Source organism: Patescibacteria group bacterium (assembly GCA_041659905.1).
Taxonomy (GTDB): domain Bacteria; phylum Patescibacteriota; class Kazan-3B-28; order Kazan-3B-28; family UBA10110; genus UBA10110.
In genome coordinates this window covers 260,390-318,060 of sequence record JBAZXK010000001.1, presented here as the reverse complement: position 1 = coordinate 318,060, position 57,671 = coordinate 260,390, and the positions used below count along the sequence as shown (strand labels likewise).

General features: G+C 43.5%; 63 protein-coding genes and 2 tRNA genes (1 of these 65 cut by a window edge). 60 read left to right on the top strand and 5 right to left on the bottom strand.

Features of this window, described 5'->3' with window-relative positions; genetic code table 11:
* The 52 genes from WC805_01695 to WC805_01440 all read left to right on the top strand — a co-directional run.
* Positions 1-24: transfer RNA gene (locus tag WC805_01695), tRNA-Leu, on the top strand (it extends 62 nt beyond the left edge of the window).
* A gap of 142 nt (positions 25-166) precedes the next feature.
* Positions 167-949 (top strand): class I SAM-dependent methyltransferase, encoded by a 783-nt coding sequence (locus WC805_01690; GenBank protein MFA5967217.1) that lies wholly within the window; start codon positions 167-169, stop codon positions 947-949.
* 797 nt (positions 950-1,746) lie between these two features.
* A complete protein-coding gene (locus WC805_01685; GenBank protein MFA5967216.1) occupies positions 1,747-2,235 on the top strand; it encodes a hypothetical protein in 489 nt (162 codons plus the stop codon).
* A gap of 276 nt (positions 2,236-2,511) precedes the next feature.
* On the top strand, positions 2,512-2,862 hold the full coding sequence (locus WC805_01680; GenBank protein ID MFA5967215.1) for a hypothetical protein: 351 nt from the start codon (positions 2,512-2,514) through the stop codon (positions 2,860-2,862).
* Positions 2,863-3,459, top strand: a complete 597-nt coding sequence (locus WC805_01675; GenBank protein MFA5967214.1) for a YdcF family protein — start codon at positions 2,863-2,865, stop codon at positions 3,457-3,459.
* 45 nt (positions 3,460-3,504) lie between these two features.
* On the top strand, positions 3,505-4,077 hold the full coding sequence (locus WC805_01670; GenBank protein ID MFA5967213.1) for a LemA family protein: 573 nt from the start codon (positions 3,505-3,507) through the stop codon (positions 4,075-4,077).
* A gap of 7 nt (positions 4,078-4,084) precedes the next feature.
* A complete protein-coding gene (locus WC805_01665) occupies positions 4,085-4,978 on the top strand; it encodes a M48 family metallopeptidase (GenBank protein MFA5967212.1) in 894 nt (297 codons plus the stop codon).
* Positions 4,979-5,049: 71 nt separating this feature from the next.
* Positions 5,050-5,871, top strand: a complete 822-nt coding sequence (locus WC805_01660; protein MFA5967211.1) for a hypothetical protein — start codon at positions 5,050-5,052, stop codon at positions 5,869-5,871.
* 179 nt (positions 5,872-6,050) lie between these two features.
* Positions 6,051-9,464 (top strand): DNA-directed RNA polymerase subunit beta, encoded by a 3,414-nt coding sequence (locus WC805_01655; GenBank protein ID MFA5967210.1) that lies wholly within the window; start codon positions 6,051-6,053, stop codon positions 9,462-9,464.
* Positions 9,465-9,466: 2 nt separating this feature from the next.
* Positions 9,467-13,300 carry a DNA-directed RNA polymerase subunit beta' gene (gene rpoC, locus WC805_01650; protein ID MFA5967209.1) on the top strand — a complete coding sequence of 1,278 codons (3,834 nt, stop codon included), beginning with the start codon at positions 9,467-9,469 and terminating at the stop codon, positions 13,298-13,300.
* A 76-nt stretch (positions 13,301-13,376) separates the two neighbouring features.
* Positions 13,377-13,811: a 30S ribosomal protein S12 gene (gene rpsL, locus WC805_01645; GenBank protein MFA5967208.1), complete on the top strand. Its 435-nt coding sequence runs from the start codon at positions 13,377-13,379 to the stop codon at positions 13,809-13,811.
* Positions 13,812-13,822: 11 nt separating this feature from the next.
* Positions 13,823-14,296: a 30S ribosomal protein S7 gene (gene rpsG / locus WC805_01640; protein ID MFA5967207.1), complete on the top strand. Its 474-nt coding sequence runs from the start codon at positions 13,823-13,825 to the stop codon at positions 14,294-14,296.
* An 11-nt stretch (positions 14,297-14,307) separates the two neighbouring features.
* On the top strand, positions 14,308-16,383 hold the full coding sequence (gene fusA / locus WC805_01635; protein ID MFA5967206.1) for an elongation factor G: 2,076 nt from the start codon (positions 14,308-14,310) through the stop codon (positions 16,381-16,383).
* Between the two features lie 202 nt (positions 16,384-16,585).
* Entirely contained in the window at positions 16,586-17,776 is a 1,191-nt protein-coding gene (gene tuf, locus WC805_01630; GenBank protein ID MFA5967205.1) for an elongation factor Tu, read from the top strand.
* 63 nt (positions 17,777-17,839) lie between these two features.
* On the top strand, positions 17,840-18,193 hold the full coding sequence (gene rpsJ, locus WC805_01625) for a 30S ribosomal protein S10 (protein MFA5967204.1): 354 nt from the start codon (positions 17,840-17,842) through the stop codon (positions 18,191-18,193).
* Between the two features lie 77 nt (positions 18,194-18,270).
* Complete coding sequence (gene rplC / locus WC805_01620; protein MFA5967203.1) at positions 18,271-18,873, top strand: 50S ribosomal protein L3; 603 nt, start codon at positions 18,271-18,273, stop codon at positions 18,871-18,873.
* A complete protein-coding gene (rplD, locus tag WC805_01615; protein ID MFA5967202.1) occupies positions 18,866-19,510 on the top strand; it encodes a 50S ribosomal protein L4 in 645 nt (214 codons plus the stop codon). The genes rplC and rplD overlap by 8 nt, the downstream gene beginning before the upstream one ends.
* Positions 19,510-19,812: a 50S ribosomal protein L23 gene (gene rplW / locus WC805_01610; GenBank protein ID MFA5967201.1), complete on the top strand. Its 303-nt coding sequence runs from the start codon at positions 19,510-19,512 to the stop codon at positions 19,810-19,812. The genes rplD and rplW overlap by 1 nt, the downstream gene beginning before the upstream one ends.
* Entirely contained in the window at positions 19,793-20,644 is an 852-nt protein-coding gene (gene rplB, locus WC805_01605; GenBank protein ID MFA5967200.1) for a 50S ribosomal protein L2, read from the top strand. The genes rplW and rplB overlap by 20 nt, the downstream gene beginning before the upstream one ends.
* Positions 20,644-20,985, top strand: a complete 342-nt coding sequence (gene rpsS, locus WC805_01600) for a 30S ribosomal protein S19 (GenBank protein MFA5967199.1) — start codon at positions 20,644-20,646, stop codon at positions 20,983-20,985. The genes rplB and rpsS overlap by 1 nt, the downstream gene beginning before the upstream one ends.
* A gap of 5 nt (positions 20,986-20,990) precedes the next feature.
* Positions 20,991-21,521, top strand: a complete 531-nt coding sequence (gene rplV, locus WC805_01595; protein MFA5967198.1) for a 50S ribosomal protein L22 — start codon at positions 20,991-20,993, stop codon at positions 21,519-21,521.
* 5 nt (positions 21,522-21,526) lie between these two features.
* On the top strand, positions 21,527-22,183 hold the full coding sequence (gene rpsC, locus WC805_01590; GenBank protein MFA5967197.1) for a 30S ribosomal protein S3: 657 nt from the start codon (positions 21,527-21,529) through the stop codon (positions 22,181-22,183).
* Positions 22,184-22,185: 2 nt separating this feature from the next.
* Positions 22,186-22,596, top strand: a complete 411-nt coding sequence (rplP, locus tag WC805_01585) for a 50S ribosomal protein L16 (protein ID MFA5967196.1) — start codon at positions 22,186-22,188, stop codon at positions 22,594-22,596.
* A 4-nt stretch (positions 22,597-22,600) separates the two neighbouring features.
* The gene (gene rpmC, locus WC805_01580) at positions 22,601-22,810 is read left to right on the top strand and encodes a 50S ribosomal protein L29 (protein MFA5967195.1); all 210 of its coding nucleotides are present in this window, start codon (positions 22,601-22,603) and stop codon (positions 22,808-22,810) included.
* Complete coding sequence (rpsQ, locus tag WC805_01575) at positions 22,803-23,105, top strand: 30S ribosomal protein S17 (protein ID MFA5967194.1); 303 nt, start codon at positions 22,803-22,805, stop codon at positions 23,103-23,105. The genes rpmC and rpsQ overlap by 8 nt, the downstream gene beginning before the upstream one ends.
* Positions 23,106-23,109: 4 nt before the next feature.
* Entirely contained in the window at positions 23,110-23,478 is a 369-nt protein-coding gene (gene rplN / locus WC805_01570; GenBank protein MFA5967193.1) for a 50S ribosomal protein L14, read from the top strand.
* The gene (rplX, locus tag WC805_01565) at positions 23,478-23,786 is read left to right on the top strand and encodes a 50S ribosomal protein L24 (protein ID MFA5967192.1); all 309 of its coding nucleotides are present in this window, start codon (positions 23,478-23,480) and stop codon (positions 23,784-23,786) included. The genes rplN and rplX overlap by 1 nt, the downstream gene beginning before the upstream one ends.
* 1 nt (position 23,787) lies before the next feature.
* A complete protein-coding gene (rplE, locus tag WC805_01560) occupies positions 23,788-24,321 on the top strand; it encodes a 50S ribosomal protein L5 (protein ID MFA5967191.1) in 534 nt (177 codons plus the stop codon).
* Between the two features lie 7 nt (positions 24,322-24,328).
* Positions 24,329-24,514: a type Z 30S ribosomal protein S14 gene (locus WC805_01555; GenBank protein ID MFA5967190.1), complete on the top strand. Its 186-nt coding sequence runs from the start codon at positions 24,329-24,331 to the stop codon at positions 24,512-24,514.
* Between the two features lie 14 nt (positions 24,515-24,528).
* Positions 24,529-24,927 carry a 30S ribosomal protein S8 gene (gene rpsH, locus WC805_01550; GenBank protein ID MFA5967189.1) on the top strand — a complete coding sequence of 133 codons (399 nt, stop codon included), beginning with the start codon at positions 24,529-24,531 and terminating at the stop codon, positions 24,925-24,927.
* Positions 24,928-24,929: 2 nt separating this feature from the next.
* Positions 24,930-25,481: a 50S ribosomal protein L6 gene (rplF, locus tag WC805_01545; protein MFA5967188.1), complete on the top strand. Its 552-nt coding sequence runs from the start codon at positions 24,930-24,932 to the stop codon at positions 25,479-25,481.
* A 2-nt stretch (positions 25,482-25,483) separates the two neighbouring features.
* The gene (gene rplR, locus WC805_01540; protein ID MFA5967187.1) at positions 25,484-25,831 is read left to right on the top strand and encodes a 50S ribosomal protein L18; all 348 of its coding nucleotides are present in this window, start codon (positions 25,484-25,486) and stop codon (positions 25,829-25,831) included.
* Between the two features lie 4 nt (positions 25,832-25,835).
* Positions 25,836-26,360 (top strand): 30S ribosomal protein S5, encoded by a 525-nt coding sequence (rpsE, locus tag WC805_01535; GenBank protein ID MFA5967186.1) that lies wholly within the window; start codon positions 25,836-25,838, stop codon positions 26,358-26,360.
* Between the two features lie 4 nt (positions 26,361-26,364).
* Positions 26,365-26,805: a 50S ribosomal protein L15 gene (gene rplO / locus WC805_01530; protein ID MFA5967185.1), complete on the top strand. Its 441-nt coding sequence runs from the start codon at positions 26,365-26,367 to the stop codon at positions 26,803-26,805.
* A gap of 9 nt (positions 26,806-26,814) precedes the next feature.
* The gene (gene secY / locus WC805_01525; protein ID MFA5967184.1) at positions 26,815-28,089 is read left to right on the top strand and encodes a preprotein translocase subunit SecY; all 1,275 of its coding nucleotides are present in this window, start codon (positions 26,815-26,817) and stop codon (positions 28,087-28,089) included.
* Positions 28,076-28,663: a nucleoside monophosphate kinase gene (locus WC805_01520; protein ID MFA5967183.1), complete on the top strand. Its 588-nt coding sequence runs from the start codon at positions 28,076-28,078 to the stop codon at positions 28,661-28,663. The genes secY and WC805_01520 overlap by 14 nt, the downstream gene beginning before the upstream one ends.
* The gene (map, locus tag WC805_01515) at positions 28,660-29,433 is read left to right on the top strand and encodes a type I methionyl aminopeptidase (protein ID MFA5967182.1); all 774 of its coding nucleotides are present in this window, start codon (positions 28,660-28,662) and stop codon (positions 29,431-29,433) included. Before WC805_01520 ends, map begins: the two co-directional genes overlap by 4 nt.
* A gap of 38 nt (positions 29,434-29,471) precedes the next feature.
* Complete coding sequence (gene infA / locus WC805_01510; protein MFA5967181.1) at positions 29,472-29,690, top strand: translation initiation factor IF-1; 219 nt, start codon at positions 29,472-29,474, stop codon at positions 29,688-29,690.
* Between the two features lie 2 nt (positions 29,691-29,692).
* Entirely contained in the window at positions 29,693-29,806 is a 114-nt protein-coding gene (rpmJ, locus tag WC805_01505; protein MFA5967180.1) for a 50S ribosomal protein L36, read from the top strand.
* A 2-nt stretch (positions 29,807-29,808) separates the two neighbouring features.
* Positions 29,809-30,195: a 30S ribosomal protein S13 gene (gene rpsM / locus WC805_01500; GenBank protein ID MFA5967179.1), complete on the top strand. Its 387-nt coding sequence runs from the start codon at positions 29,809-29,811 to the stop codon at positions 30,193-30,195.
* A 148-nt stretch (positions 30,196-30,343) separates the two neighbouring features.
* Positions 30,344-30,748 (top strand): 30S ribosomal protein S11, encoded by a 405-nt coding sequence (gene rpsK / locus WC805_01495; protein MFA5967178.1) that lies wholly within the window; start codon positions 30,344-30,346, stop codon positions 30,746-30,748.
* Positions 30,749-30,760: 12 nt separating this feature from the next.
* A complete protein-coding gene (rpsD, locus tag WC805_01490; GenBank protein ID MFA5967177.1) occupies positions 30,761-31,384 on the top strand; it encodes a 30S ribosomal protein S4 in 624 nt (207 codons plus the stop codon).
* 16 nt (positions 31,385-31,400) lie between these two features.
* Positions 31,401-32,354: a DNA-directed RNA polymerase subunit alpha gene (locus WC805_01485; GenBank protein MFA5967176.1), complete on the top strand. Its 954-nt coding sequence runs from the start codon at positions 31,401-31,403 to the stop codon at positions 32,352-32,354.
* Between the two features lie 5 nt (positions 32,355-32,359).
* The gene (gene rplQ, locus WC805_01480) at positions 32,360-32,713 is read left to right on the top strand and encodes a 50S ribosomal protein L17 (GenBank protein ID MFA5967175.1); all 354 of its coding nucleotides are present in this window, start codon (positions 32,360-32,362) and stop codon (positions 32,711-32,713) included.
* Positions 32,706-33,149, top strand: coding sequence for a 50S ribosomal protein L13 (gene rplM, locus WC805_01475; protein ID MFA5967174.1), 444 nt, complete (start codon positions 32,706-32,708; stop codon positions 33,147-33,149). The genes rplQ and rplM overlap by 8 nt, the downstream gene beginning before the upstream one ends.
* Position 33,150: 1 nt before the next feature.
* Positions 33,151-33,564, top strand: coding sequence for a 30S ribosomal protein S9 (gene rpsI / locus WC805_01470; GenBank protein MFA5967173.1), 414 nt, complete (start codon positions 33,151-33,153; stop codon positions 33,562-33,564).
* Positions 33,564-33,845, top strand: coding sequence for a preprotein translocase subunit SecE (gene secE, locus WC805_01465; protein ID MFA5967172.1), 282 nt, complete (start codon positions 33,564-33,566; stop codon positions 33,843-33,845). The genes rpsI and secE overlap by 1 nt, the downstream gene beginning before the upstream one ends.
* Before the next feature lie 8 nt (positions 33,846-33,853).
* Positions 33,854-34,579, top strand: coding sequence for a transcription termination/antitermination protein NusG (gene nusG, locus WC805_01460; protein ID MFA5967171.1), 726 nt, complete (start codon positions 33,854-33,856; stop codon positions 34,577-34,579).
* Between the two features lie 4 nt (positions 34,580-34,583).
* A complete protein-coding gene (gene rpmG / locus WC805_01455; protein ID MFA5967170.1) occupies positions 34,584-34,766 on the top strand; it encodes a 50S ribosomal protein L33 in 183 nt (60 codons plus the stop codon).
* Between the two features lie 751 nt (positions 34,767-35,517).
* Positions 35,518-35,591, top strand: a tRNA-Trp gene (locus WC805_01450).
* A gap of 296 nt (positions 35,592-35,887) precedes the next feature.
* A complete protein-coding gene (locus WC805_01445; protein ID MFA5967169.1) occupies positions 35,888-36,955 on the top strand; it encodes a hypothetical protein in 1,068 nt (355 codons plus the stop codon).
* Positions 36,956-36,972: 17 nt separating this feature from the next.
* Complete coding sequence (locus WC805_01440; GenBank protein ID MFA5967168.1) at positions 36,973-37,608, top strand: DUF2939 domain-containing protein; 636 nt, start codon at positions 36,973-36,975, stop codon at positions 37,606-37,608.
* Between the two features lie 4 nt (positions 37,609-37,612).
* On the opposite strand, the gene WC805_01435 is transcribed toward WC805_01440, so the two are convergent.
* Positions 37,613-38,926: a recombinase family protein gene (locus WC805_01435; protein MFA5967167.1), complete on the bottom strand. Its 1,314-nt coding sequence runs from the start codon at positions 38,924-38,926 to the stop codon at positions 37,613-37,615.
* A 166-nt stretch (positions 38,927-39,092) separates the two neighbouring features.
* Between WC805_01435 and WC805_01430 the strand changes: the two genes are divergently transcribed.
* The 3 genes from WC805_01430 (at position 39,093) to WC805_01420 (ending at position 45,630) form a co-directional block, all read left to right on the top strand.
* Positions 39,093-42,209, top strand: coding sequence for a type ISP restriction/modification enzyme (locus WC805_01430; GenBank protein ID MFA5967166.1), 3,117 nt, complete (start codon positions 39,093-39,095; stop codon positions 42,207-42,209).
* A gap of 12 nt (positions 42,210-42,221) precedes the next feature.
* A complete protein-coding gene (locus WC805_01425) occupies positions 42,222-42,869 on the top strand; it encodes a hypothetical protein (GenBank protein MFA5967165.1) in 648 nt (215 codons plus the stop codon).
* Between the two features lie 256 nt (positions 42,870-43,125).
* Positions 43,126-45,630, top strand: coding sequence for an SBBP repeat-containing protein (locus WC805_01420; protein ID MFA5967164.1), 2,505 nt, complete (start codon positions 43,126-43,128; stop codon positions 45,628-45,630).
* A gap of 82 nt (positions 45,631-45,712) precedes the next feature.
* On the opposite strand, the gene terL is transcribed toward WC805_01420, so the two are convergent.
* The 4 genes from terL to WC805_01400 form a co-directional block, all read right to left on the bottom strand.
* Positions 45,713-47,278: a phage terminase large subunit gene (gene terL, locus WC805_01415; protein MFA5967163.1), complete on the bottom strand. Its 1,566-nt coding sequence runs from the start codon at positions 47,276-47,278 to the stop codon at positions 45,713-45,715.
* Complete coding sequence (locus WC805_01410; protein MFA5967162.1) at positions 47,253-47,678, bottom strand: phBC6A51 family helix-turn-helix protein; 426 nt, start codon at positions 47,676-47,678, stop codon at positions 47,253-47,255. The genes terL and WC805_01410 overlap by 26 nt, the downstream gene beginning before the upstream one ends.
* Positions 47,675-49,000, bottom strand: coding sequence for a DNA modification methylase (locus tag WC805_01405; protein ID MFA5967161.1), 1,326 nt, complete (start codon positions 48,998-49,000; stop codon positions 47,675-47,677). Before WC805_01405 ends, WC805_01410 begins: the two co-directional genes overlap by 4 nt.
* 95 nt (positions 49,001-49,095) lie before the next feature.
* Entirely contained in the window at positions 49,096-49,635 is a 540-nt protein-coding gene (locus WC805_01400; protein ID MFA5967160.1) for a hypothetical protein, read from the bottom strand.
* A gap of 359 nt (positions 49,636-49,994) precedes the next feature.
* Between WC805_01400 and WC805_01395 the strand changes: the two genes are divergently transcribed.
* The 5 genes from WC805_01395 to WC805_01375 all read left to right on the top strand — a co-directional run bounded on the left by WC805_01395 (position 49,995) and on the right by WC805_01375 (position 57,309).
* Positions 49,995-53,978, top strand: a complete 3,984-nt coding sequence (locus WC805_01395; protein ID MFA5967159.1) for a tetratricopeptide repeat protein — start codon at positions 49,995-49,997, stop codon at positions 53,976-53,978.
* A gap of 3 nt (positions 53,979-53,981) precedes the next feature.
* The gene (locus WC805_01390; protein MFA5967158.1) at positions 53,982-54,602 is read left to right on the top strand and encodes a hypothetical protein; all 621 of its coding nucleotides are present in this window, start codon (positions 53,982-53,984) and stop codon (positions 54,600-54,602) included.
* Position 54,603: 1 nt separating this feature from the next.
* Positions 54,604-55,704, top strand: a complete 1,101-nt coding sequence (locus WC805_01385) for a hypothetical protein (protein MFA5967157.1) — start codon at positions 54,604-54,606, stop codon at positions 55,702-55,704.
* Between the two features lie 37 nt (positions 55,705-55,741).
* Entirely contained in the window at positions 55,742-56,539 is a 798-nt protein-coding gene (locus WC805_01380; protein MFA5967156.1) for a hypothetical protein, read from the top strand.
* Positions 56,540-56,676: 137 nt separating this feature from the next.
* The gene (locus tag WC805_01375; GenBank protein MFA5967155.1) at positions 56,677-57,309 is read left to right on the top strand and encodes a hypothetical protein; all 633 of its coding nucleotides are present in this window, start codon (positions 56,677-56,679) and stop codon (positions 57,307-57,309) included.
* The last annotated feature ends 362 nt before the right edge of the window (positions 57,310-57,671 follow it).

Here is a 57,671-nt window from a genome sequence, read left to right as displayed (position 1 = left end):
GTTCAAGTCCTCTCTCGTCCACCAGGATTTGTTACCCTACTTTTGTAGGGTGGTAAATCCTGGTGAAATTGAAAGTAGTTTATAGGTCCTCCCTGTCCGTCCGCAGCCTGAAAGGCGAAGGAGGATCTCGTCCACCAATGGAAGACTATCCTGTAGAACAAGAATAATGGCAGTTACATCCAAATATCAGCAAGATTGGGAAAATTTAGCTCAGCTGAATCCGGAATGGGCGATTTTAACCACTGATACGCAGAAAAAGCAGAGCCGGTGGGATAGCACTGAGTTTTTTGCTACCGGCGAAAAAGATATCGATAAGTTTTTAACCTACATTAAAAATCTGGGCATCGAGTTAAACATGGGGGAGGCCTTGGATTTTGGCTGTGGGATTGGCCGACTGACGCGCGCGCTGGCCGCACATTTTACTAAAGTTTACGGAGTAGATATTTCTGCCACGATGTTGGCAACCGCCCGAAAATTACATCAGGATAATCCGCACATAATTTTTATGCAAAATACGGCCAATGATTTATCGTGTTTTGATTCAGAAAAATTTGATTTAATTTGTTCATTGATTACACTGCAACATATTCCCGATAAAGAAATTATCAAGAATTTTATTCACGAATTTGTGCGGATTTTAAAACCGGGCGGAATTTTATATTTTCAATTACCGTCAGTGCCGGGGTTTTCTCCCATCAAAACAACATTATTAAAAATCCGAGGGCAAATTTATTATTTATTGACTAACTTAGGTATATCGAAAGAATTTTGTTATCGGCGACTAAAAATAATGCCGCTGATGCACATGAATTATATGTTTAGAGGCGAAATTGAAGCTATTTTGAACGGCCAAGCTAAATTACTCCAAACTTACGACGACAACACCATCAATCAAAGATATTTAATCCAAAAATCTAATAATTCTACTAATGACAGTAATATTAACTGATCAATTTGACAATAATTGCAAGTTTTATATACAATCAAAGCATCCATTTGAACCTTTTAAATGTTAAATAGATAATTAGTCGGATGCCTTCCAAGAGGTATCCGTGACTGAGGAGAGAGGGGAGTCTGCGCGAGAGAGTGTGGAAGTTGTGCCAACAAAGTCATAGGACCAAAAAATTGGTCATGCCTCCGTCGGAGGGGAGATTGGTGGCTTGGCTCATCACTCTGTGGTACTCGTCTGTGGTTAGATCCAAACTTGATAGGGGATCCAAATACTACCTAAGGACGCTTAGGAAAGAATCCCAAATGCGGATAAATGAGCTAAACAGTGTAGCGGCAGTCAACCTGGCGTCATACATCTTAGGCTCTAATGCGCTAAGGCAAAATCTTACCACTAAAACTCCTCAAAAAAAATGCTAAGGAGGCGTCGAACCAGGCGCCTTCTTTTTTTATTGCCTGATTATTGACAAACACCGCTTTTTGTGGTTTGGATAAACATTATTGGCTGGGGTAGGTAGACAGTTCTTCTTAAATGCTAGTCGCTAACCTCGGTATGTTATTTATCAGCTCTGGGAGCCTAAAAACTCTTGACAGATAGGTAATTTTGGAGTAAGATAAAAATATAAGGTTGAGAGGGGATTTGCGGCATTTCAGGAGTTAAAAATTAGTTACTTTCCTAGGGGAGAAAGTTTTTACCACACAGCTTTTCTTCCTGTGAATTTTTAGTTTTCTAGGCAGAAGCTTGGAGACAAATCGCCTATTTATCTCTAAACTTCTTCCTGGTATATCGGCTTAAATTTGCCGTGGGGCTGGGAAGTATTAACATTCTCCTTGGAGGGAGAAAAAATGCAGCACTTTAAAACTAATAGACGGCGGCAAGAACAGGGCTTCTTGCCAACAGTAAACATCACTTTGGAGGCAGAGGTTAAATGGGAGCCAGAACCTCCGGACAATATCGGTGCTACTGCCAAGATAATTGTCGAGAAAACGATTAGGAATGAGACCTCTTACAAAATAGAGGCCGAACTGCCTGTTGTAGTAGCTAGCCAGTGCGTGATTACTCCTGGTGTGGTACTAAATGCACTGCGCGAGGCAGACCCAGAAGGAAAAATCGATAGTGGAGCCTTCGATGATGACCCGGGCTGTATAGAGAGGATGTCATACGATGACCCTCATTATGCCGGCAAAGATGAACTCCTGAGTCTTTGTAAATGGATCAAGAAAACATTGAATTATGCGCTCCCGGTTGCTCGTGACATCATGGATTTCCACTCAGTACAAAAATAAGATCGGAGGAACTCGGTAGCTCAATCTGATCATGCAGGATAATTTCTTTGCAATTATCAAGTCTGAACCGTACTGAGAGCAGCCCGCAAACCTAGGTGTTGTTTTTATACCCGCCCTTAAAAAGGGCGGGTTTTTTGTATGGGTGTCATTCCCGACTCGATCGGGAATCCCCGCCTTGCCGGCGAGGCAGGCAGGCCTGGATCCTCGGGTCCAGTCCGAGGATGACAGAGGAGAAATTCAGAATGACAATGGGTAGGGTAGTGTATAATTTTAGATATGAGAAGTTACGAGAAATTGAGTCGGAAATATAAGTATCGGGTGAAGCAAAAATACCAAGAAGATCCGTTTGCCTTTTTGGTGTTATGGTCACTCTTTTTTAGTGCTATCTTTTTAATCTTTGCCTTTCGTGGACTGATTGCTTCTACTTTTATGCATAAAATCGATGTATCTAACGAAACAATCCAAAACGAAACTAATACCACCGATAATACTATAGACAATTCGACAGATAATACTGTAAATAATCAAACTAATTCCCCTGCCAGTAACAGTGAAACGCCAACCATCGCCAATGATGCTACTCCGGTGGATAATTCGACCAATACAGTTCAAAATACTTCAGAGTAGATGAAATGGGTGTTAGGCACAATCGGAGTGATCATCTGTCTGGCTGCCGTAGTGGTGGGCGGAGTAATTGGGGCAGGATTTTTCTTGTCCCCGCAGGATCCTTTGGAAAAAGCGGATGTGATTGTAGCGATTTCGGGAGGTGAGACGCGCCAACGCGTGGCTGAGGCGGTAGATTTATTCGAAAACGGCTGGGCTCCCTTACTAATTATGTCGGGAGCGGCGCGGGACGAAGGCGTGTCTAATGCGGTAGCTATGAAACAGATCGCCATCGCTATGGGGATACCTAAAACCAAGATTCTAGTAGAAGAAGAGGCCACCAACACACTGGATAATGCTAAATTTGTCCGCGATATTATTGCAGAGAAAAAATTTACTAAAATCATTTTAGTCACTTCGCCTTATCATCAACGCCGGGCGAATATGGCTTTCACTAAAGTCCTAAAAGGGTTGCCGGTAAAAATTATCAACCATTCTTCGACGGATTCGCTGTGGCGGAAAAACGGCTGGTGGCAGGACGACTGGGCGAGATATCTCACTTTAAGTGAAGTTAAGAAGACCATTTATACCTGGGTATTGCCGGTGCAGACCGGTAAATAAAAGAGTATAATAACAGAGCTCATAATTTACTTTTAACTTATCTATATGAATACATTTTTGTGGGTTTTGGTTATTGCGGTTGCCGTAGTCGCCCTGTGGCTGATCGGCATATTCAATGGCCTGGTGGTATTGCGCAACCGGGTGAAGGAAGCCTTTAGCGATATTGATGTACAGCTGAAGCGGCGCTACGATCTAATCCCCAATTTGATCAATGCCGTTAAGGGCTATGCCGCGCATGAAAAAGAACTATTTGAAAAAGTCACCGAAGCGCGCACGGCGGCGATGGGAGTACCGGGAGGGGATTTGAAAGAAAAAGCCCGCGTAGAAAATCATCTCAGTGACACTCTGAAGTCTTTGTTTGCGGTGGCAGAAAATTATCCCGTGTTAAAGGCGAATGAAAACTTTTTGGCCTTACAGGAAGAACTATCTGATACTGAAAACAAGATTATGTCGGCGCGCCGGTTTTATAACAACAATGTGAAGGATTTTAATACGCGGCAAGAGGTTTTCCCCACTAGTTTATTTGTGAACGCCTTGGGTTTTAAGAAAGCGGATTTCTTTGATCTCGATGAGAATCCGGCGGAAAGAGAAGCACCCAAAGTGGATTTCAGTGCTTAATTAAACTATGTATAAACAAATTGCGGCTAATCGCCAGAAAACATTCTTTTTGATATTTGGTTTTTTGGTGTTGATTATCGCGGTGGGCTACTTTGCGTCAGTCTATTGGGATAGCCCGGATATTTTGCTAGGGGCAGTGGTTTTAAGTGTTGGGATGAGCTGGGGGAGTTATTTTGCCGGCGACAAAACGATTTTAGCTCTGTCTGGTGCTAGGCCTGTCCGCCATGATACTGATATTAAACAGATGCAAATTGTGCATCTGGTCGAGAATCTGTGCATTACCGCAGGGTTGCCGGTGCCCAAGGTTTACCTGGTCAATGATCCGGCGCCCAATGCGTTTGCGGTAGGGAGGGATCCTAAACATGCCAGTATTGCTTTAACCACTGGGATAATTGAGAAATTAGATAAAACGGAACTGGAGGGCGTGATTGCCCACGAATTATCTCATGTCAAAAATTATGATATTTTAATATCTACGGTCGTAGTAACTTTGTTGGGAGTGGTTACACTGCTTGCGGACTGGATATGGCGCGGAAGAATGTTTAGTTCCGGGAGTCGCAATCACGATAATAATGCTAACGGAATTTTGTTACTGATCGGACTAATTTTTATCATTTTAGCCCCGATTTTTGCCCAGTTGATTTATTTGGCCATTTCTCGGCAGCGCGAATACCTGGCTGATGCATCGGGAGCGCTGCTAACCCGTTACCCGGAAGGATTGGCCAACGCTTTAACTAAATTAGACACCGACAAAACTCAACTTAGATTTGCCAATCGGGCTACCGCCGGCTTGTATATTGTGGATCCATTTAAGAAAATAAAAAAGGGGATGGAAGAAGCCTGGTCAACTCATCCGCCGCTTCAGAAACGCATCGCGGCTTTAATGCAAATGAATATTTAATATTTAAATAATAATGTGGCTCCGATACTAACGATCGGAGCGCGCCGATCATATGTCGGCACGGGGGAATTATGAATATTAGAAAAATAGTTTTTTTGATCGCTTTGCTTTTAGTGTTGGGAGCGCCGAGCTGTAAACAAGACAATCAAGACAAAACCATGACGGTGGGCCAGGCAGCCATCACTACCGATGTTAATGGAGATAACTCTCCGGTGTTGGAGTTAGATAAAGTTTTAGATCGGGCTCCGGTTATTTATTGCGCTGTCGAAATTATTAATGGCACAGCTGGTAATCAGGTGGAAGTTACCTGGACTGATTTAACTAACAATAAAACTATTGCTACTGAATGGTTTGTTGGTAAACGGGCTGATACTGGTCCCCATGATTTTATTGGCGATACTAGCCCGACTAACAGTTGGTTGGCTACATCGATTGCCTTAAATGAGGTAAGTTGGCCGCGAGGGGATTATGAGGTAGCGATTCAACTTAATCGCCAATTGGCCAAAAAGATCGGCTTCCAAGTAGTGAGCGAACAAGAGTTTGATGTGTCTATTAAAAAAGGCTTGGTAAAAAGTCTTTATTTGGGCGAGGAAATTAACAGCCAGAATCAGATCATTTCTCCTCAAACCGAATTTGGCCGGACTGTCCCCAGAATTTATGCAGTAGCGCTCTTAAGCAATGTTCCCTCGGGCACTTCAGTGAAAGCCGCTTGGCGGCACTGGGAGAGCGGCCGGGTGATCAGTACTTATACGGCTAAATTCAGCGGCAGTGGATATCTGCCTTTTGCGATGGATCTAAACCGGGTCGGGAACCAGTGGCCCAAAGGGACGTACACAGTAACAGTTTCTGTGGATAACGTGGAGATTTCCAGCAAAGACTTTACTATTGAATAAGGTATAATTAACCCAATTTATCCCCAATCTTCCAGATATAATTGGGTTGTTGGTAGCTCTGGTAGCTCCAAACTGTTGACAAACTCTAGTAGAGTTGTTAATTTTAGAGTATGACAAAATTGTAAACTCTGGCTTCCACTGTAGCTTTTTGGTGAATATAATCAAAAGGGCAATTTTTTATGCTAGCAAAAACTCCTTCTATCTCAGTTATCGACAATGCACAATTTGTTGATAAGTGGTACGCTCCGGCTCGTGATTTGGCTGGTTTACCAGATCTCAATGCTCTTCAGATCGACTCCTACCAATGGTTTATTAAGGAGGGATTGAAAGAGTTATTCGAAGAGGTTAGTCCAGTAGAAGATCTGACCGGGAAGAACCTCGAACTGCATTTTGTGGATTATTATTTAGAAGAGCCGAAGGTGGATGAAACCACGGCGCGGAGTTCGGATTTAACTTATGAGGCCTCCCTTAGGGTTAAACTTCGGTTAATTAATAAGGAAACCGGTGAAATAAAAGAGCAGGAAGTCTTTCTGGGAGATATTCCCGTTATGACTGCTGCCGGAGCTTTTATTGTTAACGGCGTTGAACGAGTCGTGATTTCCCAATTGATCCGTTCGGCCGGAGTCTTGTTTACTCGAGAAGAAGGCTTAAATTTTGGCCAATATGGGGTAAAAATCATTCCCGAGAGGGGAGCCTGGCTAGAAATCGAGACCAACAGCAAGGGGATAATGACGGTAAAAATTGATCGCAAGCGGAAGACTTATCTGACAACCTTGCTCCGGGCTTTTGGTTTAGGTAGCGATAGTGAAATCATCGAGGCCTTCAAAGATATCAACACTAATCCGAAATTGGATTATATTCAGGCAACCATTGATCGGGATCCATCCAAATCCAGCGACCAAGCTATTTTAGAAGTTTATAAAAAAATGCGGCCGGGGGATTTAGCGACAGTCGATAATGCCCGCAATCTTTTCCACAATGTGTTTATGAATTTCCGCCGCTATGATTTGTCTGGCGTCGGTCGTTATAAAATAAATAAACGGTTAGGCTTGAATATACCGAACACTAAAGAATTTCGCGTACTGACGCTTGAAGATCTGGTAGCGATTACGAAAGAGATCATTCGATTAAATAACGAGGGAGGATTGCCAGACGATGTCGATAACTTGAAGAATCGCCGCGTTAAGGCAGTGGGTGAATTAGTGCTCCATAAGTTTCGGACGGGATTAATGCGGGTAGAGAGAATTATCAAGGACAGGATGAGCGTTTCGGATATTCATACGGTAACCCCAGCCCAGTTGATTAATGCTCGACCAATCACGGCTGTCTTGCAAGAATTCTTTGGTAGCTCTCAATTGTCGCAGTTTATGGACCAGCATAATCCCCTAGCGGAATTAGAAAATAAGCGGCGGTTGTCGGCGATGGGACCGGGAGGGTTGTCACATGAACGGGCCGGTTTCGAAGTCCGGGATGTGCATGCTTCTCATTATGGCCGCATTTGTCCGATCCAAACCCCGGAAGGCCAGAATATTGGTTTAGTGGGCTATTTAGCTTCTTTTGCCAAGGTAAATAGTTACGGATTTATTGAAACTCCTTATCGGCACATCGTACATGAGGTGCCTAATGATGGTAAGTCCCCTGTTGGACACATTGTATTTAAAGATATTTTAGCTCCCGGCAGTCCGAAAGTGGTAGTACATGCCAGAGATACTATTGATGAAGCCACAGCTGAAGCTTTGAGTCACTACAAAGAAATTACCACTATCCCAGTCAAAGCGCGCATCGTAAATAAGGTTGATTATCTAGATGCTTATGGCGAAGAAAATATGCTAATTGCTCAGCCGAACATTCCTCATAATGAAGCTGGTGTAATTACTGTCGATCACGTGGTTGCTCGTGAAGGGGGCGGAGGTGAACCCGTGACTACTTCAGTCGGTCATTTGGACTATACGGATGTATCTGCTCGCCAGACATTAAGTATCGCGGCAGCCCTAATTCCATTTATTGAACATGATGATGCGAGACGAGCGCTCATGGGTGCTAATATGCAACGCCAGGCAGTGCCTTTGGTGCATCCTCAGATACCCTTGGTGGGTACAGGTATGGAGGGTCCAGCTGCCCTAGGTTCTGGCTGGGTGATTATGGCACCAGTCAGCGGTACTATTCAATATGTTGATGCTGAGCGGATCGATTTGATAGGTGATAAAGACAATAAAACCTATACTTTCAAATTAACTAAATTCCAACGGTCTAATTTGGAAACTAATTTACATCAGACTCCGATTGTGCAACCAGGACAAAAAGTGAGTAAAGGCGATCCTTTGTGCGATGGTCCGGCTATTCGCAATGGTAAGTTGGCCTTAGGACGCAACTTACTGGTAGCCTTTATGCCCTGGGGAGGTGCTAATTACGAAGACGCTATTATTTTATCGGATCGTTTAGTTAAAGAAGATGTTTTTACTTCTATTCATATTAAAAGAGAAGAAATTGATGTGCGGGAAACTAAACTGGGACCAGAAATTACCACCCGGGATATTCCTAATGTCGGAGAAGATGCTGTGGCTGATTTGGATGAAGACGGCGTTGTCCGGATCGGAGCGCGGGTAAAAGCGGGCGATGTTTTAGTGGGTAAAATTACACCCAAAGGTGAGACTGAACTTACCGCTGAAGAACGGCTGCTCCGCGCTATTTTTGGTGAAAAGGTTAAAGATGTTAAAGATACTTCTCTTAATTTGCCACATGGTGGTTATGGCAAGGTAGTGGCGGTCAAAATTTTTGATCGTGATAAAGGCGATAAGTTAGAAGTCGGAGTAATTAAGCGTATTTATGTTTATATCGCTCAAATGCGTAAAATTTCCGTGGGAGACAAATTGGCTGGGCGTCATGGCAATAAAGGAGTTATCTCGCGCGTACTGCCAGATGCTGATATGCCGTTTATGGCTGATGGTACTCCGGTGGATATTATTTTGAATCCTTTGGGAATTATTTCCCGGATGAATTTGGGCCAGGTTCTAGAAACTCATTTGGGTTGGGCAGCGGCCAAACTAGGTTTCAATGCTTGCAACCCGGTATTTGAAGGGGTAGATATGGAAGGTATTGTGGAGGAACTGATCAAAGCAGATTTGCCGGAAAATGGTAAGATGCAACTTTTCGACGGCCGGACCGGCGAAGCTTTTGGTCAAAAAACCATGGTCGGAATGATCTATATGTTGAAGTTAGCCCATATGGTGGATGATAAAATCCATGCTCGATCGATTGGTCCTTATGCGCTAGTAACTCAGCAGCCTTTGGGAGGTAAGGCCCAGCTCGGAGGTCAGCGCGTCGGAGAAATGGAAGTCTGGGCGCTGGAAGGTTATGGAGCAGCGCATATTTTACAAGAAATGCTGACAATTAAATCAGACGATGTGTTAGGCCGTTCCAGTACTTACAAATCAATTATTAAGGGCGAAGAAATTCAACGGCCGCAAACTCCGGAAGCTTTCAATGTGATCGCTCGGGAATTGCAAGGCCTCTGTTTAAATATTGATTTATTAGATGCTGATGGCAAAGTTTTGAATGAAGCCCCAGTTGTTAAAAGATTTAAGAAAAAATAATTATGCCAACCGAGATTGTTGATAAAATTCTTGATAAGCGCAGCATTGCTGATTTATTCGAAAGCATGCGCATTTCTTTGGCATCACCAGAGCGGATTCTCGATTGGTCATTTGGAGAAGTGACTAAGCCGGAAACGATCAATTACCGGACGTTGAAACCAGAAAAGGATGGTTTGTTTGATGAACGGATCTTTGGTCCGACTAAAGATTGGGAATGTTATTGCGGCAAGTACAAAAAAATTCGCTACAAAGGGGTTATTTGCGATAAATGCGGCGTAGAAGTGACGCGGGCACTCGTACGGCGGGAGCGGATGGGACATATCACTTTAGCAGTGCCGGTGTCGCATATTTGGTATCTTCGCGGTGCGCCATCCAAGTTAGGCTTGGCTTTGGATGTGCCGGCGCGCAAATTGGAACAAGTTATTTATTTTGCTGCCTATATTATTACGGAAGTAAAAGAAGATTTACGTCAGCAAGCCCTGAATCAATTATCAGGGGAATATGCCCAACATTCGAAAGCTTTTAAAAATGATTATAAGAAGAAAATGGAAGAGGCGGCTAATTTATCTGAACGAGAACGGTTCAGTAAAGAACTGGCCGACAAGCTTGATAAATTAAAGAATGCCTACAATGCGGCCGCGAATGAGATCAATAGTTTGAAAACAAAGATGATTATTTCTGAGCTGGAATATCGTGATCTCATGTTGAAATACGGTTCCGTATTCAAGGCCGGTATCGGTGCAGAAGCAGTCCATAACCTAATCGGAAAAATTGATCTAACAGCCGAACTAGAAGGATTGAAACAAGAATTAGTCGATGCCTTAGGGCAAAAACGCAAACGGTTACAAAAGCGCTTACGTTTATTAAAAGACTTTCAGCAAGCGGGGATTTCCCCGGTATGGATGTTGATCAAGAATTTACCCGTGATTCCACCGGATCTGCGGCCAATGGTGCAATTAGACGGCGGCCGGTTCGCTACTTCTGATTTAAATGATCTTTATCGCCGGGTGATTAATCGGAATAATCGTCTCAAGAAGTTAATGGATTTGGGAGCTCCCGAAGTGATTACCAGAAACGAAAAAAGAATGCTGCAAGAAGCCGTGGATGCCCTGCTGGATTTAACTGCTCGGGAAACATCCACTTCCACAGTCAGTAAGCGTCGACTGAAATCGCTATCCGATCTCTTACGCGGCAAACAAGGTCGGTTCCGGCAAAATCTTCTGGGTAAACGCGTGGACTATTCTGCACGCAGTGTTATTGTGGTCGGTCCCACTCTTGATCTGAATCAGTGTGGTTTACCTAAAACAATTGCTTTAGAGATCTTTAAGCCGTTTGTGATCGCAAACCTGATGCGCAAAGAAATTGTGCATAATGTAAAAACTGCTAGCAAAATGGTAGAGAAGCAGGTACCGGAAGTTTGGGATGCTCTCGATGAAGTAATTGGCCATTATTATGTGCTTTTAAATCGGGCACCCACCCTCCATCGGTTAGGTATTCAAGCTTTTAAACCAGTGCTAGTGGAAGGTAATGCTATCCATCTGCATCCATTAACTTGTTTAGCTTTTAACGCTGATTTTGATGGCGATCAGATGGCAGTTCATTTACCCTTAAGCCGAGCCGCCCAAGACGAAGCTAAACAAATCATGTTATCAACTCACAATCTACTAAAACCGGCTACCGGTGAACCTGTCATCGTGCCGGATAAGGACGTAGTCTTGGGTTGTTATTACGCTACTTTAGCTAAACCGCATCAACCAGAGGATAAATTAACTGCTTTCCGGGATGCGGACGATCTGCTGCTGGCTTATCACAACAATCTGATTGGTTATCACGATATGGTGAAAGTTCGGATGCAGCCAGGGGAGTGGAAAGAAACTACTTTGGGTCGTGTTTTATTCAATCAAATTGTTCCTGAAGGCGTTGCGTTCGTCAATGAACCGATGACCAAAAAGAGCCTCAAGAAGATTATGGGAGCAGTGTATGCCGTCTATGGCAATGAAGTTACGGCTCGTTTCGCCGATAATTTGAAAAATTTTGGTTTTCGCTTTGCGACTATTTCGGGAACAACTTTTAGCGCAGCTGATCTGTTAATTCCACCCCAAAAAATAGATATTATGAAGGTGGCTGAAGAAAAAGTGGAAAAGATCCGTCAACAATACAAAGAAGGATTGATCACCGCTGACGAAAGAAAGCGCTTATCAATTGAAGTTTGGGGAGAAGCTAAATCCCAAATTGAAACCCTAGTGCAAGATAAAAGCAATCCCTTCGCTTCCATTAATTTAATGATGGTACCGGGAGCCCGCGGCACAGCCGAACAGATCAACCAGATGGCAGGAATGAAAGGGGTGGTGGTCAACCCGGCCGGTAGTGTAATTGAGCTGCCAGTAAAATCTAATTACAAAGAAGGATTAACTCCGCTGGAATACTTTATTTCCACTCATGGTGCCAGAAAAGGAGGAGCCGACACAGCTTTAAGAACTTCGGATGCAGGTTACTTAACTCGCCGGTTGGTGGATGTAGCCCAAGATATTACTATTTCCCAAGAAGATTGTGGAGCTACTACCGGGCGAATCATTACTCAAGCTTATGCCGAATCAGTTAATGATAAAGTGGCATCTATCGTGACCGGTCGCTTTACCCTGACTGATATTAAAGATCCAGCCGGAGCAGTAGTGGTGCCAGCAGATACCTATATAGACAAAAACATGGCTAAATTGATCGCAGAGCGGGGAGTAACAGAAGTAACTGTTCGCTCTCTGTTGCATTGCCAAGCGGAACAAGGAGTTTGCCAGAAATGTTACGGCGAAGATCTGGCTCGAGGAGAACGAGTGAAGCTGGGGGAGGCCGTCGGTATTATTGCAGCCCAAAGCATTGGCGAACCGGGCACGCAGCTCACTATGCGGACTTTCCATACGGGAGGAGTAGCCAGCGCTTTAGATATCACTCAAGGTTTGCCGCGCGTCGAAGAATTATTCGAAGCCAGGGCACCTAAAACAGAAGCTATGCTAGCAGAACGGGCCGGCAGTATTAAAATTGCTGAAATTAATAATAAACAATTCTTGCAGTTACTATCTACAGTAGATAAACATATGGATTTACCTGCCGGTAAACATGTCGTACTGAAAGTGAATGACGGCGATAAGATTAAAAAAGGCGACATTATAGCTACTGATGCTAACGGAGAAGACATTCATTCATTAGTTGCTGGAACAGTTAAACTGGGCAGCAAAAAGGGCTATATTATTTATCAAGCTAAAGATTTATTAGAATATCCCATCACAACTGCAATGTTCTTGAAAGTGATTGATGGACAAACAGTAGAGCAGGGCGATCGTCTAACGGAAGGACATTATAATCTTAAGACTTTAATGAGACTAAAGGGTGAAGACGCAGTTAAACAATATATTCTCAGTGAAATCCAAAAGATTTATGCCTGGCAGGGTCAGAATATTAACGACAAGCACGTCGAAGTAATTGTCCAACGCATGTTTGGTTTAGCCCGGATTGATGATGAGGGCGATAGCGAGTTTATTGCTGGTGAAGTCATGTCTCGACTGATTGTTGAGAGGGAGATAGCTCGGCTTCAGGCAGCCGGTAAGCGCGTCCCTCAATACGAACATTTATTGTTGGGTATTTCTAAAGCAGCTCTGAATACGCAAGGCTTCCTTTCTGCTGCCTCTTTCCAAGAAACTACCCGGGTACTGGTGGAAGCAGCTATCCAGGGTCGGGTGGATCACCTCAGAGGACTGAAGGAAAATGTCATTATCGGTCGTTTGATTCCAGCGGGGACCGGCTTTGAAAATCGCCGATCCAAAAAAATTGCAGTGAAAGTATAAAATTGACAGATCCCCCTCTTTCGAGTTTAAATAATCTGGTACCTTATCTTTAATTCATTATTATCTTTTAGTAGTTATGCCCACGATCAACCAGCTAATCAGGAAACCCCGGAAACCGGTGGTTAAAAAGTCAAAATCCCCTGCTTTGCAGAGTGGTTTTAATACGCTCAAAAATCGACCGGTCAAATTAGAAAAAGGTTGTCCGCAAAAACGCGGGGTGTGCGTAAAAGTAACCACAACTACTCCCAAAAAACCTAACTCGGCTTTGCGCAAAATTGCCCGGGTGCGGCTCACTAATCGGATGGAAGTAACTGCTTACATTCCTGGCATTGGCCATAATCTACAAGAACACTCTATTGTCACTTTGCGAGGCGGTCGGGTAAAAGATTTACCGGGAGTTCGTTACCATATTGTCAGAGGAACCTTAGATGCCTCGGGAGTGGCTAATCGCAAACAAGGTCGCAGCAAATACGGCGCCAAAAAGACCGAAGGCATAACTGGCCGCAAATAATTAATTAATCTATGGCAAGAAAAGGCAAAACTGCAAAAAGAGTTATTGGTCCCGATCGGAAATTCGGGAATGTTTTGGTGCAGAAGTTGATTAACAAGATTATGCAAAATGGCAAAAAAACTATTGCGGAAGAAATCGTTTACACTGCTCTAGAAACTGCCAGTCAAAAATTAAAGCAAGGCCCGGTCGAAGTTTTTCAGGGAGCTATGAATAATGTCATGCCGATGGTCCAACTAAAGAGCCGGCGGGTAGGGGGAGCAAACTATCAAATTCCCACCGAAGTATCGGGTGACCGTAAAATTATTTTAGGCTTACATTGGCTAATTGATTCTGCTCGGGCCCGCAAGGGGATGCCGATGGCAAAGCGGCTCGCCACCGAACTCATGGACGCATTTAACAATACTGGGGGGGCTGTGAAAAAGAAAGAAGATACTCATAAAATGGCGGAAGCTAATCGAGCCTTTGCGCATTTTGCCAGGTTTTAGCCTACATATTTATGGCACGCGAATATAGTTTAGAAAAAACTAGAAATATTGGAATTATTGCCCACATTGATGCGGGCAAAACTACTGTAAGCGAACGCATCCTGTTTTATACTGGAAAAACTTACAAAATTGGGGAAGTGCATGAAGGTGAAGCCGTCATGGACTGGATGGAACAGGAGCAGGAGCGGGGAATTACCATTACTTCAGCGGCCACCACGTGTTTTTGGAAAGATACGCGGATTAATATTATCGATACCCCGGGTCACGTAGATTTTACTGTGGAGGTAGAACGATCTTTACGGGTGTTAGACGGGGGGGTCGTGGTGTTTGATGGAGTATCTGGTGTCGAGCCGCAAAGTGAAACAGTCTGGCGGCAAGCTGATAAATATAATGTTCCCCGCGTCTGTTTTATTAATAAGATGGACCGCATGGGAGCGGATTTTTATAGCAGTCTCAAATCAATTTGGGACAGATTAAGTACTAAAGCTGTCGCAATCCAATTGCCGATCGGCGCCCACGATACCTATAAGGGCTTGATTGATTTATTTACGGAGCGAGCTTACATTTATCAGGATGATCTGGGTAAGGAAATTTTAGAAACGGAAGTGCCGGCAGAACTAAAAGACGAAGTGGCTAAATATCGGCGGAAACTGATTGAAGCTATTGCGGAAACCGAAGATAAGCTATTAGAAAAGTTTTTAGCCGACCAGATACTTACTATCGATGAATTAAAACAAGCCTTGCGGGCCGCCGTAATTAGTAACCAACTTTACCCCGTATTGTGCGGATCAGCTTTGAAAAATAAAGGTGTGCAGCCAATGCTGGATGCGGTTGTCGATTATCTGCCGAATCCTTTGGATGTGCCGCCGGTTTCCGGAACCGACCCTAAAACTGGAGAAGAAATTGTACGGCAAGCTAGTGATGCCGAACCATTTTCCGCTCTCGCTTTTAAAATCGCTACCGATCCCTTTATTGGTAAATTAGTTTATATCCGGGTTTATTCCGGCAGTTTAAAATCTGGCTCCTATGTATTAAATGCTGCTTCGGGTGAACAGGAAAGAATTGGCCGGATTGTCCGGATGCATAGCAACCATCGCGAAGAAGTGGATGAAGTCTATTCTGGGGAAATCGCCGCTGTGGTCGGAATCAAAAGAATTACTACCGGCAATACCCTGTGCGTGCCAGCCCATCCAATCATTCTAGAATCTATTACCTTCCCCGAGCCGGTTATTTCTATCGCAATTGAACCGAAAAGCAAAGCCGATCAAGAAAAGATGGCCATTGCTTTGGGTAAATTGGCCGAAGAAGATCCAACCTTCCGGGTCAAAACCAACGAAGAAACTGCCCAAACCGAAATTTCTGGAATGGGAGAGTTGCATTTAGATATTATTGTTGATCGGATGCGCCGAGAGTTTAAAGTGGAAGCTAATGTGGGTAAGCCCCAAGTGGCTTATCACGAAACTATGCGCAAGAATTCGGATATAGAAACTAAATATATTCGGCAAACTGGTGGCCGCGGGCAATACGGCCATGTCTTGATGAGATTTGAACCATTAGGAGAAGCCGGTGGATTTGAATTTGTGAACAGTATTGTCAGCGGACATATTCCCAAGGAGTACATTCCAGCCGTGGAAAAGGGTGTCAAAGAAGCGCTGAGCCGGGGAGTTTTGGCCGGTTACCCGATAGTAGGCATTAAGGCTATTCTTTATGATGGGTCATATCATGAGGTTGATTCTTCCGAAATGGCATTCAAAATCGCTGGTTCTATGGCGTTGCAAGAAGGAGTGCGCAAAGGTGATCCGGTGATTCTAGAGCCAATTATGAAGGTAGAGGTAGTAACTCCGGAAGACTTTATGGGCGATGTTACTGGAGATCTAAACAGCCGCCGGGCGGTTATTGAAGGAATGGGACAACGGGGGATGGCCCGCACCGTTACCGCTTTAGTGCCTTTGGCGATGATGTTTGGTTATGCTACAGATCTGCGATCAATGTCTCAGGGGCGGGCAGCCTATACGATGGAGTTCAACAAGTATGCCCAAGTACCGGCTAACGTCCAGCAAGAGATTGTCGGCAAAAAACAAGTTTAGAACAAAAATATTTTAATTTGTCAAATATCAGTTCCCTCCCCCTTGTCTTTATCTGATATTTAGTGTATTTTTAAAAAAGCCTGTTTTACCTCCATTTTTAAAAATCTATTTAGTGTATTTTTAAAAAAGCCTGTTTTACCTCCATTTTTAAAATAGTATTTTCTACAAGTATATTAAATTGAACTAATTCATAGGAGTTTATATGGCAGAAGCATTCCAGCGCAACAAGGTTCACGTGAATGTCGGAACGATTGGTCATGTTGATCACGGGAAGACTACTTTAACTTCAGCTATTACCCAAGTTTTAGCTAAAAAAGGGTTAGCTGCAGCGAAAAAATTTGAAGATATTGATAACGCTCCTGAGGAAAGAGAGCGGGGTATTACTATTGCCACTTCTCACCAGGAGTACGAAACAGAAAAACGGCACTATGCCCATGTAGACTGTCCTGGTCATGCTGATTACATTAAGAACATGATCACAGGCGCTGCCCAGATGGATGCCGCTATTTTAGTTGTAGCTGCGACCGATGGTCCCATGCCACAGACTAGAGAGCATATTCTGTTAGCTCATCAGGTAGGTGTGCCCCGGATGATCGTTTTCATTAATAAAGTTGATATGGTAGATGATCCAGAATTGATCGATTTGGTCGAAGAAGAAGTGCGCGATCTTTTAACTAAATATGAATTTCCTGGCAAAGAAGTTCCGGTGATCCGGGGCTCCGCCCTTAAGGCTATGGAGCATCCCGATGACGAAGCGGCGATCAAGCCTATCCTAGAACTCCTAAATGCGATGGATACTTATATTCCAGATCCAGTTCGGATGTTGGATAAACCGTTTTTGATGCCTGTTGAAGATGTCTTCTCGATCAAAGGACGCGGCACCGTCGCTACCGGCAGAGTCGAACAAGGCATCGTAAAAATAAACGAAGAAATTGAAATCGTGGGCTTGAAACCAACACGGAAAGTGGTGGTCACAGGAGTAGAAATGTTCCGCAAATTGTTAGATCAGGGTCAAGCCGGCGACAATATTGGAGTTTTACTCCGGGGAATTGAACGCAATGAAATTGAAAGAGGGCAGGTTTTGGCCAAGCCCGGGTCGATCACTCCTCATACTGATTTTGAAGCCGAAGTTTACATTCTCAGCAAGGAAGAAGGCGGTCGGCATACTCCGTTCACTAAAGGTTATAAGCCGCAATTCTATGTCAGAACTACAGATGTAACTGGAGAATTGGAATTGCCTGCTGGTCAAGAAATGATTATGCCGGGAGATACGATTGAAAAGATGATTGTTAAGTTGATTGTGCCGGTTGCTATGGAACAAGGTCTCCGGTTTGCTATCCGCGAAGGCGGCAAGACTGTCGGCGCCGGTGTCGTAACTAAAGTTATTAAATAACAACTACAAGCAGCCCGGCTAGGTAAAGCTGGGCTCATCCCGACTTATTAATTGAAATTTTACATGACTAAAGGGACCGAGAGTAAAAAGCAGGACAGCAAAGAAACTGTCAATAAGCAGCGCATCCGCATTCGGCTTAAGGCGTACGATCATCGTATTATTGATCAATCGGCCAGATTGATCGTGGAAACAGCTGAACGCACGGGAGCGAATGTGATTGGCCCGATCCCTTTGCCAACAGAAAAAAAGATTTATACAGTGCAGCGCTCGACTTTTGTGGATAAGGATTCCCGGGAACAGTTTGAGATGAGAATCCATAAAAGATTAATTGAAATTACTGATCCCAGGCCTAAAACTATCGATGCCTTGACTAATCTCAATCTGCCCGCCGGAGTCAGCATCGAAGTTAAAATGTAATGTCTGACAATTAAGTTTCTGATCAATTCTGCTGCCGGGGATGAATCCCGCAGCCGAAACCTTATTAGTGTAAAAAAATGATTGGTATAATTGCTAAAAAATCAGGTATGTCTCAGTTGGTTTTGGAGAATGGCGATATTGTTGGAGCGACCTGGTTAACGGTCCAGCCAAACGTAGTCGTACAGGTAAAAACTCCCGCCAAAGAAGGCTATAGCGCCATTCAATTAGGTGTCGGCGTGGCAAAAAAATCTACCCGGTCTCGCCAAGGCCATCTTAAAAATCTTGATGCTAAAACCTTGCGAGAAATCCGAGTAGAGGATCCCAGTCAGTACACCCGCGGAGATAAGCTAGATGCGACGCAATTTGCTGTGGGCGATCAAGTGATGGTAACAGCAGTGTCTAAGGGCAAGGGATTTGCCGGAACGATCAAGCGCCATAACTTTAAGAGCGGTCCGGGGGGGCACGGCCATGATCATCATCGTCAACCTGGTTCAATCGGAGCGATGGGAATTGCACGAGTGTTGCCTGGTCGTCGCATGTCAGGCCATATGGGGGCCAAACAAATTACCACTAAGAATTTAAAAGTAGTTTTAGTTGATGCAATAGAACAGCGTATCGCCGTGCGCGGAGCTGTGCCAGGAGGCAATCGCAGTTTAGTATTAGTTAAAAAACATGCCTAAACAGACTTCCAGTTCATCTAAACAGGTAAGCGCAGCCACTTCTGTTGCCACAGTGGTCAAGTTAGAGGCAGCTGAATTTACTGGCACCAAAATTGATTTGCCTGTTTTAGGTCAAATGATAGTTGATTTACAGCATAATCAACATCATGCCACTGCTAATACTAAAACTCGAGGAGAAGTGGCAGGTAGTACTAAAAAACCTTGGCGGCAAAAGGGAACCGGTCGGGCTCGCGTCGGCACCAAGCGGACTCCGCTTTGGCGCGGCGGTGGTCGGGTCTTTGGCCCCAGTTCTCTTCGGAATTTTCAGCACAAGCTCAATCAAAAATCGTTACGCCCCGCTCTTTCAACTGCCCTGGCTGGAAAAGCTATGGCGGGAGAAGTTTTCTGGATTGATCAGCCGTATGAGGGAGGCCAACGGACTAAGACCGTGTTACAATTTTTACAAGGTAGCTTAGATCCTCAAAGCAATCTGATTATTATAGCCGCAGCTGATCCAGCTCTGCAACGAGCCAGCCGTAATCTAGGGTATGTTAAAGTACGGTCTGCTCAACAGGTTAATTTGTTAGATGTAGCCACTCACCGCCGAATTATTATATTAGGGGAGGCGCGACCGGCCCTGATAAGCCGTTTAAGTTAATGAATAATCTAGTAATTTATCAGCCAATTATTTCCGAGAAGAGTGTCCGTTTGGGCGCTGGTAATGTCTATACGTTTAAAGTTGATGCCCGAGCTAATATCCCAGTCATTAAACAAGCAGTAGAAAATTTATTTAAGGTTAAAGTTAAGTCAGTCAATGTTTTAAATGTGATCGGTAAACCTAAAAATGCTGGTCGGCAGAAGGTCAAAAGAGCCAATTGGAAAAAGGCGGTTGTGACGCTGATGCCTGGTCAAACCATTAAATTATTCGAAGAGAAAAAAGATGTCAATCAGAATTCTTAAATCTAACAATGCCGGTCGCAGGAGCAATATGAGCGTGATTGATCGCTCGCATATTACTACGCAACAAACTCCCTTAAAGTTATTAACTAAAGGAATGAAGCGTTCGAGTGGACGGAATGCGCGGGGAGTAATTACGGTTAGACATCGGGGCGGGGGAGCTAAACAGCTGTGGCGAACAATTGATATGAAGCAGATTAAATTTGGTATTCCCGCCACTGTGCAGACAATTGAATATGATCCCAACCGATCGGCTTACATTGCTTTAATTAATTTTCTTGATGGGACTAAAACTTATATTATTGCTCCCGAAGGCCTCAAGGTAGGCGATAAAATTGTTAGCAATGTAAACACTAAGATTAAACCTGGCAATCGATTAATTCTCCGTAATATTCCTACCGGTATCGCTGTCCATAATATTGAATTACAGCCCGGTCGGGGAGGCCAGATCGTGCGTTCGGGCGGAAGCAGTGCTATGGTACTAGGGTTTGATAAAGGGTTTGCTCAGATTAAATTACCTTCTGGAGAAATTAGATTAATTTCCGAAAACTGTTTCGCGAGTATTGGCACAGTTTCTAATCCCGATCATAGTAATATCCGGATTGGCAAAGCTGGTCGGATGCGCCATCTGGGGCGACGACCGAAGGTGCGTGGTAAAGCCATGAACCCTGTCGATCACCCTCATGGCGGCGGCGAAGGTAATTCACCCATCGGTCTCAAACATCCCAAAAGCCCCACCGGCAAACCGACCAAGGGTTATAAAACTAGAAGCAAAACTAAGAGCAATAAACACATTATTAAACCAAGAACTAAGAATAAGAAGAGGAAACGTTAATGTCTAGATCGCTAAAAAAAGGTTGGTGGGTTGACCCCAACTTGCAAAAAAAGATTGATCAACTAAAGGCGACCGGCGCTAAGACGGCTATTAAAACGTGGGCCAGGTCTTCTACAATTACTCCTGAAATGGTGGGATTGAACTTCGAAGTTCATAATGGTAAAACTCATCTGCCTGTTTTTGTTACAGAAAACATGGTAGGGCACCGGTTGGGCGAGTTCTCTTTGACCAGAAAATTTAGAGGCCATGGCGGTAAGATGGCTAAAGAACAAGCTAAAAAATCTAGTGAACCGACACCGGCAGCCCCCACTGCTCCCGCCGCTAAGCCGACCAAGAAATAATTATTATGGAAATTGTTGCTAAGTTAAAATTTGCCCGGATTAGTCCCAAAAAAGTCCAACCTTTGCTGGGGAGTTTACGGCGCAAACCGGCTCAGGCTGCTCTGAACAGTTTGCGCTATGCGCAGACCAAGGGTGGAAAAATGATTTACAAATTGATTGCTTCAGCTATAGCTAACGCTAGTAACAATTATAACGCTAAGCCAGAGAATTTGCGGATCAAGTCTTTAGTAGTAGAAGAAGGCCCGCGCTACAAACGATATTGGTTGCGTTCGCATGGATCGGCCGATATCAAGTTGAAGAGAATGGCCCATCTGACAGTTAAATTAGAAGAAATCTTGCCGACTCCTTCCGAAAAAACCGCTAAAAAGATTAGTCCGGTTGCAGGAGGATTAAAAACTACCAACAAGGGAGCTGCTAGTAAAATAAGCGCTCCTACTTCTTCAGCCGGAGGGCCGGTCCTGCCGACTGATAAGCCAGCTAAACTGCGGGGCAAATTAGGGGGCAAACGATTATTCACGCGCACAACTAATAAATAATTATTATGGGAAATAAAATTAACCCAATCAGTAATCGGCTTGGTTACACGGTGCGGTGGCGCTCACGTTGGTTTGACGTAAAAAACTATTCGACTTACTTATTAGAAGATCAAAAACTGCGCAAATTAATCAATAAACAACTCAAAAAAGCTTCGTTAGCTAAAATTGAGATTGAACGGTTTGGTAACGAAGGGGTAATCAATATTTTTGCGGCCAAGCCCGGAATGATTATTGGGCATGCCGGAGCTAGTATTGAAGATTTGCGCAAAAAGATAAAGGCGGAAATTGGCCGAGATGTAAAAATAAATATCATTGAAGTTAAGGATCCGGAATCAAATGCCGCGATCATTGCCAATCAAATCGTTGACCAAATTGAACGGCGATTGCCTTTCCGGCGAGCGATTAAAGGCTCCCTGATGGCAGCGCAAAAAACTAAGATCGACGGTATTAAAATTATTATCGCCGGGCGCTTGAATGGAGCGGAAATTTCTCGGTCAGAAATGTTTGTACAAGGAAAAGTTCCTCTCCATACCTTTCGGCATTTTATCGATTATGCGCAGCGAGAAGCGCACACTACCTATGGAACGTTAGGTGTTAAAGTCTGGGTTTTCAAAGAAGGCGTCAAAGATGTGGAACCGGAAAAACCTAATCAGCATAAATAATTATGTTAATTCCCAAAAAAGTTAAATATAGAAAACAACAACGCGGTAGCATGAAAGGAAAAGCTACTCGCGGAACCACAGTGGCTTTTGGCGATTTTGGCTTGAAATCTTTAGGCCTGGGCTGGGTGACAGCGCGGCAGATCGAAGCCGGCCGCCGAGCAATGGTGCGGTTTATTCGCCGGGAAGGCAAGATCTGGATCCGAATTTTCCCACATCAGGCCGTCACCGCTAAGCCCAACGAAGTCCGGATGGGCAGCGGTAAAGGGTCTGTCAGTCACTATGTGGCCACGGTCAAACCCGGTACAGTTATTTATGAAATCTCGGGAGTATCCGAAACGGCCGCCAAAGAAGCCATGCAACTGGCTGGGTACAAGCTGCCCGTTAAAACCACCTTTGTAGCTCGTCATCATTAAAACTATGAAATTAGAACAACTCCGAAAATTATCTGCGGCCGATCTCGCTAAAGAGGTGGATAAAACTATTGCTTTAGTAGCTCAGCTTAAATCGGAAATTGCCATGCATCGCATAAAAAACTGGTCTCGTTTGCGCGAGGCGCGGCAGTATCTTGCCAGAATCTTCACTATTATTAGAGAAAAAGACATTATTAAAACTTTGAGTAATGAATAGTAAACAACGGAAAATTGGTCGGGTAGTTAGCGCACAGATGGCAGCCACAGTCGTGGTATCCGTCGACTCATTTGTGAACCACCCGTTGTATCATAAGAAGATCAGAAAGACGCGTCGTTTTCTGGCACATAATCCAGCAGATCGCGCTAAAAAAGGCGACTGGGTGGTGATAGAAGAAACGCGACCCCTAAGCAAACTGAAACGTTGGATAGTTTTAGAAATAAAGGCAACCGGCGATCAAAAGACAGTAGCAGAAGATCTACAAGAAATTGACGCCGCATTAAATCAATCTTAATTCTATGATTCAAGAAGGAACTAATCTAAAAGTAGCTGATAATACAGGAGCCAAATGGATCCGCTGTTTCAAGGTGTTGGGCGGTACGCGCCGGCGCTATGCCCGCGTGGGCGATGTGGTAATTGCGGCAGTCAAAGAAGCCAGTCCCCACGGTTTAGCCAAGAAAAAAGAAGTCGTGCGGGCCGTAATTGTCCGTCAGAGACAGAAATTGGTCCGCAAAGACGGCTCGTACATTAGCTTTGATGAAAATGCAGCTGTATTAGTTAATAAAGATAAAACTCCCCGAGGAACCCGGATCTTTGGTCCGGTGGCGAGGGAATTGCGAGATAGTGGATATATGAAAATAGTTTCTTTAGCCCCAGAGGTATTGTAATGAAGATTAAGAAAGGTGATACAGTATTAGTTATTAAAGGACGCGAGCGAGGTAAAACTGGCAAAGTGGCGTCTGTTAACGTAGTTGCGCAGACAGTAAAAATCAGTGGAATTAATGTGGCTAAAAAACACATGAAGCCGCGAGGACAAAAAGTATCAGGCGGAATTACTGAAATTGTTAAACCTCTACCGACGGCTAAGATAATGTTTTTGTGCAGCCACTGCAATAAGCCGACGCGGCTAGGTTCGCAATTGACCTCTGCCGGCAATCGAGAACGGATTTGTAAAATTTGTAAAAGCACAGTTTAAAATGACTTTTAAAGAACTACATCAAACCGCCCGCCAGACTTTAAAAAACGAGCTTAAACTCGCTTCTATTGAGGCGGCTCCCAAATTGGTTAAAGTAGTAATTAATATCGGAGCTGGCAAGGCTGTGGCCGACCCTAATTATATTGAAAAGATCAAGGAAGATATAGTTCAGATCACTGGCCAGAAGCCGATCATCACTAAGGCTAAGAAATCAATCGCGGGATTTAAACTGCGCGAGAAAGCACCGATTGGTGTGGTAACTACTTTGCGCGGCCAACGCATGTATGATTTCTTGGATAAGTTAGTGAATGTGGCCTTGCCGCGGGTAAGAGATTTTCAAGGAATTTCTTCCACTGCCTTTGATGGGCGAGGCAATTATACTTTAGGCATGAAAGAGCATATTGTTTTCCCGGAAATTACCCTGGATAATATAGAAAAGACGTTCGGGTTGAGCGTAACATTACATACCACTGCCAAAACAGATGAATTGGCAAAACAATTGTTATCCAAATTGAATTTCCCTTTTCAAAAATAAATAAATTATGGCTAGACGTACACTTATTAGAAAAGCGAACGCAAAACCGAAGTTTTCCAGCCGGAAGATTAATCGGTGCAAAATTTGTGGTCGCCGGCACGGGTTTTTGCGGGCTTTTCAGATTTGCAGAATTTGTTTTAGAGAACTTGCTAGCGCTGGGAATCTGCCTGGTATTAAAAAAGCTTCCTGGTAATTAAATTATTCACTATGAATACTCATCCTATTGCCGACATGTTAACTCGAATTCGTAACGCTTCTGCGCGCGGGTTTGCTACCGTAAAAATTCCAGCTTCCCGGCTGAAGGAAGCGATTGCGAAACTGCTAGTCGAAACTGGCTGGATTGAGCGAGTGGAGTTAGTTAAACCAGAAGAGGAAGCCGCTCATTTACTGATCACTTTAAAATATTACCGGAACCGGCCAGTGATCAGAGGGTTGCGATTGATTAGTAAATCCGGCCAACGGATTTATCAAGGCAAGACCCAGTTAGCTAAAAACCGGACCTCTAGATCAGAAACTTTGGTTATATCAACTTCCCAAGGCTTAAAAACTAACACAGAAGCTAAGGCCCTTGGTCAAGGGGGAGAAGTATTATTTAAAATCTGGTAGTTATGTCAAAGATTGGTAAATTACCTATTAAACTGCCGGCTAACACTACTTTGACAGTGGCGGACAACCATGTGACGGTGGCTGGCCCCTTAGGGACATTAGATTGGCAATTGCCCCTGGGAGTGACTGTACAGCAAGCTGATGGCACTGTTTTGGTGGTCAATGCCCATCCTGAGGATCGGATGACGCGGCCAGCCCATGGGCTGGCTCGAGCTCGTTTAGCCAATATGGTGATGGGAGTTTCGGCTGGGTTTGAGCGCATCTTAGACATCTCTGGGGTAGGTTTCCGGGTAGAAGTGCATGAGCCGGAGGTGTGGTTGCACGTGGGCCTATCTCATCCAGTTAAGTTAGTTATTATTCCGGGAGTTAGCATCAAAGTTGTTAAAAATGAGATTACGCTTAATGGCATCGACAAAGAGTCGGTCGGCGAAATGGCGGCTCGCTTGCGAGCCGTGAAGAAGCCGGAACCTTACAAAGGCAAAGGTATTAAATATCGGGAAGAAATTGTGCGCCGGAAGCAAGGCAAAACTGCTAAAACCACCGGTACCAAATAATTATGAAAACTTCAATTACCAAAACTAGCCAGACGAACCGGCGCCATCGCATCCGGGCCAAGATTAAAGGTACTGCCGACAGGCCTCGCTTAGCAGTGCATAAAAGTTTAAAACATCTGCATGTTCAGTTGATAGATGACACTAAAGGTAAGACTTTAGCTAGTCTGTCCTCCCTGTCTCTCAAGATTCGAGGAAGCATCGCGGCAGCTACAAAATTAGGTCAGGCAGTCGCCGTCCAAGCCATTGCTTTAGGTATTAAAGAAGTTGTCTTTGATCGGGGAGGTTATCCTTATCACGGACAAGTAAAAGCGGTAGCGGAAGCTGCTCGCGCCGAAGGATTAAAATTCTAAAACTATGAGAAAAAATATCGGACAATCCAACGAGAAACCTGAGTTCATCGAGCGAGTTTTAGAGATTAATCGCGTGGCTCGGGTAGTTAAAGGAGGTAAAAGAGTGCGGTTTCGGGCCCTGGTGGTGATTGGTAATGAAAAGGGCAAGATCGGCTATGGTTTAGGTAAAGCAGCCGATGTCAGTGGAGCTATTGCTAAAGCAGTAACCGCAGCTAAAAAAAATATCACACTTGTTTTCATGCACGGTTCTACTATTCCTTATCCTGTCCGCACCCATTATAAAAGTGCCTCAGTTCTTTTAAAGCCGGCCCCGGCTGGTACCGGCATTGTCGCTGGTAGTTCGATGCGGGTAGTTCTGGAGCTTACTGGCATCAAAGACGTGGTGGGTAAGATCATGGGATGCAAAAATAAGTTGAGCAATACCATGGCCACTATTAAGGCATTGAATTTATTAATCGATCCTCAGGAATTACGGGATATGCGGAAAATTACCTCCTCCGTAATGAAAGTTAAACCTGCTAAGAAATAATCCTATGCGTTTACATGAATTAACTCAAGTTAAGCCCAAGAATCACGGCACCAAACGAAAAGGCCGAGGCATGGGTTCAGGCAAAGGGAAAACTGCCGGTCGGGGTACGAAAGGACAAAAAGCCCGTACCGGAGGCAATGTCCCGGCTCATTTTGAAGGAGGCCAAAAACCCTTAGCTCAGATTATCCCTAAAAAGAAAGGTTTTCGGCGGCCAAACCGTCCCCAGGTGCTGGTAATTAATTTATCAGATTTGCCTAGGTTAGCCTCAGGCAACAGTCTGACTTTACAGACTTTGCGCGACAAAGGTTATCTGAATGGATTTGATTCGGTTAAAATTTTAGGAGACGGTGAGATTAAAGAAGCTTTTACAGTAGAAGCTCATAATATTTCTGCAGCAGCCAGGCAAAAAATTGAACAAGCTGGCGGTAAAGTTAATCTGGTTTAATAAAAAAATATGTGGCAAACTTGGCTCCAAATTTTTAAACACAAAGATCTTCGCATCAAAATTTTTTGGACTCTCGGATTGTTGGTAATCTTTCGGATCATTACTCATATTCCGATCCCGATAGTTGATTTAGATAAACTGCAGCAGCTATTCTCCCAGAATCAATTCTTGGGCATGATGGATATTTTCTCCGGGGGATCATTGAGTAACTTTTCCGTCGCCTTAATGGGAGTCGCGCCTTACATTAACGCCTCTATTATTATTCAGTTAATGACGATGGCAATTCCAGCAGTCGAGGCTTTACAGAAAGAAGGCGACTATGGTCGGCGTAAACTGAACCAGTATACGCGCTATCTCACCGTGCCATTGGCTGTTTTGCAGGCCTACGGCATGATCACTTTACTACAGCGAGGAGAATTACCAGTCATCGGCGACCTCGGTATTTATCAAATGATCGCCGTCTTGGTCACAGTCACAGCTGGTACGATTCTAGTGATGTGGCTAGGAGAACTCATTAGCGAATTCGGTATCGGCAACGGCATTTCCTTGATCATTTTCTTGGGGATTGTAGCGCGTCTGCCTCAGGTCCTGTCTGGTACAGCCGTAGTGTTTGATATGGGACAGTTTTCTCGTATCCTCGCCTTTATTATTTTAGCTTTAGCTACGATTTATTTTGTGGTTTATATTACAGAGGGTCAGCGCAATATTCCCATTTCCTATGCCGGACGGACGCGCGTAAACCGATTTGCGTCGGGAGTAATTTCTAATCTTCCGCTCAAAGTCAACCAGGCGGGAGTCATTCCTATCATTTTTGCTCTCTCAATCCTAGTGTTTCCCGGTATGATCGCATCTCTGTTTGTTAACGCCCGGAGCCTGTGGCTAGTGAATAGTGCCGAGTTTATTAAAACATTATTCGAAAATCAGTGGGTCTATGGCATTCTTTATTTTCTGTTAGTAGTCTTTTTCACTTATTTTTATACCTGGGTGATTTTCAAGCCTACGCAAGTAGCCGAAAATCTCCAGAAATCAGGAGGTTTTGTCCCTGGAATCCGACCGGGTAAACAAACCATTGATTTTTTGACCTATATCAGCAATCGCATCACTTTGGCTGGCTCTATCTTCTTAGGGTTAATCGCTGTATTGCCTAGCTTAGTGCAAGTCTTTGTCAAAATGCCTAGTCTAACTATCGGAGGTACCTCGCTGCTGATTGTGGTGAGCGTGGCCTTGGAAACTATGCGGCAGGTGAGAGCGCAGTTAATTATGAAAAAATATGACGAGCTTTAAAATTCAGCCTGACATCATTCTTTATGGTGGTCCTGGTAGCGGCAAAAGCACGCAGGCGGAAATTTTGGTCAAGAAACTCAAAGCCAAGCATATGAATATGGGAGGATTGCTCCGGAACACGATTGCTAAAAAATTAACTGGTTGGCAAGATGCGAAAAAGTATGTCGATAAAGGCCAACTCGTGCCGGAAAGAATCACTTCCCAATTAGTTCACGATTTTGTGGCCAAGACTCCGCGGAAACAAAGAATTGTGTTTGATGGCTATCCGCGCCGCGTATTACAAATTAGATTACTCAAGAAAGCTCAACAAAAATTTGATCGGGAAGCCGTGATGGTATTAGTGGATTTATCGGCCAGCGCAGCTAAACGGCGATTAATCAGCCGGGCCAAAATTGAAGGACGGATCGATGACACTAATCCTAAAACTGTGAGTGAGCGTATTCGCGTTTTTCAGGAGCGCTCACGGGAAGTAGTGAAATATTATCAACAACAAAAAAAATTAATCAAGATAAACGGAGATCAGACTATTCCAGAGGTAGCGCAGGACATTTGGCAAGCGGTCAATAAATTATGAGTATAAACGTAAAAACCGCTGCCGAAATAGAAATAATGGCTGTTTGCGGCCAAAAGCTTGTCCAGATTCTGAAACACCTTAAACAACAAATTATTCCCGGAACTTCATTGAAAACTTTAGATCAGATGGCCAGAGATGCTGCTAAAGAACAAGGGGGGCAGCCCACCTTTTTAGGTTATCAGGGTTACCCGGCAGCGATTTGCGCTTCGGTGAATGAGGGAATAGTCCATTGCATCCCGACTGATTACCAATTACAGGAAGGTGATCTCATAAGTATTGATTTCGGTTTCTGCTACCAGGGATGGAATACGGATGCCGCGATTACTTGGATCGTAGGGGAAGACATTCATCAGTACCGACCCCTCCTTAAGGGGGTTTACCAGGCCTTACGGGCCGGGGTTGGCCAAGTCCGGGCAGGTGTCCGGGTAGGCGAGATTTCCCAGGCGATTGAGGACACTCTACGGCAAGCCCATCTCACCATCATGCGGCAATTTGTCGGGCATGGGGTAGGCCGAGAGCTCCACGAGGATCCGGTGATCCCTAATTTCGTCGGCCACGACAAAAAAGTTGTTCTGCCCTCAGGCAGTACTATTGCCATTGAGCCGATTGCCGGGGTAGGAGGAGAAGGTTATATCACCTTACCAGACCAATGGAGCGTTTACACAACAGATAAGCAGCCGGTAGCCCACTTTGAAGAAACGGTGGTGGTCCTACCCGAGGGAGCCAAAATTCTCACTCCCATCCAAGAGATTTTGGATTTTACCCCTTGATTTAGTTAATATTATAGGTATAATAGCGAAGTATCGGTATGTCAGCTAAAGAAGTTATCGAGGTTAAGGGTAAGGTATTAGAAGCTCTGCCCAATGCAAACTTTCGGGTGGAGATTGAAGGTGGGCACATAATTTTGGCCCATATCTCAGGCAAAATTAGAATGAATTATATTAAGATTTTACCGGGAGATAGTGTGACTGTGGAAATGAGTCCCTACGATCTAGCGAGAGGTCGCATTATCTATCGCCATAAATAGCCATGAAAGTCAGATCGTCTGTAAAAAAAATATGTCAAAAATGTCGGGTAATTCGCCGCTGCGGAAAAGTGCGAGTTATCTGTTCTAATCCTAAGCATAAGCAAGTTCAAGGATAATTATGATCAGAATCATCGGCATTCAATTACCAGCCAATAAACGTATCGAAGTAGCTTTAGGCTATCTTTATGGGATTGGTTTGACTCGCAGCCGCGAGGTGTTAGTGGCGGCTAATGTTGATCTGAACAAACGCACGGATGCGCTGACCGAGGAAGAAACTAATCGTATCAGGGAAATCATTGAAAAAAATTATGTGGTAGAAGGCGATTTACGTCGGGAAATTTCCACGAATATTAAAAGGTTAAAGGATATCGGGAGTTACCGGGGAGATCGGCACAAGAAGAATCTGCCAGTGCGGGGACAGACCACTAAAACCAATGCTCGGACCAAGCGCGGTAAACGGGTGACGGTGGGCAGTGGCCGCAAGAAATCTTCCGAGAAGACCTAATCACATGAAAAATGAATAATGCAAAATGCAAAAACGATCATATATTAAACCGCATTGTTCATTAGATATTAGTCATCATTAATTTTTCAAAATGGCCGGTAAGAAAAAACAAGAAAAACGCGAAAAAAAAGCTCGGGCTAAGGCGCAGATGCAACAGCAAGCCCAAGCCAAGGTAGCTAAAAAAGTTCGCAAAGCCAAAAAAAGAACTCTGACGGAGGGCAAAGTTTACATTCAGTCTACATTTAATAACACGATGATCACCATTACTGATAATCAGGGCGAAGTAGTGGCCTGGAGCAGTGCTGGTCGATCAGGATTCAAGGGCTCAAAAAAATCCACTCCCTATGCCGCTTCTTTAGCAGCCAAATCGGCTGCCACTAAGGCGGTAGATATGGGAATGACCCAAGCTAGCGTCTGGGTACAGGGAGTCGGCTCCGGTCGGGATGCTGCCATCCGCTCTCTAGACGCTGCCGGATTGCATTTAGGCGAGATCCGTGACATCACCCCCTTACCCCATAACGGCCCCCGGCCTCGGAAAGCCCGGAGAGTATAACAGAACATAATTATGAGCAGATACACTGGACCTAAAATGAGAAAAGTAAGAAAATATGGCGAAACCTTCGCCATGGCAGCTGACCGGTCAACCGCGGCCAAATATGTTAAGAATCACCACAAGCAACCCCCGGGCATGCACGGAGCTACCCGCATTTTTAAGAAACATACCGGTTACGGCCTCCAGCTGCAAGAAAAGCAAAAGGCTAAAATCTTTTATCATATTAATGAAAAACAATTGCGGCGCTATTATGCCGAGGCTATCCGGGCAACTGGTTCGGCTAGCGATAACTTGTTGCGTTTATTGGAAATTCGTTTCGATAACGTAATTTATCGGGCTGGTTTTGCCACTTCCCATCCGCAAGCTCGCCAGCTGATAGCCCATGGCCAATTTCAATTGAATGGCAAATCAGTTAATATTCCCTCAATTCAAGTAAAGAGCGGAGATGTGATTACTTGCGCAAGTAAGCAAAAATTGCGCGATATCATTACCAGTATAGCGACAAATAACAGTGCAGTTTCCTGGCTAAAAGTAGATCCTAACAAACTGGAAATCAGCGTGACAGAACTGCCGACCCGGGAAGAGATCGAAGCTCCTTTCATCGAACAATTGATCATCGAATTTTATTCAAGATAATTTTATTGGAGGGCCTGTGGAATCCATTAATTTACCAGAGATTAAGCTGACCAAAGAAGAAGGCAACGGAGCCTTGTTTGTGATTGAACCGTTTTACCCTGGGTATGGCACGACTGTGGGAAACGCTCTGCGCCGAGTCTTACTGACCACTTTACCAGGTGCCGCTGTCACCGCTTTTAAGGTTGCTGGGATAGATCATGAATTTACTACCATCGAAGGCGTTAAGGAAGACGTAGTAGAAGTAATGATGAATCTGAAGGGATTGCGGTTTATTTTGCACGAAGACGGTCCCGTGATAGTAACTTTAAAATCCCAACCCGGTGAAGTTACCGGCAAAGATATTATTTTGCCAAGTTCGGTAGAATTAGTTAACCCGGAATATCATTTGGCTACCCTAAGTGGTAAGGCCAGTTTAGAGATGGATATTCGGATCGAAAAGGGGCGGGGCTATGTGCCAAGTGAAGCGATTGATGACCGGGAGTTTATTATTGGCATGATCGCAGTTGACGCCATCTTCTCGCCCATCAAGAAATGTAGCTTCGCAGTAGAAAATACTCGGGTAGGCGAAAGAGTTGATTATGACAAACTGACACTCGAAGTCGAAACCGACGGAACCATTTCTTGCAAAGATGCTCTTAAAATTGCGGCCGATATTCTATTAGAACAATTCAATATTTTCCATGTCGATGTTCCGGCTCCCGCGGCCCCGCTGCTTCCGGAAACAGTGTCTCAAGAAACTCCGGAAATCGCGGAAGGAGAAATGAACAAAGCTAATCCCGAGAATTTCTCCGTAGAAGAAATCAATCTATCCGTGAGAACCACCAACGCTCTTGTGCAGAACAACATTAAAACCGTCCGCGACATTATCGCAGTCGGGCGGGATGGTCTGTTCGAAATGAAAGGCTTGGGAGAACGAGCGCTGACGGAGATTGCCGATAAATTAGACGAATTAGGTTTGGAATTTAATTAGAGATTATGTCGCAAAGACCCAAAGCATCAACTTTTGGCAGAATCAAGAAACGGAGAGAAAGTCTTCTGCGTAATTTAGTGCTCTCAGTTATTTTGTACGAAAAAGTCAGCACGACTTTAGCCAAAGCCAAAGCCGCTTTGCCCATTTTAGAGCGCTTGACTCACCGGGCTAAAACAGTTGATCTGGCGACTAAACGGTATCTAATGAGTCGGCTCTATAATAATGAATTATTGGTAAAAAAATTGCTCAAAGAAATTGCCCCGCGGTACACTAAAAAGACCGGCGGATATCTGCGAGTGATTAAATTAAAGCCTCGGCCAGGCGATAATGCCCCCATGGCGAGAATCGAATATGTATAAAAAACCTACTACCACTAAGCGTCCCACCAAAAAAGAACTGCCCGAAAAGTGGTACCTTATTGATGCAGCCGGCAAAACTTTAGGGAGATTAGCGAGTAAGCTAGCTACGATTTTGATGGGCAAAACAGCTGCTACTTATGATCCGGCGGTGCTGACTCCGATTAAAATAGTAGTCACCAATGCCAGCCAGATCAAAGTAACCGGGAAAAAGTTAACTCAAAAAAAATATTATCGGCATAGCGGATATATGGGCGGATTAAAGACCACTAGCCTAGAAGAAACTTTGGCAAAAAAACCAACTAAGGCGCTAGAAGCAGCGGTATCGGGAATGCTGCCTAAAAATAGACTTCGTCGTTTGCGATTAGCTAATTTAAAAATTTATGCCGGGGCAGAACATCAGCATATGGCGCAAAAACCGGATATATTAGAATTATAATATGGAAACTACTAATATTGTTTTAAAAGGCAAGTATTATTACGGCACGGGGCGGCGGAAAACTTCGACGGCGCGGGTGCGGCTTTATGATGGTAAGGGACAAGTTGTTATTAACGGCAAAGCCCCGGAAGTCTATCTTAATCCGGCCAATTTGATCGAGGTATTACTGCAACCCTTAATTTTAGTCGGGATGAAGGATCGTTTTGATATCTCGGTAAAAGTAGCTGGCGGCGGAGCCAGTAGCCAAGCCGAAGCCATCCGTCACGGTATTGCCCGAGCCTTATTAAAAGTAGATGAAACTTTAAGAAAAACTCTGAAAACTAATAAATTATTAACGAGAGACCCGCGGGCCAAAGAACGCAAGAAATATGGCTTAAAACGAGCTCGCCGGGCGCCTCAGTTCTCTAAACGCTAATGAAAAAGATCATCCAATTTGTCAAAGAAGCTGTCCAGGAACTGCGCAAAGTAGTTTGGCCGACCCGCTTGCGGGTATTTCGCCTAACTGTTGGCGTCATTTTAGTTTCAGCCGCCTTTGCCCTGTTTATCGGTTTAGTCGATATCGGTATTACTAAAGGGATCGAAGGCTTGCTGGCGTGGGTAGCAGAGCGCCAGGGCACTCAGACTAGCGATCAAGGTACTTCGCCTATTCAAATTCAACCAGGTGATATCCAAGTAGATACTACCCCCGCAGAATAATTTTTATTATGACTGACCAGGATCAAAATCAAAATTTGCCAGTCGAAGAAGAGTCTGCCGGTGATCCGGTACGTCTTCCCGAAACTATTGAAGAAGAAACCTCCTCTACTGTCATCCCGACCGAAGCGGAGGGATCTGATAGTGGAGCAGTTGAAGAAGGAGAAATCGCGATAGAGAATGCTATTCCGGCGAATGTTTTTGATGATGGCACTCCCGGGCAATGGTATGTGCTGCATACCTACTCCGGCTATGAAGATGCCGTGGCGGACAGTTTGGAACAGCGGATTGAATCGTTAGATATGAAAGACAAGATCTTCCATGTGTTAGTGCCGAAAGAAAAGCAGATCGAGATCAAAAATGGCAAACGCAAGACCGTGGAGAAAAAAATCTTCCCGGGCTATGTGTTGGTGAAAATGGTAGTCACCGAAGCTTCCTGGTATGTTGTCCGCAACACGCCCAGCGTTACCGGCTTTATCGGCTCAGGGACGATTCCAGTGCCCATTGCTGATATGGAGATGGAAACCATCAAGAAGAGAATGGTAGTCGAAGAACCGAAGCACAAAATCGATCTGAAGATGGGGGATTTGGTCCATATTATAGACGGTCCGTTCAAAGAATATGACGGGACAGTCAGCGAAGTCGATGAGGCCAAGGGAAAGATCAAAGTTTTGGTATCAATCTTCGGTCGGGAAACTCCCGTTGAACTCGATTTCTTACAAGTAAAACGCGTCTAAAGCCATGGCTGTAAAGAAAAAATCCTCCCACAAAGATAAGCGTCCGATTATTAAACTAATGTGTTCTGAATGCAAGCAGAACGTTTATAATTCTCGCAAAAATCCCATCAATACCCCCGACAGATTAAATATCAGCAAGTATTGCAAAGTCTGTCGTAAACACACCCTCTACAAAGAAACCAAGTAACACCTGTTGGTGTAATTTATAATGTCACCAATGTCCACCAATTTCCAATGTGGGCAGAGGAAATATATTAAAAATCAGTTACTTTTGTATTATTCAATCACTTTGCACCTCCTCTTTAATGGAGCTCCCCGCTCCGTCTGTATATATCTTTAAGACATAGGCACTTTCGAATAAGACAATATGTACTTGTCCTATTCAACGCCGAAAGTCCACCCACCCATCGGAGAGCCGTCCAGATGATGACTAGTTGATTAATTGCTGTAGGCATAAAAGCGACAAATTCAACAACATAGTCACAAATTATGTTTCAGCCCCAAAGCCTTTCCACCGGGTGGGCTTTTCCTATCCTGTTGTCATTCCCGACCCGATTGCCTTATGGGTAATCGGAATTATTCGGGAATCCAGGCGAAATATTCAACGGCTCAACCCGTTGAGCCGTTGACCCCCTCCGTCATTCTGGCAAGCCAGCAGGTGCGTCCAGAATCTTATAATATGCTAAAATATACCTATAAATAGGGGTATGGTGAAGTGGGGTATTTGAGTTACTTTCCCGAGGAAAGTAACCAAAGTCTTCGGGCAGTCGTCCTTGCTCGGTATTTGCCAAAAATCTACCTTTCCGCTCTCGTCCTGCATTCGCAGGACTTCGCAGCGGTAATTTTTGTAATACCTATCGCTCGAACTCCAATGCCCGATTAGGGGAGAGTTTCAACCAGAGTTTTAGGAAGAATCGGGTATGTTAAAATGTATCTATAGGGGTGTGGTGAAGTGGTATCACGCGGATCTCCAAAATCTGAGTCGGGAGTTCAATCCTCTCCACCCCTGCCAGCAAGTGCGCGAGTCAAGCGACCCGTCCGCCTAGTTAATGCTAGTAGTTACTAATCCTCTTCCCAGAGGTGGTTTTTATGCTATGATGGTTTCGTCAACCCATGGCTTTTGTATATATTTGAAAACTCCGAGTTGTAGTATGGTTTTTTCGTCATCACGGTTAGAGGTGGGCAGATGCTCTACTTACCGTGATGACTATTCCTTCGGAGTAGAAGTCATGGGTTGACTAAGTGTGAGGTCTGCCCTCTTTTGATTAATCATTAGAGGCCAGGGCAATCACCATAGAAAACAACCCTATGGCCATCATCATTTCAAAATCAGGGAAGAATGCGCAGAAGATAGATCAATCTCGATTCGAACAAGAAGACGCATTGCAAAGATACATCTACGAGAATCCGGGAGTGATTCCGCTTTATGATATTAAAGATAATGCTCGTCCGATCATTCTGGCGCGTGAATATGCCACCGAGAGCGGTCCGATAGATGCCTTTGCTATTGATACCGATGGAGATATTTATCTCATCGAAACTAAACTCTACCAAAATCCAGATAAACGCAGGGTGGTAGCCCAAGTGTTAGATTATGGTGCATCGCTATGGAAGCATGACACCGATTGGGAAGAGTTTACCGCCAAGATTGAACAGGAAGTAAAAAAGCATTTTAACCAAAGTTTATTTGAACGTCTGCAAGATGAGCTTGGGCTGGATGCTACAGGAGCACAGCAACTTTGGGATAATGTTCGCATTAAATTAGATGACAGCAGTTACAAGTTCGTGGTATTGATGGACCACTTAGACGATCGTCTTAAAGATCTAATCGGTTATCTTAATCAAAATAGCAAATTTGATATCTACGCCGTTGAGTTGGAATACTACAGGTTCAATGACCTAGAGATTGTTATCCCAAAGTTGTTCGGGGCCGGCACTAAAAAGCAGGTATCTTCTCGAATCCAACAACCCATTCCGAGCGACGATGATTTCTTGGCAGCTTATGATAATTCCACCACCATTCAGCAGTATCTGGGGCTATTTAATGATATCTTTGGCGGTCAGTTGGTGATTCCCAGTGTCAGCGTAAAAAGAACACCTAAATATCTTAATTTCTATGTTGGCAATCGTCCTGGGTATAAGGTAACAATTATGTTGCACATTGATCCTCGTTGGGAAGGAGGAGGTCCCCAGTTCTGGAGTGACAAATCAGTTGATGAAACTCTGCGTAAAGTCTTGAAAAAGATAGCACCTAAGATAGAGTTTTTACCTCCCCAAGGAGTAAAGTATTGCAAAGTTGCTAAGTGGGATTGGGCACAAACTGATATCAAAGTCTTTGAAGATATCCTTAGAGAACTAGCTAAAGAAATCATCTAATAATTTAATTTAATATTATGTTGACAAAATCATCGCCGGATAAAGTATCTTTCACCATATCTACTCGGTTTCTAAGAAACAAGATTCTGCTCATAGCTCTGGGAGCGGTAGTTGTGTTGGGTGCAGGGTCTTATTGGTTTATAGGCACACCGCAATATTCTATGTGGCAGCTTAAAACTGCAATTGCTAAACACGATAGCGAGCTGGCAATGAAATATTTCAACATTGATAAAATGGTGGATAATGTATGGCCCAAAATGACATCGGCTCTTATGGCAGAAGCCCAAAAATCTGATGATACCTTTGGCATCATGGGGTTATTGTTGGGTTCAGGTATGGTAGACAATATGAAGCCAACAATTAAAGAACAACTGCGAACCAGCCTTAAAGAAAGTTTATCTGGCAGTAAACAGAGCGATCAAACCACTAATACGAATGAGAATGTGAGTATTTTTGACACCGATCCGCAAGCGTGGGATAAAATCAAACTCATTAGCAAGAGTGGGAAAAGTTATATTAATATCCCCGGTGATGTGGACGGTAATAACAATGATCTCAAATTAATCTTAACCAGAGCTTCAGATGGTCGCTACTGGCAATTTACTGATATGGAGGTGGATGACTGGAACAAATTGTTCAATCCTGCTCAGTAGTGGTTTATTTGTGTAGTATGAGCTTTTTGTCCAACAGAGTTACTGAAGTTTTTATGTTATCCAGTATCTCTCGCTTCTCTTCGGTGGTACCTTCGCGAAGCATGTATTTGGCGTAAGCTCTAATGTCAATCTTGGGAGTTTTGATATCATCCGGACTCATTCCCAGAACTCCTTGAGTGAATTTATTAAACCTGTCTATCTCTTCCTGTAGGCGTTTTCTCATGCCAATCCGGTCTATCTCTATCTTGTCGATAATCTCTACGAATTGTTCTAGTAAATCGGCCTCTCGGATGTATGGTTGCCTGCATCTTTTGCGTTTTCCGTCACAGCAATGATAGTAGACATGTTTTTTAATATCGCCATTTTGTAGCCTCTTAAATTTCTCTTCGGCTGTGATCCCAGCTCCGCAGGCTCCGCATATTATCATTTTGGTAAAGTTGAAACAATGCTGTCCGTATCGTCCCTTTTGCGATGTGGCTATTCTTTCCTGAACTTCCGCAAACAGTTCCTTGCTGATCAGTGGTTCCTGTTTGCCTTGGTATACAATGTCTCCATATTCAAATTCGCCATAGTAAAAAGTATTTTTTAGAGTTGTGTATACATTGCTAAGCGACATCTTTTTACCGTTCTTGCCTTTCCAGCTAATATCGTTATTCAACCAATCATACACGTCTCGTCCGCTGTAACCTTGTTTAGCAACTTTATTAAACATCTCTTTAATAATCGGGGCTTTCTCCGGATCGACCATAATAGTGTTGTTGGTTTTATCATTGAGATACCCTGGAGGAGCGACGCCCGGCCTCCAGCCCATATCACATTTGTTCTTCATCCCTCGCTTAGCATTAATGCCTCGGTTGTCATTCTCCAGTTTGGCTTGACTACAAAGGATCATTAAGAGGAACTTCTCGTTAGGGGAGTTATGGAATACCTGTCCATGTGTTCGGATTTCTTCTAATAGCCCTTGATCCATCAAGTCGACTAATTCTCCCAAGTCACCAGCGTTTCTGCTTAACCGATCTGGAGCCCAAGTTAAAATACCGGTAAACTCCTTTTCTCGGATCCGCTGTAGCAGTTCCTTATATACAGGCCGTTGGCCGGACTCCTTGGCTGAGTGACTCTCCCGAATAATGTCCACAATTTTAATGCCATCCCGTTGGGCTATTATCTCCATTTCCTTGATTTGGGAATCAATGGAAAGGGCCTGTCTTTCGTCCGATTCGGACGACTTACGGGCATAGAGGCAATAGCCTCGAACTTCCTCTTGGATGGCTCCTTTGGCTCTTCCAGTAGCCTCTAGAACCGCCTCATTTTTCGCCATACTTTTCTCCTTTTGTCTATAAGGGTATATCAAGGGTAAGGATGCCCGAAAGGGGCCTGAAGTCCAGATGCAAAAACCGCCAGGTTATGATATTCCCAGCCCACACCCTTTCTACTAATTAATCCTTCTGGGTGAGGTATAATTGAGATGATTTTACAAATACAAGATGGACAAACTTTTTTCCGATTATCTACAATCCGTATCTTCTAAATTCTCCCACGAAGAAACCAGTGAAATGGGTTATCGGGCAGATTTTGAGATCCTGCTGAAGGGTATTTTTGAATCGATTAATGTTAAACGCATTGATCACGATGCACGGGCAAAACAAGGGAATAAGCCGGATTTTGTTGTTCTTAAAAATGATGTACCAATTCTATATATTGAAGCAAAAGACATTGGCATTTCTCTGGATAAAGTTGAGAAGTCAGAACAGATGGCTAGATATTATGGATACGCCAATTTGGTTCTTACTGATTATTTGGAATTCCGTTTTTATAGGAATGGTCTGCGCTATGAAGATCCAATAAAAATAGCAAATTATAATGTAAAAGATCGTACTTTAGTACCCATTCAGGAGAATTATGGACATGTCGCTAAAACACTGCTTGATTTTACACAATCCCATAAAGAGCCAATTAAATCTGGCGAACATCTTTCAAAGATTATGGGAGGAAAAGCCCAAAGAATCCGGGATAATATACGGCAATTTCTCGGCACAGAATCAGATAAAAATACCGAAATTGTTCGAGTATATGAAACAATTAAAAAACTTTTAGTCCATGACCTGACATTGGATGCGTTTGCCGATATGTATGCGCAAACCCTTGTCTACGGTCTTTTTGTGGCTCGTTATTTTGATGAAACCCCTGATAATTTCACTCGCCAAGAAGCCCGCGATCTGATACCAAAGTCAAATCCGCTCCTCCAGCACTTTTTTGACCACATAGTAGGGCCTGATTTTGATAAACGGCTTGAATACATTGTTAATGAATTGTGCGAAGTTTTTTCTCATGCTGATGTTCCAGAATTGATGAAAGAATATTTCAAGGATGATTTATGGGGGAAAACTCAAAAAGGCCCCGATCCAGTCATCCATTTTTATGAAGATTTCCTGAAAGAATATGATGCTGATTTACGCAAGAAAATGGGTGCTTATTATACGCCATTGCCCGTTGTGCAGTTTATCGTGCGTTCTGTCGACTATTTGTTAGAAAAAGAGTTTGGTCTTGCTGCTGGTTTTGCCGATACTTCAAAGACGGCCGACGGTATCCATAAAGTTCAAATTCTTGATCCAGCCGTAGGGACAGGAACATTCATCAGCGATGTTATAGGGAAGATATACATAAAAATACTGAAAGATGGGCAGGGAGGTCGTTGGCCGACATATGTGCATAATGAACTACTTCCGCGCTTACACGGCTTTGAACTTATGATGACGCCATATACTATAGCCCATTTAAAGTTAGGCATGGCTTTTAGAAAAACAGGATTTAATCATTTCAATCGCCGTCTGGGTATCTATCTTACGAATTCTCTAGAGGGAGGAAGTGTCCAAGATAATATGCTCACAGGTTTTGGTTTTACCCAAAGTATTGCCGAGGAATCAAAGGAAGCGGCCGTTATTAAGAATGAGTTACCTATTATGGTAGTCATCGGTAATCCGCCATATTCAGGTGTATCTTCAAATGAAACAGATTATGCAAACAATCTAGTAGAAAAATATAAGATTGAACCTGGAGGAAAGCGGAAGCTTCAAGAGCGCAAGCATTGGCTCAATGATGACTATGTGAAGTTCATTGCCCTTGCAGAAGATATGGTTGCAAAAAACGGAGAAGGGATAATAGGTTTTATTACAAATCACGGTTATCTTGATAACCCAACATTCCGCGGTATGCGCTGGCATCTCATGAATACATTTGACTTCCTTTATATTGTTGACCTACATGGAAATGCAAACAAAAAAGAATGCGCGCCAGACGGGGGCTATGATGAAAATGTATTTGATATTCAACAAGGTGTTTCAATAATACTTGCCGTAAAAAATAAAGAGAAAGTAGAAAAAACATTAGCGAGAGTATATCATCTTGATATGTGGGGCAAGAAAGAAGCCAAATTCCAGCAGCTTAATGAAGCTTCATTAAAAGATATTCCGTGGGCAAATCTTGAACCTCATGAGCCAAACTTCTTCTTTATCCAAGAACACTCACAGAAGATTGAAAAAGAATATAGAAATGGATTCTCGATAAACCAACTTTTCATAGAAAGCACAACAGGCATTGTAAGTGCGCGTGATGCCCTTGTTATTAGCGAAACAAAAGAAGAGCTTAAAAATCGGATTGATAAATTCTGTAATCAAGACAAGTCGGATAATGATATCCGCCTCGAGTTTTTTGCCGGAAAGAAAAGTGGTAAATATAAAGCCGGTGATACCAGGGGTTGGAAACTGGAACAAGCAAGAAGGAATATTTGCATGGAGGATCATGAACAATTTATCCAAAAAATCAGTTACCGCCCTTTTGATCAAAGGTATATTTATTACCATCCCAAAATGGTTGATTGGGGAAGAGAAAAAATAATGAGAAACTTTATTGCAGGTGAGAATTACGGGTTAATTGCACCAAAGCAACTCGCACCCAATGAAGACTCCGGAGGGTATGTAACAAAGCATATTGGGGGGCACAAGACATTCAGTGCATTTAATAGTAATTATTATTTTCCTTTGTATCTTTATAAAAAAGATGGGGCGAGATTACCAAATCTTAAAAAAGAAATTGTTGATGAGATAGAAAGAATCGTTGGCAAAACAACACCCGAAGATATATTTGATTATATTTATGCCGTTCTTTATTCGCCGAGTTATAGAAAAAAATACAAAGAATTTCTGAAGATTGATTTCCCGCGGGTGTCATACCCGGAGGACGCCCAAACCTTCAAAGCTCTTATTACGCTTGGTTCCGAATTGCGTTCCCTTCATCTGCTCGAATCACCGAAAGTAAGCCAATTTATCACCACCTACCCTGTAGCTGGATCAGATACTGTTGAGAAGTTAGTCTACAAGGCCGGTAAAGTGTTTATCAACGCCGAGCAGTATTTCGGCAATGTTCCGGAAGTTGCATGGAATTTCTACATTGGCGGCTACCAACCTGCCCAAAAGTGGCTCAAAGACCGTAAAGGTCGCACTCTTACCAATGCGGACATCGAACACTATCAAAAAATTATTGTCGCACTAGTTGAAACGGGAAGGATAATGCAAGGAATAGATAATGTAACGAGCAGAACCTAAAATAATAAAACGATGCCAGAACTAAGCCAAGCTATCATCAATCAATATATAGACATACTCGAGAAAACTAATCATCAGTTATCATTATCATGGAATCCTTACAATACAATATTGACAATAATGCTTTTCATAATTGCTTTCCTAACCGTTATTTTCGCTGTAGTTGTTTATTTTCAAGGCACGGAATATAAGAAAAAATTGAATGAGGATAAGATTAACTTTGACATAAAAATAAAAGACCTTTTCTCTAAACATGATAAGCAAGTGAGTCGGTTTATAAATGAACGCAAGTCTAAACTCAAGGAAATTGACAAGAATTATGTTGCCTTAATTGACCAATATGAGCAGAAGTTGAAAGTACTAGAGTCAAAGCCAACAGGAGAAAAACGTAGAATTGAAGAAATTGAGAAAAGCATAGAACGTATCAAAACTGAGCGTGATATTCTTAAAACAAGCGGTGAACCAGTAATAGTAACGCCGGACTATTTTAGCCCCCTTGCTTCATCATTTGGTGGCGACACTATGCACAAATGTTCGGTGTGCCATTATGGTTTTAAGGTAAAAGGGCCTTCTGACTACAACACTATATATTCACCATTAATTTCTGGGGGTAAAGGAATGGTTGCTTGTCCAAAGTGTGGAAATGTGGACACCCTATAGGTGAGATTCCAAATTGTAGCGATGCGCTTGTCTACTATATTTTAGAAGTAGCACCCCAGCCAGCAAATTTTCTATTTCTAAAGCAGTTAATTTTGCATATCCGAAGGAGGGATCTTGGCAATCTTCTTCTTTGACAAATCTTCTAAAGTGCCATAATATAGTTAACTTAACTGCAACCTATAATAGCCAATAATGGCTTGATATAAATAGGGGTAGCAATGCCCCTTGAAAATCTATTCTAAGGAGGTCGTAAACAATGCGACAAACATTTTCTGTTCTACTGATTGCTCTGCTCCTGCTTGCTGTGACCTCTTGCGCAGGCGGAAGCGGAAATGCAGTTAGTCCTGTGACTGAACCCGAGATGACACTCGGAACCATGGGTCATACAGGACAAAGCCAAACACATCTCTGGGGTTATTACGATATCTATATAGATATCGAAACCCAGACAGCTGAAGCGATACCTAATCGCCAAGCTATGTTTACTGCCAATGTGGTCACCTTTCTCAATGGCAACATCGCAAATCTGAATTTTCACATCAATAGTGTACCGGTAGGTCTGGATTATCTTGATGTGGACATCGATGTTTCCATTACCCATCCATTTCCAGGATTATCTCAGTATAACGGCTATGATGTCCGAGGGGTGTTTATGGGTGATGGTTCTGCTACACTTCAGTACAACTCTGACCTACACTATCCTGTTCTCGGAACCGACCAGTTTATGCTGGCAGACCCGGTGGATGAATTCGGTGGTCCCGATGGTTACACTCGTTGGTTTAATAAACCAGAGTTTTCCACAGGCGGATTACCAGTTCTTCAGTACACCCAAGGCAAACTTGCTACCCCCGATTTCAACGGGGATGCGACTCTGAACGCCTACAAATACTTCGCTGATGGTCTTGGTAAAAATGACAATCTCTGGGATTGGCTAAACAGTCATGCTACTCAGCATGGTCAGTTCAGTTCCGGGACAACTAACACACGCAACTATTACTTAAGGTTTCCCAATACCAAGGGAATCACCTTCGGTTATGCGGTGCTGGCAAACTGGGAAGGAGAAGCTTCCGAGTTTCATCCTTCTAACACACCCGAAGCTGTTACCTGCAATGTTGTAGACAACAGCAACGTCTGGTACGTGAATCCAATCCAAAATGGCGGGAATCTCATTCTCGACATCAGTTTGTTTGGTTGGAGTCAGCAACCCTCAACTATCTTCATCGAATCCACAGTGTTAAGTGCGTCGCACGAATTCACTCTGGATGAGATGACACCCATTGGCGGCACAGAGAATTATTCTACTTACCATGTGGAAATTCCGGCCGACCATGTCACTGGCACCACCAATAACGAACTCTGGATCATCGCGCAATACAATGCGCATGACTATACAAATGAGTTCGGGGTGACTAACCTTGCTGATACCGATCCTCTTGCAACATTCTCCCGTTGTAACCTAACTGTTAGTACAAATGCTCCCTATGCTGGGGGCTGGGCGCTAACTTGGGGCGGGTCAGGATGGGATTATGGGCAAGATGTTGCAGTAGATATTGCTGGCAATGTCTATGTAACAGGTGCATTTTATGAGACAGTCGATCTCGATCCCGGGCCAGAAACCGACTATCACACATCGACTGGCATAGCTAATATCTTTCTCAGTAAGTTTAACCCCCAGGGCGACTTCCAATGGGCGCGTACTTGGGGAGGCCCAGGTTTCAATGGGGATCATGATTATTCTGCTGGGGTGACAGTAGACAAAATAGGGGGTATTTATGTTTTTGGGAAATTTTGGGGGGTGGCAGACTGTGATCCAGGTGACGGGGTAGACATGCAAGGAACTCCAAATGCAACTAATGACTTCATCAGTAAGTTTGATTCCTACGGCAATTACCAGTGGGCACGGGTCTGGTATATGAGCGTCCATGTTCCCTACGGCATAGCCATTTGTAATGCGAATGTGCTATGTGTAACTGGTTGGTTCCAAGGTACTAAAGATTTTGATCCAGGGCCTGGGATAGACAACCACACAGGTAAAGGATACCTGAGTAGGTTCGACATCGGTGGTAATTATTTAGGCGCGTGTGCCTGGGATGGTTTAGGGCTTGGTATTGCGGCGGATAATTTAAGCAACATTTATATTGCTGGATACTTTGATGGCACCGTGGATTTCAATCCAGGCAGCGATTCAGACCCCCGCACTTCTAACGGAGGCAGGGATGCGTTTATAAGCAAATTTGATGTTGAGGGTAATTATCAGTGGGTTCGTGCCTGGGGAGGAATTGGTAATGATGAAGCCTACGGAACAGCTACAGACAACACGGGTAATGTCTGTATCTCGGGTCCGTTTGCTGGTTTGGTAGATTTTGATCCGAGCTCTGGAGTCGATGAGCATGATGCAAGTGGAGGACAATCTACATTCTTGAGTAAATTTGATGCTCAAGGTGATTTTCAATGGGCGCAACCATGGGCTAGCAATTATTCTATGGGGGATATTGCTATTGATCCCGAGGGGTCCATCTATGCCGCGGATGCGAAGTTCTCTTCTTCAGGTGTGTTCCAGTGGATACATCCATGGGGAGGTTATAGCTCCCGGGGTTTAGCTATCGATGGCTCCAAGGCCGTCTATGCTACAGGCGGGTTTTTAGGGTCAACTGATTTTGCGCCCCACACCCCTCCCTGTAACGCTGACCCAGACAATCACAGTTCCTTTGGATCTTGCGATGCATATCTTGTTAAGTTTTTACCAGATGGATGCTGGTAACGAACCTTTTTTGAACAATATTTCAAAGCCCCTTGAATTCCAAGGGGCTTTTTCGTATTAGATATTTTCTAAACAAATAACTTTACCATTCTTTAGAAGCAGCACCCCACCCCAATGGGTCGGAGTTATCCATATCGTAACGAAGAGTCCCTTTTCGTCTGCTATGACCCTGACCTCTTGATGATGAAGATGAGTTGTTGCGGAAGTCCCAGTTTACAGCTATTGGGTCATTTGGGAGTGTATTTTGGATCATGGCTTTAATCACAAGAATAGCGAAGGCATCGGCCAAATCATCATATCTTTCTTTGCCAAAACCAATTAGTTGGTTTATTAGCGTCTCGGCTCCTTTTGGCGGGAAGAGAACTTGTCCAAGCTTAATCTTCTGTGTGGTCATCATTAATCGGCCTCGTTTGTTTGTAGTAGGCTGAAATCCTTCAGCTTCTACACCCTGGTTCTTTAGTTCTTGAACAAAGGCATCTTGGTAACCGACATTTTCTGCCCAAAGCTTGGTGGCATAGCCATTAGTTGCAAGACTAAAGTAAAGCTCCTTGGCCTTTTCGATACTCCTGTCAAACTCCATTTTAGCATTGACCATATCCCCTAAGATATATATCTTCATATCCTTGCCTCGCCCATAGATCAAACCAATGATCATAGCGGTGCAATCAGCTGCTTCGGTCTCTTTGATCGCCAAGTCGATAGCTACTACTGCGTATTCAACATTTCTACAGTCGGGTAACCGATCCCAATATTGAATCGTTTCTGGTCTAACAACTCTTTCAGCATCAGAGATGATTTTAAGCAGGTATTCCCGACTCCAAGCGATTTCATCTGCCAGATTTCTTTTTTCAGCTTCTATTTCCGCTTGGGTTGAATATTTTCCAGGCCAGAGACAATTGCCATTATCGTCAATCAGAGGATAGAACTTGAACGCTCCATCTCGCTTCTCTTCCACGATTTCTTTTTTAAGTCGCATGATGAACGAATCGCTATGAAGTAAATTGCCGATGATAATATAGCGAGTCCGTTTGTCTCCTGCTGGCATCAATTCGCCGTTAAACCAGCTGTAGATTCTATTTCTGCCGTCTTGAGTATTCACTGAATTCAAATCTTCAATGTCATCACAGATTATTAAATCAGGGCGATATTTGCCGTGCCGAATTCCTCGGACTCCTTCTTCGGTCGAGACCACCGTGATCCTTGCTTTATGTTTAGTTAGTTCAATGCTATCTCCGCCCCATTTACCACCTACGCTTCTAAATGGTCCCATATCTGCTTTGAGCAAATCGTTTTCAATCAACTCTCGTTTCAAGTTGTCCAAGATACGCTTCGCCATCGTTTGAGTTTTACTGGCAATCACCACGTGCTTTTTCTGTTGCTGACCCATCACTGCCCATAGAGGGTAGGAAAGACTCATAATGGTAGATTTAGCTGAACCTCTAAAGGCGCAAATTACCGCAAACTTTTGTTCCTCATCTTGAGTCAGGTCGAATATCTCCTTTTGGAAGGGAGCGGTTTCGTATCCAACATAGTCAGCCAAATACATATGGAAGAACAGGAAATGACTTTTAGTGGTAGCATCTATCCGAAGCTTTTTTTTGCTGATGATTTGGTTGATCAGGTTACTTAGTTCGTTTTGGTTCAACATTCTTGCCTCCTAATGATTTATTCTTATATATTCCCGCCAATAACAACGCTTTCTTAATTAAGGCCCGTTGTGCCGGTGTTAATGGGCTATCCTTTGATTCAACTTTTGCCATCACTTGTAATTTCTCAGCATATGTTTGATGGTGATTCTTAAGCCAGAACATGATGCTGGTGAGATTTTGATTTTTAATGGCGGTCAAAAGTTGAGATTCTGCAAGATCGTTTATCAGCTCGCATCCTTCAGCCAAAGCTGTTTCCGCTTGCTTGGCAAAAGTTTTGCTTTCGGTTTTCCAGCGATAAAACGTGGCTCGGCTAATGCCTAATTTTTGACAAGCCGTTTGAATTATGGGAGTTCGGCGAAGAATCTCTAACATTTCTTGTTTTTGGCTCATTGTTTTCATAATACTTTCACTCCTTTCTTGCCAGTCAGCTTTTCCCACCTATTCCGGACGACACAAGCATATGTAGGAGATTTTTCGGAAATATAACAGCGTCTTCCCATTTTTTCACAGGCAATTAAAGTGCTTCCGCTTCCAGCAAAGGGTTCAATTACCCAATCTCCTCGCTTGGTCAGCACCTTAATATAGGGGATTAGGATTTCTAAAGGTTTTACTCCGAAGATGATGGCTTGGCCGGAGCTTTTTTCATCCGCCACATTAAACTCAATAAAGTCAGTTGGCTGATATTTCTTGCCTTTTTCGTATCCCTCCCACGTGGGCTTGCCTTGAATAGCAAATAAAGCTGTCGTATATTCGTTTTGAAGCAACTCGTCTTCTGGTTCCAAGTTTTGCACTGGGTTGCCGCTTTGTCCAACCATAGCGATATCGTGCTTGCTGAAGAACTTGTACTTAGCCGCGAATCCTTGGTTGCGATTCGGGGTGTGCCAGACGATCATATTTTTCACCTTCCAATGTTTGATCATCTCGCCCCAAATAATCGGAATGTTCTTCCAATTTTCGTAACAGATAATGGAAAAGTCCTTATTCGCCACCTTGGCGATATTTGCCATCCATTTTTCAGTAAAGTCATCGGGCAGTTCGTCTGTCTCTAGATATTTGCGATCCCGCTTATAACCGAATCCCTCAGTAGGTTTGCCGTGCTTTTTCTTGCCCCTAAGGTAGTCCAAAATATAAGGGGGGTCAGTCAGACACAGCGCCGGTGGAGCTTCACACACTAGTCTGGTGATATGGGCTTCGTCTGTGGAATCACCGCAAGCAAGATAGTGGTCACCTAACTTCCATAGGTCACCTTTTTGGATATCGATCTCCTTAATACCTAGCTTATCTAGTTCTTTCTGGAGATCGAAGACCTCAGGAGTTTCATCTATGCCAAGAATATCGTCCATTTCTTCTGATGAAAAACCTATGTCCCGTAGCAAGGCAGGGTCGAATTCAGCCAGTAGTTTGAAGTCAAACTCACCGAGATTTCGGTTTAATCTCAGGTTGAGTTCCCGTTCACGTTCCAATTCGGGAATATTCACGAATACCACAGGCACTGTCTTAATGCCCAAATCCTTAGCCACCTTCAGGCGAAAATGACCACCGATCACGACATTTTTTCGGTCAGTATAGCTGTTGCAGAGAATTGGATCGACCAATCCAAATCTTTTGACGCTTTCGGTCAATTGCTGAATCGCCGAATCATTCCAGCGTCGGGGATTATAGGTGCTCGGCTTCAACTCCGAGACGGGCAGATACTGAATGGCCAGTGTCTTTTCATCCATAGTATTTGTTTTTAAATAATAAATCCGATTCAAGTATAATTTTTAAAGAACTCCCCGATGCGGGAGTTCTTTAATGTTCCGTCGACAGCTATCTGTTACTTGCTCGGTTGTTCCGGTTCATGCCATTTGATGCCAAAGTCTTTGAGAAGCTGTTTTGCTTCGATTTTAGTTAAAAGTATCTGATTACTAATACCAAAATATTGTTTAGTGTTTTTTAGTACGAAGTACTTCTCGAACGCTTTCCATTGATGCATCTTTCGGAAAGTGTCTCTGAGCTTCAATCCACTAACCTCATGTATTGAATCAGGTAACTCAAGAATGTTGACCACTTCCCCTGGCCGCTGCTCAAGAAGGTAATTCATTAGGGTATTGGCACGAGAGTCAGATTGAAACTTTTGAATTTCCGCATTAATTTCTGGTTGGTTGATAACTAAGAAAAGTCTTTGGCCCCTTTTGACTAATCGGGCAGTTACGGTTTCACTGTTGATTGCTTCATCCAAAGGGATATGAGTAACAACAGCAGGATGGGTTGGCTTGATACTAATCTCTTCTAAATTGCCTCGCTGTAGCCACGGTATCATTTTTATTAACATTTTTATTTCGTTTTTTATATCTGACTGTATGATCATTTTCATACCCACCTCCTAAAAATTATCTAATATATTATTAAACCCCTGAATGGAAAGTCGTTACTCTAGTAACCTGACTTTCATCTTTCAAGGGGTTTCCTTTATTCGACGAAAGAAACAGACAGATAGTTTCTTCGATACCTAATTGTAGCTTTTCGTTTCTATTTTAGAATTGCGTTAAGTCGTTGTCAACAATATTTGCTCTGAGAGCTAAAAACTCTACCAAACCATTACAAAGTGTTACAAAACACATCACCCGTAACTACCTACCAAGCGTTACAGGGTATAATAACAGAGGGGCGAAGCCCCTTTTGTAAATATAAGCTAGATTAGTAGCCAGTAGTCTCTCATAAATTATCCATGTAATGTTTGACGATCCTCGGAATGTACAACTTGATCCGGCGCGAATTGATCCTCCTGGTGAAGGAGGGGTGTTTGAGGAATTTTGCGTAGGTCTAGCTAAGGTTCTTGCTAATGATCCTATGGCCCAGAGAAACGGGAGAAACGGGCAATCACAAGACGGGGTAGATGTATTTGCTCGTTACAACAGAGGTGCGGAACATTGGGGCTTCCAGGCTAAGAAGAAAGATCAGATTAAAGGTGAAAAGTTAACAGAGGTCGATATTCAAACTGAGGTGGGTAAGGCTAAGAATTTTTCTCCGTCGCTGCAATGCTACTTTATTATTACCACGGCTCCACGTGATTCGGCTGCCCAGGGAATCGCTCGTAGTATTACAGAAGCTCACTCGAAGGAAGGCTTATTCTCTGTTCATATTTGGGGTTGGGAAGATATTCGAGAATTTTTGTTGAAGAACAAAGATCTACTTTTTGATTATTGGCCACAGTATCGCCCGGGGGCACAAACCCAAAGTGGCCAGAGTATTGATGAAATCAAAAAGAATACAGAGAAAATTCTGGAAAGTCAGTTATCCGGACGGCCTAATATAAATAATTTTGGAAGTGGAGATGTAAACGTGGTCGTTCAGGCTACGCCAGCCATTGGTTCTGGAGATAAATCCGATGTCTTGCATGCAAAACTTGATGTTGCGCGTGAACAAATTAATTCCGGTAATCCGCAGGCTGCTTTAATTTCTTTACAGCAGATGCACAAAGATGCTTGGTCGACTGCTGATAGCAAATTGAAATTTCGTATCATTACTAATATAGCTTCGGCTGAATCTAAGGTTGGTAAAGACGTAGACGCTGCCAAACACTTTATCGAAGCAGCGCAATACGCATCTCAGGATGAGCAGGAGAAGGCCATGTGCAATGCATCTACTGGTTATCTTTTGCAGGGCAACAAAGAAAAAGCAATGGAATATGTGGATAAGGCGCTTAAAGCTAATCCAGCCAGCGACAGAGCATATTCCCTAAAAATCTATGCTACTGACAACCTTTCAATTGATGAAATTATAGAGAGTATCCCAGAGGCTCACAGAAATGCTTCAGTAGTAGCTTATGCCATAGGCTTTGTGGCAAGGCAAAAAAAAGACTACGATACGGCAATTAAGTGGTTCCGCATTGCCGTGGGTGCAGATCCTAATGATAAGGAAATCACTACGGCCCTTGCGGAGACTATATTGCAAACTATTGTGGAAAACCAGACTTTTATTTACGGCGATCAACTAACTGAAGATATTCGGCAAAAGCTAAAAGAGGCCGATCAAATATTTAATGAGGCATGGGAGAGTGTATCTAACCAAGACATACGAGCACACAAAACTTTATGGCTTGAAAACCGAAGTCTCATCCAAAGACTATTCAAAAACTATGATCTTGCGATCCATCTGTTGGATGAAGCTGTGGAGATTGATAAGGGTAACCCAAGATTGGTTAAACAAAAAGCGGTGTTACTATTTGAGCACAACAAAACAGAAGAAGCGATCCATCTGCTAAAGGAATTAGTGAAAGAACATCAAGAGCCTGAAATTGTTATTCCAGCTGCAGCATTGTTGCGGGAATCAGGTGACTATACTGAAGCAGTTAATATTCTTCGGAATATGCTAATCTCCACTAAAGATCCGATGGCTGTAGAAGAAGGATCTGGACTTTTATTGGAAACTTTGATGGATGCTAATCGGATTGACGAGGCGGAAATATTGGTTCAAGAATTTCGCCAGGGACATCCAGACGATTCCATGAGTTATATTTATGCTGCCGAGGTCGCTTTTGCGGGAAAAAAAGACGATATAGCGTATAACCTTCTAGAACAAGCCAAATCTAATATAACTGCCGATACTCTACCTAAAGATGTAATACATTTGGCCAACCTTTTCTACGGAAAAGAGAAGTTTAATGATGCAGCATTATTGTTTGAAAAAGTAGCCGACCAAACAATCGATTCTCCGTTGACTCGCAGGCTACTTAATAGTTATTACCGTGCTGGAAAATTAGGAGAGGCTTTAGATGTGATTAAAAAATTGAAGGGCAATCACAGCGACAAATCTTGGAGACGTATAGCCGATCTTGAATCCTCTATTTATGAAGAGATCGGAGATTGGATTCAAGCCAGGAAGGTGTGCACCGATTATTTAGATGTCCATCCGGATGATCAACGGATGTTGATTCGATATGGAACGGTGTTACTGAAAAGTGGATCTCCCACCGACTTGGCTCAGCTAGATGAGTACCTTAAGTCCGAGATTGATGTCACAGTTCTTCCTATTGATTTTTGGGCTCAGCTAATAGGCTTATACGAGGAAAGAGGTTTTGCTGAAAAGGCTCTGGCGCATTCCTATGAGATGCGTCGTAAATTCTTTAATTTACCTCAAGCACATCTTCAATATGTTGGCCTGTTCTTCAGAACAGAAAAAGACAAAAATATTAAACTCGATCATTCGATTATACAGTTAGACTCTGCAGTATGGCTTGGAGAACCCGAGGCACAAGTGGGAAGCACATGGTATATTCTTGAGGATCGAAAAGAACCCCTACTAGACAAAGATGAGATTAATAAAGACCATACATTGTTCGATAAGTTGATAGGTAAAAAAGCAGGAGATCTTATTGTTATCGCTGAGTTAGGTCCTGTGCCACAACAAAAAGCGGTGAAAGAAATTAAACATAAATATGTTCATGCTTTGCACGAGAGTATGAATAACTTTAACACTTGGTTTCCAGATGCTGCGGGATTATGGAGCATAAAAGTTGATACCGAGAAGCGTGCTGACGGCGGACCCCCAGCAGGCATTCAGACTATTTTTGATCAAGTTAAGAAACGTGACGACTATATTAGTCAAGTAGAACAGTTCTATAAGGAAGGAAAATTAACTTTAGGTGCTGTAGCAAAATTAGTGGGTAGAGATCTGTTGGAAGCTTGGGGGGGGATGATTATGCCGGGAAGAGTCGGGCTCAAGTCATCTGAAGGTAGCCCGCAGGAAAGGGAAACGGCTCTGATTGCGATAAGAACTTCCCCCACACTTGTTATGGATCCAATAGCCATTATGACAATACATGGCATTGGGCTGGCGGATAAAATTGTAACTCAATTTGGCAAACCTATTGTTGCGAGTTCGACGATGGACTTATTGAGAGAAAACATAGCGGAGAAGCGAGGTATTGGCTCCGAGGGGTACCTTAGTATTGCCGCGGAAGGGGATCAATTTGTTAAACAAGAAATCACTAAAGAAGAGATAGAGAAGAATATCAAATATCTGGACTCCATAGTGAAGTGGGTTAATGATAACTGTGACGTGTTGCCGTGTGACCCAGCTCTAAAGATAGATTTGCAAATGCGAAAACAGATCGAGAAGTTGTTGGGGAAAGAGTCTTACGAAACTATTCTGTTGGCTGCGGAGCCCGGTAGGATTTTATATTCAGACGATGAAAGACTGCGGTCAATAGCGCAAGGTAGTTATAATTGTTCGGGTATTTGGACACAATTATTATTAATGGAAGCGGTGCGATTGAATGGCTTATCATCACAAGAGTATGCCCAAGCAACTCTTAAGTTGATGAATTCTAATTATCACCATACCAGTATTAGTAAGGAGGTGTTGGAGGAGGCAGCAAAACAGGCTTCATGGAAAGTCGCAGAACCGTTAACAAGTGTTCTTGGTCATTTGCGAGAGGGAAAAGCGGAATTGCTTTCAGCCGCGGCGGTAGGAACAGAGTTTCTAGAGACAGTTTGGGCACAAACAGACTCAGATGTATCTCCTAAAGCCAAGGACAAAATTGCTAAATACCTAATGGAAGTTCTGGAGGACAGTCGTTCCTTGGACGAAATCCTGCATCAAGTTAGGGAACATCTAGATCGGTTATTCGCTAATGATCCTACTAAAAAAGAAAGAATCAAATCTTCTATCCGTACTTGGATTAAATCAAAAGGCGTAGATATCCTATTTGAGTAGGCTATGAATCTTACTGACAAACAAATAGATGAGTTCCAAGCCATATTCAAAAAAGAGTATGGCAAGGAAATGCCTCGAGAAGAAGCTGTCGAGTCAGCCCATAATCTTATGAATCTTATGGAGGTTCTATTTAAATCCGCCCACGCTGAGTTAACAAGACAAGAGAGACTGAAGAAAGAACCCAAAGGATTTCATATAGAAGGAGGCGATTATACCTGTTCCATTTGTCATGCCACTATTTCAAATGACCAGACTTGGTATGACAAGTTCGGCATAAAGTGTCTGATCTGCCAAAGAGCTGTCGAACAGAAGAAAGTGCCTGGTTCTGTCTGTAAAAACCGTGATTCTTGGTATTCAGACTGGGAATTAAAGGATTACTACGGGATTCATTACTCTCAAGCTAAAAAGCTGATCCGAGAAGGGGTGCTCAAAGCCAGAATTATACCCGGGCCAGAAAAGAAACCCTATTTTCACTTATATCTACTCAAAGATAACCCAGGAGTTCTTCAACCCAAGCCCAAGGCGGTTATTCAAAGGGTTGGTGAAAGAGGTATAACTCTATCTGAAACCCCTAAATTAACTCTTGGTCAAAAGCCATCCCAATTAGCCAAAATTCCAAGTTAGAATGAAGAAGATTTTTATTGCATTTGGAGGTCCAAAGATTCGCCAATCAGCGATTCATAAGATGGCTAAGGATTTTGAGTGCTGGAACTTAAATAAGTTCGAATTGGACAGTTTCATTTCAGCTATTAAACATCAGATTTCCCCTATAAACAAAAATGTATTACGCAACTATCGTCGATCTGAAGGTACCGATTTTGGTCTGACAGATGAAGAGTTTCGTAAATGCTCATGGGGTTTACTACTGCCGGATGATGTGCCAGACAGCATGATAGATGGGTATTCCGAGATCTTGTTCTTGCTGAATCTCTATTCTCCCAGCTTTTTATACCCATCATTCCTTGTGACGAAGATGGGTATACGCCCAATAACTCACACAAAAGACAAAATGGCTATCTATCATGGTCAGAATCAGTCCAAAATATTCAAGAGCCAAGCATTTGTTGCATTTTTTAAAACCCTGGTTAATCAATCGGTCTATGCAAGTTGGCAAAGAGATCGGTGCGAAAAGTGGACCACGGAAGAGTGGCGGTTATTTTCAGCTTGTTTACTTTACTCTGAACTCACTGTTTATGAAAATGAGAAGCAAACCATAACTTGGCAACGAGAAGCCGCAGATATGGCGACAATCTTAGAGGCCCTGTTCACGGCTGATGGTAGAACTAATACGGAGATAACTTACAGGCTGAAGAAGCGGGTGGATGCCCTGATTGGTTTCCGATGTCCCAATATTGAGAGTGATATCACAAAGCTTTATGCTCAAAGAAGTGCCTTTGTGCATGGATCGTTTTTCCAAGATCTCGCTAAGGAAATTAAAAAACAGGATAGTGTCTCCGGTATGCCCCTGCCGGATTTTGATTTTTTATATTTACACAAGGAGTATTTGCGGGCATCTCTGATTGCGTATTTAAACTTGAACCAACAGCTCAAACTGAAAAAGTTTGGCATGTTCCGACGGGTAATTGATCTATTAGAGGAGGCAATCATGGATACGGCATTGAGAAAAAAGATCACTAAGGACACACGAAGTGTACTTAGCATGGTGCCTTTACCGAACAAGATGAAAAAAAGTCGTATTAGCACTATAGATATTGCAGACGCATAGGTTATAAAAACTTACCCAAATCCTTTATAATAAGGGTATGAAGAATTACATCGTTGTATTAATCCTGGTCGTATTTCTGGTAGCGGTTGCCACCTGGGCTTATCAGTGGCAAGTTAGTAATAGTTTGCCAGAACAAACTGCAGAGCAAATCAAAGCAGAACCATCTGCACAAGATATCGCCCAAGTTCAGACAACCATCAGGGATTTTATGGCAGATCAGAAGTTAGAGATTAAATATATTACCACTCAACCCAATCCCTCCAACTTTACTGTTGGTAAAACTACTCAACTTGGTGATGGGGGTGGGCGAATTGATACTCCCGAGGAATGGAAACGACCAGTATATGTTTTCCAGCAAGTCCAATATATCAACGAACGCTGTGAGGTCTATGAATACGAAATGGATGCAAGAACTTTGCAGATAGTAGATATTCATGTCCGTTACCCTGATGAAATTCAGAATCTATTAGCCAGTTCCGAGGGATTAAATGCAGCCAAGTGTGCCAGCTATGGCTCCATGGAAATTCCGCTGAAACCCCATAATTACATCGAACAAACTGCCTTTGCTTATTTATCCAGGGATCCGAATATAACGAAGCAGTTATTACAATCCAAATCCCAGTTTAATTACATCTCCAGCAAGCCGGGAGCAGCCAACCCGTCCGCTAATGAATGGATTTGGCAAGATACTAGTTACAAGTTACCAGAAGGTCTGACTGGCGATGTCTATAATTATCCCACCATTAGAATCATTATTAGTAGTGGAGGGAAGCTTATCCATTACTTCAATAGTATTGGATTGTTTGAGGGGCAGATGGATCTGCTAAACTCCTAAATATCAGCTCTGGAAGCCAAAAACTATTGACTAAAGGCGGATTTTGTGGTAAGTTTAAATTATTGACATAGCCACATCAGACACCTGACCAAAACTAAATTGGCAGGAAACAGTAGTGGCAAAAGAGGAATTACACCATGAGTAAACCAGTATCGATTGACCAGTCTCATGCTGTGGTTCAGGCATTGGCCAACAATGTTGATTGGCCCTCCCTGAATCCTGATGTGCTTCAGGGGATTATCAAAAACCCCAAAGACGCTGGCAAGCAATTCACCCAGTTTCTGAGGAACGGAGGCCGAGTCATTGTTGGCAAGCCAACTATCATCCCCATCGACCGCACCGTTTCCTTCAGCCCTGCCGAATTCATCGGAAAGGATTGGAAAATTGCGGAAGAAGACGAGAGGTCGTTGGCTCTCGCTGAAGTCAACCTGGACGAAGTCTGTTTCGAGTCAATGCTGAATAAGGGCGAGATCTCCGTTAAAGGCGAGACCAAGCTTGAGCGTCTCAAGACAGCTGGCCACATCCGCTTGGATGCCAAAATCTTCCAGACCTTATGGGAGAACCAGCAGTTGATTCCGGAAAGCTGGAAAGAGAAGATTGACGGTAAAACCCGTTACATTTTCTTCGATGGCACTATCTTGCTCCACCCGGACGGTAGCCGGCACGTTCTCTACTTGTACTGGTATGACGGCGAGTGGTACTGGCGCTACAGCTGGCTCGGCCACGACTGGCCTGCCAATGACCCGTCTGCGGTGCTCGCAAGTAAATAGCCCTTTGGGCTAAGAACCTTTGCCCTGCCCTTTGTCTCTTTGAACTTGACTCTTACCCGCGTTCTCCTGAACGCGGGTTTTCTGTATCTGGTAAACTAAGTATGGAATTAGGCAAATAAGGCCAGCGATCACGGTTGTTGGCGGCCGAACCCAGTATCCCTGCGATGAGAATGTTTCTGATCAAGGTTAGAAACAGAGGTTGCAGGCAGAAACTTCAAAAAATGAAGATACTTGGTATAGGGTGCTAAGACATTGAAGATGTCGCATAAAATACAGCTCTAAGAGTATTCAAAGAGCAGTGGCACGGGTGGCATCCTATATAATCTTGCTCAACCCGGACGGTAACCGGAACGTTCTCTACT

Excerpts from the sequence above, each read along its gene's own strand:
- WC805_01690 (MFA5967217.1), top strand. The coding sequence starts at position 167 with ATGGCAGTTACATCCAAATATCAGCAAGATTGGGAAAATTTAGCTCAG.
- WC805_01680 (MFA5967215.1), top strand. The coding sequence starts at position 2,512 with ATGAGAAGTTACGAGAAATTGAGTCGGAAATATAAGTATCGGGTGAAG.
- WC805_01675 (MFA5967214.1), top strand. The coding sequence starts at position 2,863 with ATGAAATGGGTGTTAGGCACAATCGGAGTGATCATCTGTCTGGCTGCC.
- WC805_01670 (MFA5967213.1), top strand. The coding sequence starts at position 3,505 with ATGAATACATTTTTGTGGGTTTTGGTTATTGCGGTTGCCGTAGTCGCC.
- WC805_01665 (MFA5967212.1), top strand. The coding sequence starts at position 4,085 with ATGTATAAACAAATTGCGGCTAATCGCCAGAAAACATTCTTTTTGATA.
- WC805_01660 (MFA5967211.1), top strand. The coding sequence starts at position 5,050 with ATGAATATTAGAAAAATAGTTTTTTTGATCGCTTTGCTTTTAGTGTTG.
- WC805_01655 (MFA5967210.1), top strand. The coding sequence starts at position 6,051 with ATGCTAGCAAAAACTCCTTCTATCTCAGTTATCGACAATGCACAATTT.
- rpoC (MFA5967209.1), top strand. The coding sequence starts at position 9,467 with ATGCCAACCGAGATTGTTGATAAAATTCTTGATAAGCGCAGCATTGCT.
- rpsL (MFA5967208.1), top strand. The coding sequence starts at position 13,377 with ATGCCCACGATCAACCAGCTAATCAGGAAACCCCGGAAACCGGTGGTT.
- rpsG (MFA5967207.1), top strand. The coding sequence starts at position 13,823 with ATGGCAAGAAAAGGCAAAACTGCAAAAAGAGTTATTGGTCCCGATCGG.
- fusA (MFA5967206.1), top strand. The coding sequence starts at position 14,308 with ATGGCACGCGAATATAGTTTAGAAAAAACTAGAAATATTGGAATTATT.
- tuf (MFA5967205.1), top strand. The coding sequence starts at position 16,586 with ATGGCAGAAGCATTCCAGCGCAACAAGGTTCACGTGAATGTCGGAACG.
- rpsJ (MFA5967204.1), top strand. The coding sequence starts at position 17,840 with ATGACTAAAGGGACCGAGAGTAAAAAGCAGGACAGCAAAGAAACTGTC.
- rplC (MFA5967203.1), top strand. The coding sequence starts at position 18,271 with ATGATTGGTATAATTGCTAAAAAATCAGGTATGTCTCAGTTGGTTTTG.
- rplD (MFA5967202.1), top strand. The coding sequence starts at position 18,866 with ATGCCTAAACAGACTTCCAGTTCATCTAAACAGGTAAGCGCAGCCACT.
- rplW (MFA5967201.1), top strand. The coding sequence starts at position 19,510 with ATGAATAATCTAGTAATTTATCAGCCAATTATTTCCGAGAAGAGTGTC.
- rplB (MFA5967200.1), top strand. The coding sequence starts at position 19,793 with ATGTCAATCAGAATTCTTAAATCTAACAATGCCGGTCGCAGGAGCAAT.
- rpsS (MFA5967199.1), top strand. The coding sequence starts at position 20,644 with ATGTCTAGATCGCTAAAAAAAGGTTGGTGGGTTGACCCCAACTTGCAA.
- rplV (MFA5967198.1), top strand. The coding sequence starts at position 20,991 with ATGGAAATTGTTGCTAAGTTAAAATTTGCCCGGATTAGTCCCAAAAAA.
- rpsC (MFA5967197.1), top strand. The coding sequence starts at position 21,527 with ATGGGAAATAAAATTAACCCAATCAGTAATCGGCTTGGTTACACGGTG.
- rplP (MFA5967196.1), top strand. The coding sequence starts at position 22,186 with ATGTTAATTCCCAAAAAAGTTAAATATAGAAAACAACAACGCGGTAGC.
- rpmC (MFA5967195.1), top strand. The coding sequence starts at position 22,601 with ATGAAATTAGAACAACTCCGAAAATTATCTGCGGCCGATCTCGCTAAA.
- rpsQ (MFA5967194.1), top strand. The coding sequence starts at position 22,803 with ATGAATAGTAAACAACGGAAAATTGGTCGGGTAGTTAGCGCACAGATG.
- rplN (MFA5967193.1), top strand. The coding sequence starts at position 23,110 with ATGATTCAAGAAGGAACTAATCTAAAAGTAGCTGATAATACAGGAGCC.
- rplX (MFA5967192.1), top strand. The coding sequence starts at position 23,478 with ATGAAGATTAAGAAAGGTGATACAGTATTAGTTATTAAAGGACGCGAG.
- rplE (MFA5967191.1), top strand. The coding sequence starts at position 23,788 with ATGACTTTTAAAGAACTACATCAAACCGCCCGCCAGACTTTAAAAAAC.
- WC805_01555 (MFA5967190.1), top strand. The coding sequence starts at position 24,329 with ATGGCTAGACGTACACTTATTAGAAAAGCGAACGCAAAACCGAAGTTT.
- rpsH (MFA5967189.1), top strand. The coding sequence starts at position 24,529 with ATGAATACTCATCCTATTGCCGACATGTTAACTCGAATTCGTAACGCT.
- rplF (MFA5967188.1), top strand. The coding sequence starts at position 24,930 with ATGTCAAAGATTGGTAAATTACCTATTAAACTGCCGGCTAACACTACT.
- rplR (MFA5967187.1), top strand. The coding sequence starts at position 25,484 with ATGAAAACTTCAATTACCAAAACTAGCCAGACGAACCGGCGCCATCGC.
- rpsE (MFA5967186.1), top strand. The coding sequence starts at position 25,836 with ATGAGAAAAAATATCGGACAATCCAACGAGAAACCTGAGTTCATCGAG.
- rplO (MFA5967185.1), top strand. The coding sequence starts at position 26,365 with ATGCGTTTACATGAATTAACTCAAGTTAAGCCCAAGAATCACGGCACC.
- secY (MFA5967184.1), top strand. The coding sequence starts at position 26,815 with ATGTGGCAAACTTGGCTCCAAATTTTTAAACACAAAGATCTTCGCATC.
- WC805_01520 (MFA5967183.1), top strand. The coding sequence starts at position 28,076 with ATGACGAGCTTTAAAATTCAGCCTGACATCATTCTTTATGGTGGTCCT.
- map (MFA5967182.1), top strand. The coding sequence starts at position 28,660 with ATGAGTATAAACGTAAAAACCGCTGCCGAAATAGAAATAATGGCTGTT.
- infA (MFA5967181.1), top strand. The coding sequence starts at position 29,472 with ATGTCAGCTAAAGAAGTTATCGAGGTTAAGGGTAAGGTATTAGAAGCT.
- rpmJ (MFA5967180.1), top strand. The coding sequence starts at position 29,693 with ATGAAAGTCAGATCGTCTGTAAAAAAAATATGTCAAAAATGTCGGGTA.
- rpsM (MFA5967179.1), top strand. The coding sequence starts at position 29,809 with ATGATCAGAATCATCGGCATTCAATTACCAGCCAATAAACGTATCGAA.
- rpsK (MFA5967178.1), top strand. The coding sequence starts at position 30,344 with ATGCAACAGCAAGCCCAAGCCAAGGTAGCTAAAAAAGTTCGCAAAGCC.
- rpsD (MFA5967177.1), top strand. The coding sequence starts at position 30,761 with ATGAGCAGATACACTGGACCTAAAATGAGAAAAGTAAGAAAATATGGC.
- rplQ (MFA5967175.1), top strand. The coding sequence starts at position 32,360 with ATGTCGCAAAGACCCAAAGCATCAACTTTTGGCAGAATCAAGAAACGG.
- rplM (MFA5967174.1), top strand. The coding sequence starts at position 32,706 with ATGTATAAAAAACCTACTACCACTAAGCGTCCCACCAAAAAAGAACTG.
- rpsI (MFA5967173.1), top strand. The coding sequence starts at position 33,151 with ATGGAAACTACTAATATTGTTTTAAAAGGCAAGTATTATTACGGCACG.
- secE (MFA5967172.1), top strand. The coding sequence starts at position 33,564 with ATGAAAAAGATCATCCAATTTGTCAAAGAAGCTGTCCAGGAACTGCGC.
- nusG (MFA5967171.1), top strand. The coding sequence starts at position 33,854 with ATGACTGACCAGGATCAAAATCAAAATTTGCCAGTCGAAGAAGAGTCT.
- rpmG (MFA5967170.1), top strand. The coding sequence starts at position 34,584 with ATGGCTGTAAAGAAAAAATCCTCCCACAAAGATAAGCGTCCGATTATT.
- WC805_01445 (MFA5967169.1), top strand. The coding sequence starts at position 35,888 with ATGGCCATCATCATTTCAAAATCAGGGAAGAATGCGCAGAAGATAGAT.
- WC805_01440 (MFA5967168.1), top strand. The coding sequence starts at position 36,973 with ATGTTGACAAAATCATCGCCGGATAAAGTATCTTTCACCATATCTACT.
- WC805_01435 (MFA5967167.1), bottom strand. The coding sequence starts at position 38,926 with ATGGCGAAAAATGAGGCGGTTCTAGAGGCTACTGGAAGAGCCAAAGGA.
- WC805_01430 (MFA5967166.1), top strand. The coding sequence starts at position 39,093 with ATGGACAAACTTTTTTCCGATTATCTACAATCCGTATCTTCTAAATTC.
- WC805_01425 (MFA5967165.1), top strand. The coding sequence starts at position 42,222 with ATGCCAGAACTAAGCCAAGCTATCATCAATCAATATATAGACATACTC.
- WC805_01420 (MFA5967164.1), top strand. The coding sequence starts at position 43,126 with ATGCGACAAACATTTTCTGTTCTACTGATTGCTCTGCTCCTGCTTGCT.
- terL (MFA5967163.1), bottom strand. The coding sequence starts at position 47,278 with ATGTTGAACCAAAACGAACTAAGTAACCTGATCAACCAAATCATCAGC.
- WC805_01410 (MFA5967162.1), bottom strand. The coding sequence starts at position 47,678 with ATGAAAACAATGAGCCAAAAACAAGAAATGTTAGAGATTCTTCGCCGA.
- WC805_01405 (MFA5967161.1), bottom strand. The coding sequence starts at position 49,000 with ATGGATGAAAAGACACTGGCCATTCAGTATCTGCCCGTCTCGGAGTTG.
- WC805_01400 (MFA5967160.1), bottom strand. The coding sequence starts at position 49,635 with ATGAAAATGATCATACAGTCAGATATAAAAAACGAAATAAAAATGTTA.
- WC805_01395 (MFA5967159.1), top strand. The coding sequence starts at position 49,995 with ATGTTTGACGATCCTCGGAATGTACAACTTGATCCGGCGCGAATTGAT.
- WC805_01390 (MFA5967158.1), top strand. The coding sequence starts at position 53,982 with ATGAATCTTACTGACAAACAAATAGATGAGTTCCAAGCCATATTCAAA.
- WC805_01385 (MFA5967157.1), top strand. The coding sequence starts at position 54,604 with ATGAAGAAGATTTTTATTGCATTTGGAGGTCCAAAGATTCGCCAATCA.
- WC805_01380 (MFA5967156.1), top strand. The coding sequence starts at position 55,742 with ATGAAGAATTACATCGTTGTATTAATCCTGGTCGTATTTCTGGTAGCG.
- WC805_01375 (MFA5967155.1), top strand. The coding sequence starts at position 56,677 with ATGAGTAAACCAGTATCGATTGACCAGTCTCATGCTGTGGTTCAGGCA.